This is a genomic window from Mesorhizobium sp. 1B3 (assembly GCF_050958605.1).
In the GTDB taxonomy this organism is placed as follows: Bacteria; Pseudomonadota; Alphaproteobacteria; order Rhizobiales; family Rhizobiaceae.
In genome coordinates this window covers 341,591-396,313 of the sequence record NZ_JBJHDO010000003.1, presented here as the reverse complement: position 1 = coordinate 396,313, position 54,723 = coordinate 341,591, and the positions used below count along the sequence as shown (strand labels likewise).

Below are 54,723 nucleotides of genomic sequence, written 5' to 3'. Positions count from 1 at the left end.
GTAGTTCTTTTTTCCGGAATGACGGTCGCGCTGGGCTTGATCACGCTCGGCGGCTCGGGGATGCTGCTCAATCCTGCCGCGGCGGCGCAGATGACCGGCTTCAGCGCTGAATCGATCCGCGCATTGGGGCTCGCATGCCTGGCCATCATGTGTGCGTATGTCGTTCTTTCGGCTTTTCTGCGCTCCTCGCTGCATTTGGGGAAATGGTCGTTCGAAATGCCGTCGCCGCGACTGGCCTCGGCCCAGGTGCTGATCGGCTCCGTCAATTTCGCCTTCGTGGCGGCGTGCCTGCACCAGACGCTTGCTGCGTTTACGGATGCCGGCTATCTGGCGGTTTCCTCCGTCTATGTCATCGCCAACACCACCGCGCTCGTCAGCCACGTGCCGGGTGGCCTGGGCGTCCTGGAAACCGCGATCCTCTACTTGATGCCAGGAGGGACGTTGATCGGCGCGCTCCTCGCGTTCCGCTTCGTGTATTTCTTCGTGCCGCTTGGCTTTGGTCTCACCTTGCAGTTCCTTTCGGAGCGGCGATCCTTCAAGGAAGCGAGAAAGCGGAAGATGGATGAAGCGCCGCCGGCTCAAACAATGCCAGCCGACACGCGCTCCGCCCAATTTTTGAGCCGTCGTAAAAGCCACTGCAGCGGCCAATAAGGGCGTTTCGGGTCGAGCAGGCCCGTTCCGAGCAGCAGACGGGTTCGGCCGGGTCCGATCCTGAATTCCCGCAGCCCCCGGGAATTGATGTTGAGGCGGTCGATTCCCCGCACGAGGGAGGCCTCTTCCTTCACGGCCGCGCGCACCGCCTGTGGCGTCGAGCCGAGATGTTCGGCGAGAAGCGCCTCGCGCAGGCCAGCAATTGCTTCGCATTGATGCTCGTTCCCAGCTTCGACTGCCAGGTCGCATTCGGTATCCAGGCCCTCGGACCGGTTGTTCAGGTTAGAGGACCCAACGCGCAGGAACCGGTCGTCCACGATCACCACCTTCGAATGGATCAGAACCTCGCATTCCTTATGCTCATCCGCCACGACCGCATACATCACTCTCAGCCTGTTGAAGCGGTCGGCCCTTTTCAGCCGCCGTATCAGCCGGTCGCGATTGCCACCCATCACGAACTGCTCCAGCAGGCCACGGGAACTTTCGGTCACCAGGATAACGATTTCAGGCCCGTCCTTTTCCCTTAGCCGGTTGGCGAGGGTCCGTCCGATTCCGGAAGAAGCGAAATACTGCGTCTCGATGTAGATAAAGTGGCGGGCGCTCTTAAGGGCATCCTGGTTCAGCAGGGCGACTTCGCGTTTGGCGGCACGATCATGGTGTCGCGGCCAGGTGCGGGCGATCGCCACATCCGTGTCGAGCAGGTCGGGTACAAGTCCGGCGGGCCAGCATTGGGTCTGCCGCCAAATGGGGCTGTGCTCTTCTCCAGTCGCCGCGCGCCATCGTTCTCGCGCGAGGTCCCCAAGGGCCCGCGCCGCATTGCCTTCGACAGCCATCTGAACGTCGTGCACGGGTGGGTAGGGAGTTCCGTCGGGCTCGCTCCTTGCAGGCTGGGCGGCGAGATGCTCGCTCGTATCCCATCGCTTGACCGTCAGATCGATACCTCCTGCAAACGCAACCGAATCGTCTATGCAGACCAGTTTCTGATGATGGCTGGCCCGGAGCGGATGCTCGCTGTCGAGCCGAAGCTGGATACGCGGATGATCCGCCCAATCTTCGTCAAGGGAAAGGTTCAGTTTTTTCTGCGAATAGACGGATCCCAGGTTCCAGATCAGCAGGCGTAACTCCAAATCCTCGCGCTGTTCGACGATGCTTCGCAACAGGCTGCCGAGCGTTCGAGGGGCGGGACCGCAGTCCGGGCGCAGGCTGATCCGGCCGTTGAAGTCCCACCCGAGTATCCATATCGATCGGCGGGCCAGGAGAAGCGCTTGTTCCAGATGGCGATAATAGCAGTCTGCATCGACGAGAACCGCCGCTCGCGTCGCCTGCTCGACGCGCCACGCGTTGCGGCCAGGGACAACTATTCGTGGAGCGTGTGGACGCGGTTCCGCGCCAGCGGAAATATCGGCTGGCCACCGACGCTGACCAGCCCGAGCACGGTAAAAGCGAGCAAGTTTAAAGGCTGACACTTGCCAGCGGCTTTCTCGCGGGGCCGTGGATCACCGAACCATCGGCGGCGAAGATCGAACCATGGCACGGGCAGTCCCATGTTCGGTCCGCGTTGTTCCAAGTGACGGTACAGCCCTTGTGGGTGCAAGTGGCGGAAACGGCATGCAGCCTTCCGGCATCGTCGCGCCAGACGGCCACCTTCTCGTCGCCTTGCACCAGAACGCCTCCTTGACCGGGCGCGATGTCCTCCACGTCGTCGAGAATTGACTGGCTGTCCGCGTTCTTGTGAAAATCCTTCGGATAGGGTCGCGCGGGATCGTAGAGCGTCACCCAAGGATTGGATTTGGCCGATACAAGATCGGCGATCATCATCCCGGCCGCCGTTCCGTTGCTGATACCCCAAGCATTGAAACCGGTGGCGATGTGAAAACCAGCCGCCTTCTCCGGATCCGGCGTTCCGGCAAAGGCCACTCGGTCGGCCGTGTCGTAATCCTCGTTGCACCAGCGCCATACGACATCTCGGACCGGAAAGCGTTGCCGCACCCATTGCTCCAGTTCCTGGAAACGCGCCGCAACGTTTCCATCCTGTCCGGTGTTGAATTTCGGTCCGAGCGCGACGAGCAGCGGACCCTTCGCGTCGCGGCCCATTCTCAGCGAGCGGGTGGGATCATCGATACCGATGAACATGCCGTCGACCATGTCAGGGCCGTCGGTGCGAAACGCCATCGCCACATGACTGCGCGGCTGCGTGCGGTTCGCCATGCCGACAGGACTTTTCACGGTCATGTTCGTGGCGATGACGACGTGCTCGGCATGAAGGGTATGGCCGCCGTCGGTGACCACGCGCCAGCGGCTAGCCTCGTCGATGAGTACCGCCCGGCTGTTTTCGAAGACCTGCCCGCCGCGTTCGACGACCGCTCGGGCGAGGCCGGCCAGATAGCTCGCCGGGTTGAACTGCGCCTGATCAGGAAAGAGAAGTGCGCCCGCGGTCTCGAAAGGCAAGGGCGCCTTGTCGATCGCCTCAGCCTCCAGGCCCAGCTCCCGCGCTGCCTCTGCCTCCGCCGCGATATCCGCGCGTCGGGCGGGAGAGCTCGTATAGGCGTAGGCGGGCCTCGATTCGAGATCGCAGCCGATATCGTACTGGCGAATCCACTCCTTGATGCGGGCCGCTCCGGAGCGGTTGGCATCGGCATAGCTTTGTGCCAGTTCCCGGCCGCGCGTTTCTATCAGGTGGCGGTAAATCAGGGCGTGCTGCGTCGTGATCTTTGCCGTCGAGCGGCCGGTCACCTGGCCACCGATCCGCAGAGCCTCGACGACGATCACCGAAGCTCCTGCTTCGCACAGGCGCAGCGCGGTTGTGAGGCCGACGATACCCCCGCCGACGATGATCGTTTCGGCGTGCAGGGATCCTTCGACTGGCGGATACGTGGTTCGTGGTGCGGTCGAGAGCCAGCAGCTCCCAGGATGACCAGGCAATAAGTTCATAAGCTCTTCTCTCGATCCAACAGGGCGTCTTTATCGTGAACGCCGACTGGAGGGCTTTGGTTTCCGAGCCGAACTCGCTGGGAATATCGCTGCTCGAGCGAGCGGGGCCGCGGGTCACATCGTGTCGAGGAAAGGAATCTCGGGTCGTGCGATCATGAGCCAGAAGATACCGGCGACCGCAGCAAATGCCGGAAAGCCGAAGGCGAACCACAGCCTGAACAGGAGATGGTATTGCGAGGGTAGGGGCTTGCCGTCCAAAGCCGCCGCGCCGGCGAGATCGCGCATGCGCATCTGCATCCATACGACAGGCAGCCAGAATGCGCCGGTAACGATGTAGAGCAGCATGGAGAGCAGGATCCATCCGTCCCATAACGAATAACCTACGGTCCAGGCGAGCGCCACGCCCGTCACAGGCTGCGCGACGACCGCGGTAGCGGTGAACAGGAAATCGGCGATCACCACGATGCGGGCCACACCCGCTACGACGACAGGATTTCCGGTTCGATGAGCGAGCAGCATGAAAAATGCGATGCCCGCTCCTGTGCCCAGCAGAACCGAGGCGCCAATGACGTGCAGATACTTCAACAGGAAATAAAGCATCAGCGCTCCTCCAATATGGCGAGCGCTACCAGATTGAGCGCCATGATCGGCCATATCTTCATCATGGGACCGAGCGGCTCCTTCCAGAGTTCCGGGACGAGGATCGATCCCGCTACCAGGTAGAACAACGAGATTGCCAGCGCGGCGTGAAGGCCGGCCCTGGCCGTGGGTCGATAGAGGATCGCAAGGCCGATCGCGATGTCCGCCAAGGCGCCCGCGATGACGCCGGGCGCTGCCAGACTGCCCGTTCCTGCCCGTTGCATGAGCCCGACGCCGATGTCGAAGCCGGGCCCTAACGAGATCAGCCCTGTGGCGATCCAGAACAGGGCAAACACGATAAAGATCACAGGCTTCAGAAAATAGAGCTTGGAAAACCATCGCTCCTGTACGGACGAAGGTTCTCGTTCAAGAGTTGCGCTGAGATCGCGGGGATGAAGGCCCGTCGAAGCTTGCCAAGGGTTGGGATCTCCCACAGCTCCGCGAGCCATCTCCCGTTTCGCGGTCGAGCGCACCGGCGGGCGCCATCCGAGCCAACCGGCAACGTCGCCTGACCAATAAGCGAGATCCGCAACCCACCGGGGCAAGAGGGCGCGTCGGGCGGGTGCCCAGCCCAGCCAATGCCGATATGTCGCCACGACGTCTTCGAAAGTGATTTTTCTAGGGCCCGCAAGCTCGAGGATCGTGCGGCTCGGCGCTTCGGGGTTCAGGTAAAAGACGACGGTCTCCACGACGTCATCCATCATCACGACCTGCAGGGGGCCGGTAGCCGGCATGACGGGCAGGAAAGGCAGAGACGCGAGACCGCGTATCAACGCGCTGGCGCCGAATGCGGAGCGGCCGAGAACGACCGACGGGCGAAGAATGACCCAGTCCAGGCCTGAAGCCGTCAAGACCTCGTCGCCGGCGAGCTTTGTTCTGGAAAATTCGGACACGGCGCCCCGATCCACGCCTATCGCAGAAAAATGGATGACGCGACGGATACCGCGGTTTTCGCATGCGCGGAAAAGGGCAGCTATTCCCGCCACGTGAACCCCTTTCGGGGACTCGACTAGCCCCTGCTGGAAGACTCCGGCGCAGTTGACGACAGCGTTGACGCCGTCCAGATGCCCCTCCCATTCCTCTGGCGAAGTCGCCTTGGCGATGTCGAGGGTGATGGCTCGGTCGACTGATTGCATTGCTGAGCGCGAACGCGCGACCCCCACGACCTCGTGACCGTCGGCTCTGAGTCTTGCGCAGACGGCAGAACCGATGAGGCCTGTCGCGCCGACGACGAGCACTCTCATTGTGGGTCTTCCAAGATCCGACGACGGTCGAGCCGTAGCCTTATCTCATTGAGGAGCTTCACGCCGATCGCCGCCTCAGGGCGTTACCAAGGCTTGACCCAGTCGGCAAACACGACCTGATTGTCCCTGTGGTTACCGCCCAAAACAGCGCCGTAATATGCTGCCACAGCGCTGACGAGCAAGGTGGCTGCCGTCATGAACGCCGCGATCATACCGACGCGCCGCGCCTTGTCGGCGATTTCTCGAGCCTTGGCTTCCGCCTGCTGCACTTGCGTCCACAATGCGTCTACGCGCTGCTGCGCCTGCGCCTGATCGAGCCCCGTGCGAGCCGAAATCACGCTGGCGAGATACTGCCTGTCCTCGTCGGATAGAGCTCCGTCGGTGAGGGAGGAAACGAGCACGCGGGTGATCTCGTCGCGGGCGGCTGTGGATGGCGGTTCGGCGCCAGGCGTGCCCGGTCTAAGGAAACGGTCAATCAGCACGCCGCTTTGGTCGATCACCTCGGTGGCTGTTGTTGCGGCCCCTGCCGCCGCTCCACCTGCAACAGTTCCGGCTGCGCCTGTCGCTGCAGAAACGGCGGCGGTTATTCCCGAAAACGCAAGCAGGCCGCTGAGAAGGACACCCAGGCCCCATACGATCAAGCCGTGAGAACCATCTCGGATGTCGGACTCGTGCTCCGTTGCATCAAGCTTCCGCCGACGCAGGCGTCCGGTTAGGTAACCTCCCGCCAGATAGGCGGAAATCTGAACCCATAGCAGCCACAGGGCAGCGACGATGGCGAGCCAGAAAAGCGACATTCCGGCTTCTTCACGCGCGGATGTGAGGGAAAGTCCGATAGCGGATCCAAACGTCAGAAGGACAAAAGCGATCGCGCTTGCCAGAACCGTCCCAGCAAGAATGGCTGGCCAGTCCACATAAGAGCTTTCATCCGCCGAAACAGTAGTGGCGACGGGGACATCTTCTTCAATGAACGACATCGGCAATCCTCCTTCCGCAAGACTGGATCGGCCGCCACTTCATCGCAGGCCGAGGAAAGAAAGTATTGCCATGATCACGACGACCAGACCGATGAGATAGATAAGTCCATGCATGGCTCTGCTCCCATTTTGGTAGCGATTAAAAACAACCATGAACATGCAGGAATGTTCCCTGGTCTGCCTTCGGAGCCAGACGGCCTAGCTTTCCGCGTCGTGGTCCCTGTCGCGGAGTTTGCGCCTCAATACGTCATCGGTGCCCACGAGCTTCTTGGTGGAGCCGGGAATGGCCGTCGAAACGACGGAAACAGGATCGCTCGCCGGGAAAGTGTCTTCGAGACCTTCCTGTAGTTGCTCCTCCAGAGTGCCTTTGTCTTCTGCACGTCCCGCCGTGCGTCGTTTCCGTTGTTCAACCATCGCCATTGATACCCTCCGGAGTTGATGACTTGCAGCCTCGGTATCTCTGAACACCTCAGCTTCAGAACGGTTCCGACAGGGTGCGCCGCACGCTGGCAAGCTCGGAACAAAGCCCAGCAGCGAAGGTTTGGCGGCAGACCTGCAGGTCTGCCGATTTTTCCAAGGAGCCACGATCATGAATCGCTCTCTAAAAGCCATGGCCGCAGCGGCAGCTTTCGTCTTGGCTGTTCCTGCCTTTGCCGACGAAACAGCCCAAACTTTTGTCGACAAGGCAGCCACTGGAGGCCTGTTCGAAGTTCAATCGAGTGGGCTTGCGGCCAAAATGTCCAAAGCCGCTGAGGTCCAGTCATTCGCCCAGATGATGATAGAAGATCACGGCAAGGCCAACGCGACTCTTGATGCCTTGGCCAAGAAAGAGGGCTTGAAAGTTCCTGCAGCGCTGGACAAGGAGCACGCGGCAAAGATCCAGACGTTGCAAGGCGCGGGCAGCCAGTTTGATCCACCCTACGTCAAGGCCCAGCTCGAGGGACATCAAGAGACAGTCAAGCTGTTCGAGGAGTATGCCGCCAACGGCGATAACGCGGCCCTTAAATCGTTCGCCATGGAAACTCTGCCAACCCTGAAGGCGCATCTCGAAAAAATCGAAGACATTAGCGCGCAACTCGGCACCCAATAGGATAGCCGGAACAGAAACCAATATTCAGATTTCGCCCGCTCCGGGTGCCGAATAGTTCCACGCCGTAACTGAAAGGACGGGTTCTGCGGTGAGTGCAATTTCTTGCGGCCGCTTTTCTGGGCATGCTGGCGGGATTCTAAGGAACTTTGGCTTCGGTCGACCATTAACGAGAAATCGGTCATCATCATTCAAAGGCGAGAAATTCGCTGGAATATGCAGGGGAGGCAGGGACGTTGCCACCACAAGAACCGATTCCGTTCCGCGGAAAAGACGAGTCAGCCATAGTGGATCTGATACCGGCTTTGCGTGCGTTCGCGCGCACCTTTTGTCGCGATTCCTCCGATGCCGATGATCTGGTTCAGGAGACACTGACCAAAGGCATAGCCAATATCGACAAGTTCGAACCTGGGACTCGAATGAAGTCCTGGCTTTTTACGATCATGCGCAACACGTTCAACACCCGGATACGGGCTTACATGCGAGAGGCGCCAGGCCTCATGGATTGCGCATCAGGCCGGCCGATAGAGGAAGCCACTCAGGAATGGTCGGTGCGGGGAAAGGAAGTGGATGCCGCGATCAACCGCCTTCCTCAGCATCATCGGGAAGTCCTGATGCTGATCGGGGTGCTCGGCGTCAGCTATGAAGAGGCGGCGGAAATCTGCGGCTGTGCTGTCGGCACCGTAAAAAGCAGGCTCAATCGGGCGCGAACGAGCTTGCTCGTGGATTTGGGCGAGACTTCTCCGCGGACACTTATGGAGCCCGCCATGAAATTGGCCGGAGATCAGGTGCTATCCGAAAGTCCGAGGCGCCGATAACTTAACTCGGATTCTGGCGTTGCTTTCGCTGCGTCAGCGCTTGTTGCAGGTCGATGGCGAGATTGGTGAGACGCTCGGGGACCGTCTCCTCTTCGATTGCCGTCAAGATCATAGCGATTTCCTCGTCGAGGGTAGTTACCTCGACGGCCTTTTCGTCCCTTTCAGGAACCATCGCCGCGCTGCGGCCCATGAACTCTCCATAACATTTGTTAGTCGTTCCATGCAGTTTGTACTCATCGCGGGAAAATGCAAGAGGTTGCCGGAACAAATACTGCTTACTTCGATTGGGAGGGGACCCGCCTTTCGGCGGGCCAGAGAAGGAGTATCAGCATGGCAAATCAGCAAGATCAGAAGAAAGGCATGGGTTCCAAACGCGACGACGATCAACGCGGAAAAGGTCAGCAGCAGCAAGGCGGTGGCCAAGGCGGCCGGCAGCAGCAAGGCGGGCAAAGCGATCGGGACCAGGGCCGGGGTGGCCAAGGGGGCGGAAACCAACGCTAGAGCAGTTGCGCCCAATTGGCGTCGTATAGCGTCATTCGTTGGGCGCTCTGCCACTATCTCCAAGATGTAAAGCGCCGCAGCCGATCGCGGCGCTTTGCATTCATGCGCTCTATGTGAACAGACCGGCCTGCATGGCGCCGGCCGGTCTGCTGATGAGATGACCCCCTAGACTGTCGCTGTCGGAGGGAAGGGGCATCCTGCGGCCTAACTGCGAAGGGCGCGGATTGTTCCTGCTGCGATGCGGGAAGGTGATTATCGGTCCGAGTTCATCGGTACGCCTTCGATGACCGCAGGACCGCCTGTGGCAGTGCGCGCAGGCCGATCAGCTGTCTGCTGCCTGAAATAGCGAATGGTGGTGTTGAGGCCTTCCTCCAGTGGAACCGAGGGTTCCCAACCAAGCAGGCGCCGAGCCAACGAGATGTCGGGCTTACGACGCTGCGGATCATCTTCGGGTAGGGGCAGGAATGACATGCCCGATCGGGACCCCGTCGCCTCGAGGACGAGGCTCGCCAGCTCACTGATCGTGAATTCCCGCGGATTGCCGAGATTGATCGGGATCGCCGGATTGCGTTCGACCTCCATCAGGGCGACGAGTCCGCGAACGAGATCCGAGACATAGCAGAAGGAGCGTGTCTGGGAGCCATCCCCATAGATCGTCAGGGGACTTCCGGCGAGCGATTGCACGATGAAGTTTGAGACGATTCGACCGTCGTCCCGTTGCATACGCGGACCATAGGTATTGAAAATGCGGGCCACGCGGACATCGGTGCGGCCCTCGCGCAGGAAGTCGAAACAAAGAGTTTCCGCCGCCCGCTTGCCTTCGTCATAGCAGGCACGAGGACCCGTGCAGTTGACATTGCCCCAATAGTCTTCCCGCTGCGGGTGCTGCTCAGGATTCCCGTAGACTTCGCTGGTCGACGCCTGGACGAAGCGCGCATTGCTGCGCTCGGCGAGGTCCAGGAGATTGAGAGTGCCAAGCACGCAGGTTCGCATCGTATGGATAGGATCCGCCTGATAGCGTGGAGGCGAAGCTGCGCAAGCGAGGTTGTAGATCTGGTCGATCCTGCCGCGGAGGTCGAGCGGACGGCAGATGTCTCGCTCCACCAGACTGAAGCGCGCATGATTGCGCAACGCTACGAGGTTGCCTGTGGCACCGGTCAAAAAATTGTCGACGCAGACCACACGATGTCCTTTCTGGAGCAGCCATTCGCAAAGATGCGAGCCCAGAAAGCCGGCCCCGCCCGCCACGATTGCTGTTCCTGCTCCAGTTGACTTGCCAGCTGTCGGCATCGTCAGTCCTTTCCAATGTCCTTGGAACGTCAGAATGCGTGCTCGCCCACATTGGCGCTCACCAAGGCCGAAGCGCATTGCGGCGCCAGGGAGGCTTCCAACTCTCGGGCGCGCACCGCCGCGGTATGTTCGGCTAGAACTTTCGTCAGGGCGCGGGCTGCAAGCTTCGCGCGCGCAGCGCTGCTGGTGGTCTGAAGGATCCGCACGACCGCCGCCGATGATGATGCCGTAAGGATAGCCTCGCCGAGAGGGAAAAAATCTCCAAGACCATTCCAGACGTCGCTGATGACAGGCGTTCCACAGGCCGCCGCCTCGAAGAGGCGGACGCTGGGGGACCACCCGGCCGCGATCATGTCCGCGCGCGTGACGTTGAGGGTGAAGCGCTGGCGGCTATAGAAGGAAGGATGATCCTGCGGCGGTAGATGCTCGATGCGCTCGACGTTGCCGGGCCAGTCGATTTCCGGCGGATAGAGCGGGCCGGCCACGACGAAGCGCCGACCCGGCATTCGGCGGGCCGGCTCGATCAGCAGGCGCTCGAGAATTTCCTGGCGATCAGGGCTGTAGGTGCCGAGATACCCGAGATCCCAGCGATGCGGCTCTCCGGTGTTCCTGTAGCGATCGGAGTCGACGGAGCAGTAAAGCGCCAGGGCTCTGCGCGCGCCGTATTCCCGCTCGAGGCGCCTGAGAGTTGGGCCGCCGGTGAAGGAAAAATAGGTATCGAAGAGCTGCACCTGACGATTGGCGATATAGTCATGCTCGCCGGCGGAGAGTTTGGCGAGCGTAACCGGAGTATCGATGTCGTAGAAGCAGAGCCGGCCGGTGGCCAGGCCGGCCACCTGGTCGATGACCGCAACCCCCTCGGGGACATACGATCCGATGATGACCGCGTCGGCGGATCGGATCGTCGCCCCGTATCGGCCGAGGAGATCGGCAACCGTATCGTAGTACCGGAGCTCGCAGAATTCGGGGTCCGTCAAATCGCGATTGCGCGCATACCAGCTCACGTCTCGCTCGAGAAAGACGAGTTCATGTCCTCGCCGTTGCAGCGCGCGCATAAGCGCACGAAAGGTCGTCGCGTGCCCATTGCCCCAAGACGAAGACAAGGACAGGCCGATGAAGACGATGCGGAGAGGCTTGCCGGTCATTCGGCGGCCTCCAGTTTCGGGCGTTTCGCGAATTCCCGAAAAATCCGATCGGTATCGACCGCCCGGTGCGCATAGGTGTGTTCGCGCAGCACTCGTTGCAATGCGGCGCGCCCGATCTGCGCGGCGCGGTTGGCGGTAAGGCCATCGAGGATTTCCGCCACGTCCCCGCCGTCGCGGGCGACAAGGACCTCCTCTCCAGGCTTGAGGAACAATTCGAGGCCGAGCCAGGCATCCGTGATCAGGCAGGCGCCTGCCCCTGCCGCTTCGAAGACTCGGGTCGCCGGGGAAAACCCGTTCTCGGCCATGCTGTCGCGGCTGATATTGAGGACCGCGAGCGGCGTGGCATTGAAGGCATTGTGGTCATTCGTTCCGACATGACCCAACGAAACGACGTTGGGCGGCATTGGTTTGTCGTGCCAGCCCGACCCGCCGATCACGAAGCGCCGCCCCGGCAGGCTCACTGCGGGTTCGAGGAAGAACGCCTCCACCCTCCGTTCACGATCCGGGAGCCTGTTGCCGAGAAAAGCTAGATCGCAAGAGAAGCGCTCGTCGGAAGATACCGGATGGTGCGTCCCCGGATCGAGCGCGTTGTAGATCGGCACGCATTCGCGCGCTCCGGCGGAGCGATACTGATAGACGACGGGCTCACCACCGCCATAGGTGAGAACAAGATCAAGCCGACCCAGCATCGCGTGCAAAGGGTGATCCGGCTCCGCCCGCAACTGGGCCAGCGTCGCAGGCGCATCCACATCCCAGAACACCTTGAGCGCCTCTGGCCGGGCGTGCGACAGGATGGCTTCCAACAACGCTTCGTCCTCGAAGCCGACTCCGCTTGCCTTGACGACGATATCTGCCTGAGCAGCTCGCTGGGCAACCCGTCTCAAGGCTTCTGGCGTGGCCTCGTAGACGACGACCGAGCACCAGTCCGGCGGCTCGATGTCCCGGTTCTTCTGCCGGTCGTATGCATCCGGCTCGTAGAAGGTGATCTCGTATCCGTGAGCCGCGAGCGCGCGCAGGAGACCCCGGTAGTAAGTTGCGGCGCCATTCCAATATGAAGAAAGGATACTGGATCCATAAAAAGCAATATTCATTGAGCGGCCTCCTTGGCAGCGAGTTGGCTGACGACTCGTGCTGTCCCGCAGTCGGCGAGAATGGAAAGGAGTTGGTCTACCCGGTGCTGGCATGTGTGGCGGGAAGCAATCGTTTCCAGGCCTGCCGCCACAAGGGCATCCGACAGGGACGCGTCGTGCAGGATGTCCCTCAAATGTGCCGACATTTCCCGGCTGTCGCGGGCCGTGAGGAAATCGCGCCCGGGGTGGAAAAGTTGCTCCACATCGTCCCAGGGCGCCGATATGAGAGGGATACCGCAGGCCAGCGCCTCGAAGACCCTGATCGTCGGGATTCCTGGCAGCGCCTCCCTATAGGGCCTCCGTGGTATGTGCATCGTGACGCGATGCCGGGCGAAGGCAGCCGGTACGTCCGCGTTTGCGATCCACCCGTCATGCCGGATGCCGGCTTGAGCAAGCGCGCGGAGAGCTTTGTCGGGATAACGGACGCCCCGCACCGTCGTCGCCAAACCGAGGCTGCGGGCCGGCTCGATCAGGAAGGATGCAATCTCCGAGGTGCGTTCATCATCGCCCCAATTCCCGATCCATATCAGGTCGCCGGTCTTGGCTTCGGCGGGGCAAGGCCTGAACAGCCGCTGGTCGGCCGCCTCGTGGAAGGTAAAGACGTTTCTTCCCCAGCCGGCATCGACATAGCGGGCGCGCAACGTTTCTCCAAAGGCGAGCACTGCGTCATAGTCTTCCAAGACGAGACTGAAGATCTCATGGCCCGCCGAGACTGCGCGGTGGTGGGTGTCGTGGAAAAGCAGGGTGAAGCGGCCACCGAGGCGACGGGCGCGCCCGATCCGTTCCACCAGGGAGGGATCGGTCCATTCGTGGACGACCACCACGTCGGCGTCGGCAAGCCAAGCCTCGTGATCGAAACTGTCGCCATAGAGGTGAGCGATCAGTTCGGGAAAATCCCGCCGAAAGCGCTCGACCGCCATCGGCCCGTGCTCGGCCACCAGATTCGATCGACTCCAGCCTGACTCCGGCTCGAGCGCCAAGGCCTCGTGACCCCGGGAAATCAACTCGCGCATCAAGCCGCGCAAGAAGTGAGCGTTACCATGGTTCCAATCGGAGACGAGCGAGTGGGTGTAGAAGAGGAAACGCATGTCGCTATCCCCTCGCTAGGGAACGTTGAGTGGCGCTCTCATAAGCCACCAGTGTCCTTCGGACCTGTTGGTCGAAGGAGTAGCTCCTTGCCCGGCGCTCCGCCGCCGATCCCAGCCTTCGCCGCAGAGGACCGTCTGCCGCGAGCAGGTTCATCGCTCCGGCGAGCGCCGTGGGGTCGTCGGCAGCAAAGAACAAGGCGGCGCCATCCCAAAGCTCGCGGTAGGTAGGGATGTCGGCAAGGATCATCGGCGTGCCGGATCGCGCCGCCTCCAACGCTGCCAGCCCAAACGGCTCGTACCGTGAAGGCGAAACGAAGATCCCGGCCCGTGCCATGAGGGCTCTGATCTCGCGATTGTCCAATTCGCCTAATAGACAGGCTCGGCGGAATTCGAACCGCTGCCTGTTTGGGCCTTCCACCGGTCCGGCACAGTAAATGGGCCACGCGGCATCGCCGGAAGCGTCGTCAAGCACGGCTCCATTCTTCCCGGCATCCCACCAGCGTGCCGCCGCGAAGGCGAAATTCTCTCGCGACGAAGCGGCAGGAGCCCTGGCGGTAGCGTTATGGACGACCTGCATCCTGTCGATCGGGCCGTAACATGTCTGCATCAGTGCTGCATGGGCGGCGCTCGGTGAAATCACCACGTCCGCCCGGTCTAGGCCCGAGCGGTTCCGGCTGTAGTGCCAGCGCCAGTCCTGCGGTACTTCCGTGCCCCGCACGGCCTGAAACCAGGTGACGACGCAGGAGTGCGATGTGATTGCCACGGGGCAACGAAACCCGATGCCGCAAGCCTGAGACGGGCAGTTGAGATGAACGAGATCCACGTCATATTCGTCGACAAGCGCTTCGAGTTCCTCGGGAAAACCGTCCAATTCTTTCTCTGAATGCGTCATCCAGTCCGGAGGGGTCCTGCACCACACGACCTTGCCGATTGCTTCGCATTCCTGGCGTTGTGAGGGGGAGGGGGCAGGACCCAGCCCTGCCAGAACGACCGCACAGCCTTCAGCCTTGAGGCCGCGAGCAAGGTCGAGCGCATAACGCCAGACGCCCCCGACCGCGTCGAGGGTCATCAGGATCCGGCCTGGCGGGCGGTTCATGCGCCGCAGCATGACGCCTCCAGTTCAGCCAGAGGCCGGGGCCGCTTTTCCTGGATGTCGCTGAAGGTGTGGAACGAAGCCAGATAGTGTTCGTGGGCTCGCTCCCAGGCATGATCGTCCGGCTCGCCCCACAGCTCTCGATAGCGCGGGGAGCTGGGATACGGATAGAGCGGCACAGGCTCGTTGGCCCACACGCCGTTCGCGATCAGGTGGCCTCGCCAATAATCGACGAGCTCTTGTTCGTCTTCGATCACACCGATCAGATTGGCTTGCACGAACGGAATATGGCGCCGGGCGCGGATTAGAAGTTCCACCAGTTCCTCGGTGCCGAGCCGGCAGCGCTTGGCCAGCATCTCTCTGCCCTCGACGGTGAGGCTTTCCAGGCCTGCTTCGACCGAAACGCAACCAGCAGCCCCCAGGAGTTCCAGGAGATCTGGTTTCCAAAGATCGATGCGCGTCTGCACGCCGAAGCGGATATCCCGCTCGACGAGTGCTTCGAGAAGGGCCTTCTGCGGCAGGAATATCTCATCGATGAAATAGACGTAGCCTACGCCTTGCTCGATGAGATGATCGATCTCGTCGACGACAGCCTGATGGTTGCGGCGGCGATATGCGTCGCGATAGTCGATCTTGGCGCAGAAGCTGCAGTTATAGGGGCAACCGCGGGACGCTTCGACTTCCGCGCCGAGGCCAACCTGGTCGTCATCGAAACGGTGGTGGTGATGCTCATGCCGCGACAGCCAGTCCCGGGGCCAGCGCAGCGCCGGATGGTCGACGAAGCTGCTGGCGTGGACCGGGCCATTCACCACGAGTTGTTCGCCGCTGAAATATGCCGTCGATTTGATGCGGTCCCACTTTTCGTTCCGAGCGAGCGATGCGACGACTTCCTCGCATTCGCCTCGGACCACGATATCCGCCCCGAGCTTGCGCAAGGTCGGTCCGGGCGTTACGGAGCCGTGAGGACCGACGGCGACGGTGCGGCCTCGCTTCGCCCCGACCAGATCGAGGAATTCCGCGGGCACGCGCAGTTCAGGCGGGGCGCAGCGCCAGAAAAGATAGGTCGGAGCCGTGGTGACGACCGTCATGTCGGGCGCGAATTCCCGGACGCGTCCGGCAAGGGCGTGATTGTCGAGGCCTTGAAGCTGGCCGTCGAGCATCAGGACCTCATGGCCGTCGGTCTCGAGCAGCGCTCGGGAATAGCCGAGTTCTAGTGGCAGATGCGGATGACGGCAGCCGAAATAGATGCTGCCTTCATAGGTCCAACATGGATTCACCAGGGCGACTTTCATGCGGTGATCCTCCTGTCCTGGGATGCCGGGTCCTGGAGGCGGTGCTCGGCCAGCCAACGGGCGAGTTGGCGCACCCCATCGCGCCAGGAGACACGCGACCGCCAGCCGAGCGCGGTCTGCAGCTTGCGCGTGTCGGCCACGAAATATGGCTGATCACCCGTGCGCCAATCGGCATAAGTGACGGAAACTTCATGTCCGACAAAACGGCAGATCTCGGAGAGGAGCAGCTTCAAACTGACGGCATTGTTCACGCCACCGCCCAGGTTGAACGCCTGACCGCTAATCTCGTGGATGGCGCCGAGCGCGTGTCGGTAGGCGCCGATCGCGTCCGACACGTGAAGGATGTCGCGAACCTGCTTGCCATTGCCGTAAATGGTGATGGGATCGCCGACCAGGGCGCGCAGCAGGAAATGCGCGACCCAGCCTTGATCCTCCGTGCCGAACTGGTGGGGACCGTAGATGCAGCTCATCCTGAGGACCGCTGCCGGCACGCCGAATGAACGGGCGTAGTCAAGGACATATTGGTCGGCGACGCCCTTCGAGCATCCATAGGGCGTGCAGAAGTCGAGTCCGCGGCTTTCATCGATTCCATGAGTCCGCAAGTCGGATCGTTCGGGTATGAAACGGTCGTCGCATTCGATCATGGCGACATCGTCCAGAGCGCCATAAACCTTGTTCGTGCTGGCGAAGATCACCGGCACCTGCCTGCCCGTAGCGCGCGCCGCTTCGAGAACATTGAGCGTGCCCCTGGCATTGATCTCGAAATCCTCGACAGGTCGAACAAGGCTGGTCGTGACGGCAGTCTGGGCAGCGAGGTGGAATACCGCATCGACATCAGCAAGGATTGCGCCGATCGCTTCCGTATTTCGGACATCTGTCCGACGAAATTCGACCAATTGGCCATGCCGCGCTGTCAGCCAATCGCGATTCTGCTCGACACCTGGCCGGCTGAGATTGTCCGCGACGAGAACGGCGATACCGTCCGACAGCAAGCTATCGGCGAGGTTGCAGCCGATGAAGCCGCAGCCGCCGATCACGGCGACGGGCCGTTTCCACATTTGGTCCGAGCCGAGCGCTTTCTGGCTCCGCACCGTCATGATACCAGCCCCAAGGCTTCCAGTTCCCGCTTCATTGCATCGCCACGATCGACCGCAGTCGTGCCACGGATCCAAAGCACAAGCTCTTCGAGTGAATTCTCCAGCGTATGCCGTGGAGCGAACCCAAGCATTTCGCGCGCCTTCGAAATGTCTGCGAAGCAATTGCGAATGTCGCCGGTGCGGGCCTTCTGCATGATCTCGGGACGAATCTCCGGCACGCCCATAGCTTCCGCGAGTGCGGTGGCGACTTCCTTGATCTGATAGGAACGGCCGCTGCCGAGGTTGAATACCTGGCCTTGGGCGCGGGGCTGCTCCAAAGCCTGTCGAAAGCCCTTGGCGACGTCTTGAACGTGGACGAAATCGCGCCGTTGTTCGCCGTCCTCAAAGATCAGGGGTGGTTGCCCGTTGGCCAGGCGGGCAGCAAAATTTGCAAGGACGCCGGTGTAAGGATTTGACAGCGCCTGGCCCGGACCGAAGACGTTGAAGAGGCGCAGGGCAACAGCGTCGACGCCATACGCTTCGCCAAAAATAAGGACCAGGCGTTCCTGCGCATACTTGGTCAGAGCGTAAACGGAGGCTAGATCGACGGGCTTGTCCTCCGGCGTAGCGACGGGGGAAAGGGCGGAGCCATCCTCGGCGATCGGGTCCCACAAGCCCTTTTTGATGCGCTCGGGCTCGCGTCGTACGCTCTGAAGGCGCTCGCCGTTAGAGGTCTGGTACAGGCCTTCGCCATAGACGCTCATGGAGGAGGCCACCACGATACGCCTGACCGGGCGCTTGATCATGGCTTCCAGAAGCACCGCCGTGCCGAGTTCGTTCGCGCCGACATAGCGCGCGATTTCGTACATAGATTGACCGACGCCGACTTCGGCGGCGAGATGGATCACGGCGTCGATGTCGCTCAACGCGCGCGCTACGGCGATCGGATCCCGAATGTCGGCCTTGATCAGGCTGGCACCACTTTCGATCGCAAGGGCGTCGTCGCCGTGGACCTGTTCGACCAGGCTGTCGAGGATCCGCACCTCGTACCCGTTCGCCAGTAATTCCCTTGCGACATGGCGGCCGATGAAACCGGCGCCTCCGGTAATGAGAATTCGTTCCACGACCTCTCCCTCGGGCAGGTTTGTTCCTGCGCCGAACCCTGAGGTGAAAGGTTTGTTCCCTACAGCCCGGAATTGGCATGTGGCCGTGTTCTTCGGCCGTTCAACGGCCTCTGAAGCGCCCAACCATCAGATCGGGCGGGCGAAATGCTGTCGGTTCTCCGAAGGAACTTACCTCAAGGTACATTGTTAGGACGCGCTTCTGCCATCAGTTAGGGAAGGCGCCACATGCAAGTCGCTGTCATCGGAGCAGGCTATGTCGGGCTGACGACCGCAGCCTGCGTCGCGGAACTGGGCCATACGGTCACCTGCGTGGACGTGGACATTTCGAAGATCGCCATGTTGGACGAAGGAAACGTCCCCATCCGCGAAACGGGATTGGATGCGCTCATCGACCGAAACCGTGCTTCGGGACGACTGCAATTCACCACCGACGTGGCGAAGGCAGCCGCTCGGGCGGAGGCGGTGTTGATCGCCGTAGGGACCCCGAGAGGGGCAGGCGGCGATGCCGACCTTACCCATGTGAAGGCGGTCGCCCGAGAAATCGCCCGCGCCATCAGGCCCAAGACCGTTGTCACGATAAAGTCAACGGTGGCGGTTGGGACCGCCCGCCTCATTCGCGAAGTCATCGCGGAGAGGCGCCGCGGGCTCGATTTCTGGATCACGTCCAACCCTGAATTCCTGCGGGAAGGTTCTGCCGTTCGGGATTTTTTTGAGCCGGACCGCATCGTGATCGGCGCCGATGATCCGGAGCCGGCTGCGCGCCTCACGGAGCTGTATCGCCCCTTGATCGATCAAGGCGTGCCGCTGGTTGTGACCAGCACTGTGAATGCCGAGCTGATCAAATATACCGCCAATGCCTTCCTGGCTTTGAAGGTGGGCTTTATCAACGATGTCGCCGATCTCTGCGAAGAGGCCGAAGCCGATATCAACGCCGTGGTCAAGGGCGTCGGCCTCGATCGCCGCATCGGGCCGCAATTCCTCTCTCCCGGGCCCGGTTTCGGAGGTTCCTGCTTTCCGAAGGACACGGAAGCCTTTGCCGCCGCGGGTCGGAAATTTTCGTGTCCGCAGCCTCTTATCGAAACGCTGGTGACACGCAATCAAACCCGCAAGCATCAGATGGCGAAGAGGATACTCGCAGAGTTGCATGGATTGTCTCATGCGCGGGTGGCGGTGCTCGGGGTCGCTTTCAAAGCCGATACGGACGACGTACGGGACTCGGCCGCCCTGACGATCATCCCGATCCTGAAGGCCGCAGGCGTTTCGGTGCGCGCGTTCGATCCATGGGCCCGGGCCAACGCCTCCCGGATCGTCAAAGACGTTGCCTGGCATGACGATCCCTACGCGGCTTGCAGCGGCGTCGATCTTGTCGCCATCTTGACCGAGTGGGAGATGTTCCGGACGCTGGATCTCTCGCTACTGGCTCGGCACATGCGCGGTTCGACGATCTTCGACTGTCGGAACTTGATGGACCCTCACCACGTTGCCAGCCAAGGCTTTCGTTATGTCAGCCTCGGCAGACCTGCCGTGCCGCGGGTCGCGCCTGCAACCGCAGCAAAGCCGGCCGGAGAGCGTGTTCATCTCCCCACCCTTCGAGGCGCAGCTGTTGCTCGACGGCCGGTAAGATGAAGGAACAAGAGCATGAGCCAAGCAACCACCACGACGGACCACGACGAAATACGTAAATGGACCGAAGCGCGGCAAGGACGTCCGGCAAAGGTGCGCACGTCCGGCAGCGGCGGTATTTTACGGATCGACTTTGGTGAACCAGAAGAAGAGCTCGATGCCATCGAATGGGAGGAGTTCTTCGATATCTTCGAGAAGAATAATCTCGCCTTCCTGCGACAGGACAAAACGGACGACGGGAAGACGAGCCGCTTCAACAAATTCGTAGAGCGGAACGGGTAGGCCGTCGAGCCGGCGGCTCGCCCCTTCGGCTGCGATTGCTTCCTTCCGGGGTTGGAAGGCCGGCAAACGTTTGAGTTGGATTGCTTTGCGAGGCACCCCGCACCCGTTCTTTCGTTCCGCAGACAACAAGCCTACGGCGTCCGGCGACGCGGACGGAACAATCGGGACGAGAGCGGGTTCGACCCTTCGACAATGATAGCGGCGGAGGCTCCACGATGCGCGCATTGTGCTGGCACGGCAAGGGCGACATAAGATGCGATACCGTGGAAGATCCGCGTATCGAAGCAGACGATGACATTATCATCAAGGTTACGGCTTGTGCCATCTGCGGGTCCGACCTCCATCTCATGAACGGCTACATGCCGACGATGCAAAGCGGTGACGTGCTGGGTCATGAGACGATGGGCGAAGTGGTCGAAGCCGGCAAGTCGCACACGAAGTTCAAGGTGGGCGATCGTGTCGTGGTGCCGTTCAACATCTCCTGCGGGGAATGCTATTTCTGCCAGAAGGGGCTTTATTCCCTTTGCGATCGATCCAATCGCAATGCCGAGCAGGCGATCAAAGTGATGGGGCACTCTCCCGCTGGCCTGTTCGGATATTCTCATATGACGGGCGGCTACTGGGGCGGACAGGCAGAATATCTGCGCGTTCCCTATGCGAGTGTCGGTCCGATCAAGATACCCGACGGTCTCTCAGATGACGAGGTTCTTTTCCTCTCGGATATCTTCCCAACGGGCTATATGGCCGCTGAAAATGCTGGAATCGAGGAGGGCGATACCGTTGCGATCTGGGGATGCGGTCCCGTTGGCCAGTTCGCTATCAAGAGCGCATGGATGCTGGGTGCCGGCCGAGTGATCGCAATCGACCAGGTGCCGGAACGGCTCGATCTTGCTCGTACGGAAGGGAAGGCGGAAACGATCGATTTCAGCCAGGTGAAAGTCTATGACGCCTTGATGGAGATGACGGGCGGGCGCGGCCCCGACCGGTGCGTCGATTGCGTGGGCACGGAATCGGACGCGACCGCCAGTTGGGACGCGATGCTCGACAAGGTCAAAGCTTCTGTGCTTCTCGGAACCGACCGGCCGCATGTCCTGCGCGAAGCGATCTTCTCTTGCCGCAAGGGTGGGACAATCTCGATCCCGGGCGTCTATGTCGGCTTTCTCGACCACGTCCCGTTCGGAGCGGCGATGAACAAAGGGCTGACTTTCAGGATGGGCCAGACCCATACCCAGCGCTACATGGAGCCGCTTCTTGCCAGGATCGAACGGAATGAGATCCGTCCTTCCTTTGTGATCACGCATGATGCCACGCTGGAAGACGGACCTGAGCTCTACCGAAAATTCCGCGACAAGGAAGATGGGTGCATCAAGGTGGTGATGCGGCCGCATGGAGCATGACGTGTCGGCAGTTCGCCAAATCGCGTCACGGGGCATCGGCATTTCCGGGTACCGCCGAGCGGCTGTCCTTCGGGTAAAGCCAGGACGCGTCGGAGGGCGCATCATAATCGGGCACCGAAGATGAGGCCGCGGCGCCGGGAAGCTGTGATTGCGACAGCCGATCTACATGGATCGTCTTGATAAGGGAGGACGCGATGTCGACCTCATCCAAACCGGCTCACTTGGACACCAAGGGCTTTCCGGCCCCAAGCGAAGGTTTCGTAGTGACGCATTTGCTGATAGTCGCCGACCAGGACCGTTCGCGCGAATTCTATCGCACTGTGCTGGGCGCCGAGGTCGTCCGGGAGCGCGACCCTGTGGCGCTGCGCCTGAGCAACACATGGCTCATCCTTAATTCCGGCGGTGGCCCGACCGACGACAAGCCGCATGTCATTGCCTCACCGCCCCAGAGCGCGCACGTGCTCACAAGCGCGCTGAACATTCGCGTCGCGGACATTCAGGCCGTCTATCGCGAATGGAAGGCGCGTGGCGCCGACTTTCTTACCCCGCCCAAAGACCGCGGCGCCGAGATCCGCTGCTACATGCGCGATCCTGACGGGCATCTCATCGAGCTCGGGCAAGCCACCGGTATTCTCGATCAGCTTTAAAATTAGCTCAGCATGAGCATGACGGCGAAGTCGCGCGCCAAGGATCGGTACCGAGCTAGTCGTCGGATCTTTCCTTGTAATGCCTGCTCTCCTGCTGCTCGCCGCGCACCATATTCCGATCGTCCGGATCGGAAAGGTCGACGACGTCGGTGCGCAAATCCTGCCCCTTGCGGCGCGCTTCACGCTGCTGCTTCGACATCTTGAGCTCCGCTTCCGCGTCGAAGCTTTCATCGGCGTTCCGCGTATTTTCGCGTCCTTGGATGATGCGCAGTTGCTGCTCGTGCGTTTTCTTGCCGGCCATGGGTCGTGTGCCTCTATTTATTGGTGCGTCCGGTCTGCGTCGGATCCACGCCGCCGCTTGCGGTCGTATCGTTCTCGACATCGCCTTCGAACGTATTGTCGCCGTCGAGCCCGGCTTCATCGCCCTGCTTGATCGTTCCTTTGGAAGTGCCGATGCCCGGGTTCTCACGAAGGTCCTTGTCGCTCGGCTTCCTGGTCTTGGGATGATTACTCGCCATTGCAGTCCACTCCGTGATTTGGAAGGCCAACAACGCCGGCAGGGGAAAGGTTCCGGCGTTTTCGCGGTTCACTCCTTGGGAAGCCGGCTTCCCACATGGTCCTGGAATTGGTCAGTCTGTATCTGGCGACCGTCCTGGCCCCGCTCCTTGGTGTGCTGCGCCTTGTCGCGATTGCTGAGAACCATGTTCTCTTCGACCTTGTCCTTCGCGATGTCGGTCATGGCGCCGCTGCCGCTGCCCTTCCCCTTTGTGCCTCGGCCCATATGCTTTTTCCCTGCATTGGTCATGATTTTCTCCTTGCCGTTTCTGGCCAAACGGGGGAGCGGACCCGATGTTCCGCGCGACACTGCCGAGCACCGGAACCATTCCCATTGGCGGGAGTTCGGTCGCCAGGATGGAGGCCTCAATGGCAGATCGGCAGAACAAAATTTCCGGCAAGCGCGCGAGCGGCAGCGATAAGAGCGTTCCTCCCGCCCATCGCGGAGGCGATCAGGCTCGTGAAGCACAACAATGGAGCGGTGGTTCCAACGCTCCCAAGGGGCCGATTACAACGGCTGACAAGCGCAACGAGAATTCGAGCGCCAAGCGCTGAGCGGTAGCGGATTCAGTTTTTCCTGAGATGAAAGACGGCGCCGTCCCAGCGGCGAAAAGGTTGCGAGCCCTCCGCGACGATCTCCAGGCGGTAGGTTTCAGCGTGCCGGCGAACGTCGCTTCGATCGGCTTCTGGATTGCCGCGATAAGAATAGTTGAAGACGAGAAGATTCCCGGCCGGACGTAGGATTCTCGCCGCATCAGCGAAATGACGCCCCGCAAGCTTGGCGCCTGCCGAAACGATATAGGGCATCGTATCGACCGCCATCACCAGGTCGAAGGAAGCGTCTTCGAATTCTTGCAGGCCAAGTCCGGTGACGAGCCGGATGTCGACGCCCGCAAGACCTGAGCACCGCCGGCGCGCGATGTCGACCATGCTTCTGGAAATGTCGATGCCGACGATCTCCCGGCATTTGCCGCTGAGCGCGCATTCCAGCCTGCCGATGCCGCAACCGATATCCAGGATCCGGTATTCTGCGTGCAGGAGACCAGCGTCGCGCATCCATCCAACGAGTTCCGCGGTCGCTGCGTTCAGGCGGTTGGCGTCGCCGAATGAATAAAGTGCGACGCTGGCTTCGGGTGACAGCCCGGCAGCCTTGTCGAAATCGGCTGCCAGTTTCCCGAGAATCTCATTCGTCTCGGCGCAGGTGGAAGCGCGATGCTGCACCGCGGACGCGGCGGCTCTGACCATCGGCCAAGCGTGCGCATATTGCCGGGCCAAGACGCCGATTGTCCGGATGCGCTCTTCCATCGATGGCTCGCGGAGGGCTGCATCTTCGATGTGGCGGTCCAGTTCGGCGTCGGATTCCGTAGCCAGAACCAACCGCATCAGCGCAATTTCCTGGGGAAGTTCGCCATCGCAAAGGGCACGCAGTGCCTCGGAAATGGCCTTTTCCGATGGTTGCTCGTCGTTCATGGGGCAAGTCGAATGAACGTGCGACGGCGGTTCCAGCGGTCGACCGCACCCCAGCTGTACTTGTAGGCTTCCCCACCTCGCAAGAAATGAAATTCGGTCGCGCCTTCCCTCACGGCTTCCGCCAAGGCATGTCCGATCAAGATCGATCCGGGGCTCTCTTCGGCGAAGTCTGGATCGAAGCCGCCGATATAGGCATACGCCTTCGATCCGCTTAGGAACCCATAGTAGGCCCCGACGACGGCATCGTCGATCCGTACGAGATAGCAGCGCGCCAGCCCGGCCTTTGCCAATCCCGGCAGCGCCTTTCGATGGAAAGCCTGCACGGCAGGATCCCACAATACGCCACCTTCGCCACGCCGTTCCCAGCACGCGCGATGCAGGCGAAAGAGATGATCGAGAAAATCGCGCGGCGAACACTCTGCCCGTTGGATTGCGGTTTCGCCACGGCGCTTGGCCGCGCGAAGGGCGCGGCGCAATTGTCTGCGCCTTCGGCTTGGAACCGCCCCTTCGAGGTCTTCGGCGCAGTCGAGATATAGCACAGGACAGCGGCCTTGCCGGCCTGTCTCGGAAGATGCCGCCGAAGGGCAGGGCAGGTTCCACGCCGTCGCTTCCTCCAAGAGCTCCTCGAGTTCGAACCTGTCCCAGCGGAGCGCAAGAATACTATCCATGAGCAAGGCGGCGCTCTCGCCTTGGCAAGACGGATCCACGAGGACGTCGAGATAGTCGCTGACCGGAATTCCGAGCGGCATGAGCCGCGCGCGCACTCCGTCTTGCTCCAGATAAAGCGGCGCAAGTCCGACAAGGTGCGATCCTCGCAACACAGCCACGGTCCGCAGGTGGCCGGGCGCGAATTGCTGCCACCAGGGGAGCATCCATGCCGGCGTCAGGAAAGGCGTTGCGGCAGGCGAGCGGCCCCAGAGATCCCACCATTGCCGTGCGAGAGCTTGAAGCGCCTTGCCGTTGTCGATGAACTCTACCTGTAGCCGCGCGTCCCTCATGACGCTGCCTTCGTTGCCGGATTGCGTCGACCAAGCAGGGCAAGCTGCCTGTAAAGATCGAAATAGGCCGCTGTCATGCTGTCGAGAGAGAAGCGTCGGCGTGCCTCCGCCCGACAGAGCTCACGGTCGATGGCGCCTGCGGCAACCATGGCATCGGCCATCTCCGCGACGTCGTTGACGAGGAAACCGGTTCGACCGTGTTCCACGACGTCCGGGAGAGCTCCGTTCGGGAAGGCAACGACAGGCGTTCCGCAGGCAAGGGCTTCCATCGCGACCAACGAGCTTGTCTCTGCTGCGAGGCTCGGTATGACGAGGCATCGGGCCGCATTCAGGAAGCGGCGTTTGCGGATGAAGCCGAGGGGCCCCAGAAATCGGCGCTTGTTGTCCAGGCGTGGCAAAACCTCGTCGACGAAATATCGCTCGTGCCATTCGTAACGGTACACCTGGCCGCCGACGATCAACGGCATTCGGGCTGCATGGGCTGCATCGAGCGCAAGATGCACGCCTTTTTCCGGGCAAATGCGGCTGAGCAGAAGCGCAAACCCACGATTGGCGTGCGGCCGATCGAGAGTGTCTATATCCACGCCGTTGGGTATGGGCGGGCAAAGCCGCGCTCCTTCCGGCGCGGTTTCGTGCTGAGACGTGGAGACGGCGTGCATCCACAGATCGCCACGCCCGGTCGCGAACACCTCAGGCGAGTACCACCGGAGTGGCAGATGCAGCGTGACCAAAGTAGGGCCATCCTCCGGCAGGTAGGCGTGGAAATCGATGCCGTGGAAGTGCATCACGTCGATCAGGAAGCGCCGGCGCACGGCCGTGATCGCGCGGCGATGACGCGACTGGGCTCGCGCCTTGGAGGCTTCGTCGAGGACACCGGTTTCGGCTTTGACCGGGACCAGCGTGCCAGCGACTTGAGAGCCTTCGGCGGCGATAACGATGGATCGGTGCCCCGCTGCCACCAAAGCCTCGTCCAAAGCGGTCAGCACCTGCTCAGCACCGCCGACCGCGTCGCGGCCGACAGGCGCGAGCGGGTAGGCCACGTTGAGTATGGTCAACTTCATTCGTTCCAGCCCAGCTCTCTCTCGGCCGCCCCAACCAACCGAAGCCACTCAGTCCAGGTGACGCCAAGCCGCCATTGCTCGTAGAGCAGCAGTCCGTGGTTCGGGGCTTGTGAGAAATCGTAGGCCGGGGCCGCGCGGAAGCGTTCGGTCTGCAGGGGAAAAGCCGCCAACGTCCTTTTCTGCGTAACGAAATGCTTCAGCATCCGCTGCTTGAGCGCGATTGCAGTGTCGTTCAGCCGGATCTCCAAAATGGCCGTGGCATGATCGGGAGAAAAATTCTGAAAGACAGTTCCGTTCGCGCCGGCGTGGTAGGACGCCATCTCTATGATTTCAGGCGATTGCCTCCCTGACCCATCGAGCATATGGCAGGCGGCACTGACTGCGAAGGCAGTGGCGTCGTGGTCGGGGTGCCCGCCTTCATAGGGATGGGTGCAGATGAAGCGAGGCCGCACTTCGGCAATCAACATCGCCAGCTGCGAAGCGATCCAAGCCATGTTCCGCGCGGCGTCCTGATCAGGGATTCCGAATGTGGTCAGGGCAGCCGCTTCGATGCCGGCCTCGGCCAAAGCGGCCGTAACCTCGGCTTTGCGAGCGGCTGCGTACGCGCTTCGAGTAGGAAATCCCAGTCTGGCCGCGTCTTCGCCGTTGTGCGGAGCGCCGTCGGTCACATGAACGATGCGCACGGGACGCAGTCGGCCCAAATGGCCCCCGAGCCCTATCGTCTCATCGTCGGGATGAGCAACGACGATCATGATTGGGCTGTCGCGGAGATGACCGCGGCCGGCAGCGGCAAGCATCCCGGCAAAGGCGGTGACACTGGCCGGCCCTGAGCCTGCTGTCCCCGCGTGGGTGGGGCGCTCGATCCGCATGGGTCATCATGCAGCAGTCAATGGCACGGCCTCTGCAGCCTGAGGCCGAGCGTTGCCTGCATAGCGCCGGATCATCGCCGAGCAAAATTCCGCGAACTCCTCGGGAACCTGCGGTGGGCTGGTGTGATGAGGCATCAATCCGCGGTGCTCCGGCGTGAAACAAAAAGTCACCGTGAGGTCGAAGTCGGCGAGCGCATCCATCTGGCGGTCGAACCAGGCGAGGGCGTTCGGACGGAAGCTGTCTGCCCATGACAGTCCCGTTCGCAGATTGGTGATCCCGAGACGCTTCATCCAGGCGACGGCGTCATCGAGGCGAGGGTCTTCGAAGTGGAACCATTGCGCGATACCCATTCCAGGCGTCAGCTTTGCGAACTGCTCCAGTGAGGGTTTTGGCGTGCCGTCCTCCCTCAAAAGCCCCATGTAAAAATGCCGATAATATGAAGAACCCTCTGCTTCGCGATGCCGCGTGGTTGCTCCCCATGCCTGCGGTAAGTCATAGAGGCTGTACCATTGGATTCGGGGCACCTTGCCGAGCAGCAACTCGGCCGTTCGCTTGAGCCCCCAGACCTGTACCTCCTCGGCGCCGAAGGTCGAGACCCCGACTTCGCTGACCCAGATCGGCATCTCGGTGACGGCGCGGATCTCGGCGATTTTTTGTGGCCACTCGTCGATCTGCCAAAGGTTCCAATCCAGCGGGAATCCATGGACTGCCACGGCATCGACACGGCTCAGAACGCCGTGCTCGCCCATTCGACGCATAAAGCCGGGGTCGATCGGCGAAATTCCGCCGAGCAATTTCGTCACATGCGCATTTTCCGCGGCGATCGCATCCGCAGCCATGATTGCCATTTCGGAAAAGCGAGACCATTCCGGATCCAACTCCGGATCCCAATGCGATTTGTTGTTTGGCTCGTTCCAGATCATGGCCGCTTCAATCATGCTGGCGTCCTTTCGCGGGATAGACTGCTGCCTCGCCCTGTGGGGCCGAGGCAGGGTGGCAAAGGTAGACCTCGTCCTCGGGATGCGCGGTAATCTCGAACCCTGCACTGCGCAGCATGCCCTCAATGCAGGCGCGATTGGGTATCCACCAGTTTGTGGGATCGTTCGCGTAGCGGCGCTCGATGAAATGCAGCTTCGGGAAGTCGGGGCTGTCGAAGAGATCGTAATTCCAGAAGGGGTAGTTCTCCTCCAGCGATGGGGCGCGACTGCTGCCGCGCTGCATCGACTGAAACACCATCAGATCGCCCACGACATGCTCGCGAACGAGATCGAGCGCCAGCAACGGGTGGCGAAGATGGTAGAGAACGCCCATGAAGAGCACGATGTCGAACTTTTCACCGAGAGCCGCGACGTCATAGACAGACAGAAGGCGAAGCTCGATGTCCGTCCCTGCAACGTCGGCCGCGAATTTCGCCTGGGCGAGATAGCTTTCATCGAAGTCGACGCCGAGCACCCGATCGGCACCACGCCGCTTCATCTCGATGGAATAGAAACCGGCGTTGCAGCCGATGTCGAGGACGGTCCGGCCGCGAAGATCGGTTGGGATGGTATCCGCGAATTTACGCCATTTCTCGTAGGGATAGTTGCCGAGATAATGATCCGGCGCCGTGGCAATGCCCCCGAGATCGATGTTCTGGAACCATGGCCCGAGCGCCTCGACCTGGCGACGGATTTCCTCGCTGGAGAACGGCATCATACCCTCCTTTCCCTGAACGCGCCGTCGGTATGAGCGTCCGCGTGATCCCGAACGGCTTGGGTTTCCCCTTCCGCCATTCGGGTCAGCAGGTTGATCGCGGCGCGATAGCCGTCGAACGTGCCCACGTCCACGTAGGCCGTGCCTGCCTTGACTCCGACCGCCTTGCCCCCCGCGGTAAGGAAAGCGTTGACCAGCGTGCCGAAATATTCGTCCTGTCGTGCACGGGCGCACCAGAGGGCATGGAGATCCTTGAGCACGTGACCAGGCATCTTGAACGCGCCCCAGATCCAGTTCGATTGCGCGCCTAGCTGCTTCACTTGGATTTCGCGGACGATGCCACCCTCGTCGAGAACGACGGCATCGAAGAATTCGGGTCGATCGACCGGGAAGAGCAGGAACGCCAGCAAATCGTCAGGGAGTTCGCTAAAGCCGTCGGACGGATACCACACCGTGTCGGGGAGCCCGATCAGGACGGGCTCTTCCGGCCGGACCAGCGATACGGCCTGAAAGATCGCATCGCACAGGCCGGCTGGCTCGGGCTGGACGACAAAGACAGCGGGAATGTCGCCATAGCCGCTGGCATAATATTCCAGAATGTCCGACTTGCCCGGGCCGATGACGAAGCAAAGCTTGTCTGCTCCGCCTTCTATCATGCGCTGAACAAGGTACTCGCTCACGGCGCGTGGCCGCTCCCCCAGCCCGTCCCAGCGGCTTCCGACGGGAAGCAACTCCTTGGAGAAGCCGAGTGGCTGGATTCGGCTGCCACGTCCCGCGGCGGGTATGATGCCGAGCATTCAGGCGACCTCCGAAAGCGAGGCGGGGCACCTCTTCGCATCCGCAATTATCGTTTCGAGTTCCGCGGCACGCTTGTCCGAGGTATGCTCCGCAAGCACCCGGTCCCGTGCGTTTGCCCCAAGCCGTTTCAACTCTTGGTCCGTCATGTCCAGCGCGGCAATCACGTCCTCGGTTGTTTCGACCGGCAGGATTTCTCGGCCCGGCGCGAAGAAGCTGTCGAGGCCGGGCCAGACATCCGTGACAATGGCGGCTCCGCAAGCCGCAGCCTCGAAGAGCCGGCCGGACGGGCACCAGCCCATCTCTGCCATAGCCCGCCGAGTTACGTTCAGGGTGAGCCTTGACGACGTGAAGAAGCGGGGATGGTCGGGCGGCGGCAGATGCCGCACGAAGTAAATGTTCGGCGCCCAAGGAAAGTCTTGCGGGTATTGAGCTCCCGCTATGACAAAGCGGCAGTCGGGGCGGCGCCAGGCCGGCTCGACAAGGAAACGTTCAATGGCCTCCTGTCGGTCCTGGGCATAGGTGCCGAGATACGAAAGATCGCCGGCGAAGCAGGGATCGCGCATTTCGGGATGGTGTTTATCGGGGTCGACATGCCCATAGAATGGCCGAGCCTCGGACGCTCCCAACAATGAGCGCAACTCGTCGAGGGCCGATCCTCCGGTATAGCTGAGTGCCAGATCGAACCCCTTCAGGCCGTTGGGGCCGATATATTCGGGGCGCCGTCCGTTCTTCACGTTCGACAGAGTGACGGGCGTGTCGAGGTCGTAGAAAATCCGAAGGGCCGAAGGCGCCTCCAACACCAGTTGCGTCGCCTGATGTGCATCCGGACAATAAGAGGTGACGATCGCGACGTCGGCGTCGGCGATCTCCCGTGCCGCACGCTGGTGGATTGTGGCCCAGTCGGAATAGAGAACGAGATCGGCATCCTCCATGTGGCCAAGATCACGCGTGCGGGCATAGTAGGGCACGTCGCGCTCGAAGAAGACGACCCGCCATCCTCGGCGCGCGAAGGCGTGGATCAAACCCCGCCAGAGCGTTGCGTGGCCGTTCCCCCAGGACGAGCTCACGGTAAGCCCGAAGATCGTTATCTTCACGATTCCGCCCCTTCCATTCACCACACCGTTTCGTTGAGACAGAGAAGTTTGGCTCCCCAGCCACCCATGACCAGGGTGGTGATCGAGGCAGGGTCGACATCGAAGCGAAAGGCGTGTTCGGGTGGGAGATCCAGCACGTGGCACACGGCGGCCTTGATGACATCGGCGTGACTGACGAGCACCGCTCCTTCGTTCGGATGGGCGGCTGCAATGTCGCGCATGCACGTCAAGATCCTGCGCTCGACATCCAACATCGTCTCGCCACCTGGTGTTTTTGCCTCGTTGCGCTCAGCATTCCAGCGGCGCCATTCGGCGTCTTCGTCGAGTTCCTGGAACGTCTTGCCCGACCAACACCCGAAATCGATCTCGTCGAGTTCGTTGCTGATAGAAAGCGGTATTTGTTGCGAAGCGGCGACGATCGCGGCCGCGGTTTCCCGGGCGCGTTCACGAGGGCTCGAGGTGACGGACGTGAAGCGTTCGCGTTGCATGCGCTCCGCCAGCCGCTCGGCTTGGGCGCGTCCGTTCGTGCCCAGGCAAACATTGTTGCAGCGACCAGCAAGGAATAGGCCGACATTATCGTGCGCAGCATGCCTGACCAGGAAGAAGGTCGTAGTCATTCCGCAGCACCGAGAAGAAATTCATCTTGCCCGGCGATGAAACGCAGCGTGCGCTCGCGAGCTTCGGCATCGGTGAACTGCTGGGGCGGAGACTTCATGAAGTAACTTGAAGGACCGACCAACGCACCGGAGAGGCCGCGATCGAGCGCGAGCTTGGCGCAACGAACCGCATCGATCACCACTCCGGCGGAGTTGGGCGAATCCCAGACTTCCAATTTCAGTTCGGCATTGAGGGGAACGCCGCCAAAGGTCGTGCCCTCCAGGCGGATATAAGCCCATTTGCGGTCGGTGAGCCATGGCACGTGGTCGCTCGGCCCGACATGTACGTCTTCCGCGCCGAGGGGAACATCCAACTGACTCATCACCGACTGCGTCTTGGAAATCTTCTTCGATTCCAGGCGTTCGCGTTCAAGCATGTTGAGGAAGTCGGTATTGCCGCCGAAATTCAGCTGATATGTCCGGTCAAGCCTGACGCCGCGCTCGCGGAAGAGATTGGCGAGCAGCCGGTGCACGATGGTGGCGCCGACCTGGCTTTTTATGTCGTCACCTATGACCGGCAGGCCATGGCTTTCGAAACGCTGGCGCCATTCGGGCCGCGATGCGATGAATACCGGGATGCAATTCACGAATGCGCACCGCGCCTCCAGTGCTCTTTCGGCATACCACTCGGCCGCGCGTTCCGACCCGACCGGCAGATAACAGACGACGACATCGGTGCGGCTGTTGCGGAGAATCGCGGTGACATCCGCCACCGGCCTCTCGGATTCCTCGATCTGGTTCTGGAGATATTTGCCGATGCCATCCAGTGTCATGCCTCTCTCGACGCGAGCACCCGTGGCTGGCACGTCGGCGAAGCGGAACGTATTGTTTGGCGCCGCGAAGATCGCTTCCGAAACATCGAGGCCGACCTTTCCCTCGGCGATATCGAAAGCGCAGGAAATCTCGATGTCCCTTATGCGGTAGCCGCCCAAATCCGCGTTCATCAAGCCGGGAATCGGCTCATTGCCTTGCGCCTCCCGGTAATAGGTAAGCCCTTGGACCAGAGACGAGGCACAATTCCCGACACCTACAAGGCCGACTCGAACTTTTGTGGATCGCATTGATTACCGCCATCGGCTGGTTCGTTCCCGCGCCGAACAGATGAGCGAATTGTTTGTTCCACCTCCTGCCTGGGTTGCCGAACCAGGAGGGCCAAAATGCGGATATGCGGGATCAAAGTCTCGGCTTCGCCGTTGGGACGGTCGGGCATGAAGGAGGCATGGAATGCTGATCTATGGCGACTTGGAGCGCCGGGAGTGCCCGAGGGCCATACGACGATCGATTATCGAACTTGTCGAAGCGGTAGGGGAAGAGCCAACCGGCATCGAGCGGCATGCTGTTCTGGTCGATGCGTTCCTGCGGGCGAGTGAATTTGTTCAGGGCATTGCCGACGCCGAAGCCGACCAGCGCGGCTATGACGGCCGTTCCCGCCGCCAAGATGCAGGGAGCCGACTCCTCGTCCTCCTTGCCAAGGCGGTAGATCGGTCCCAACATGCAGGATTTCGACGGTTTTCGCCTCTGCTGCCGGCGATCGGGAATTTGCTCGGCGAGATGGACTGGCCGGATCCGATCCGCCTTCGGCGGGCGGAGGGCTACGCCTTCTATGCTTTGTATCCGGAAAGCTATCTGGCTGCGGCACGCCTTTCAGGATTGGGACCCGAGACACGCGTCGTCGGCATCCGCAGTATCGGGGCTGGTCTGGCCGGGTTGGTGGCTGCGGCGCTTGGAGCAGAGCCGCCGATCACCGTGCGTCCAAGAGGACACCCCTTTCAGCGTCAGCTCGAGACTGCCTCGGAATTGACGGCCGAATTGGCTGCCCAGCCCGATATCCCATGCGCAGTCGTGGATGAGGGCCCAGGCCTGTCGGGCAGTTCGTTCGCAGCGGCGTCGGATTGGTTGGAAAGCTGCGGAATCGTGAAACGGAATGTCCATTTCTTTCCCAGCCATGATGGCGAACCCGGAGCGCAGGCAACAGCCGCAATCCGTAGGCGGTGGCGCAAAGCGCCTCGCCACGTCGTTGGTTTCGACACCTTGTTCCTGACGCCTCGAAGCGGGGAGAATTCGTTGCAGGGATGGGTCGAGGATCTTATCGGGCCTCTGGATTGTCCGCTGCAGGATATTTCGGCGGGCGCCTGGCGTCGCATTGCTTGTGTCGACGGGAGGGCGTGGCCCCCGGTGGATGCACGCTTCGAACGGCGCAAATTCCTGGCCCGCGCGGGCGGATCCAAGTGGTTGGTCAAGTTCGCGGGGCTTGGACAGGAGGGCGAGCGCAAGCTGCGCGTTGCGCGAGCTTTGGCCGAGGCGGGGCTGGGCCCGGAGGTCGCGGGGCTCTGTTATGGCTTTATCGTCCAACGGTGGATTGAAGGTCGGGCGATACACCGGGGCGACGATCGCTTCTGCCTCATAGAAACTATCGCGAGATATCTGGGGTTCAGAGCGACCCGTCTTCAGACTTCTTTGCCAGGTGCACCCTTGGAGCGACTGGTGCAAATGGCCTTGCACAATATCGGATGTGCAATCGGTACGCGGGCTGCAGACCGATATGCGCCCTTGTTGCGAAACGGGCTGCGCCTTGAAAGCAAAGTCCGCAGGATCGACAGCGACAATCGGCTCCACACATGGGAATGGATTCGGAGCGACGAAGGACAGCTGATAAAAGCCGATGCGCTCGACCACAGTGCGGGACATGACCTTGTCGGCGCTCAGGACGTCACCTGGGATATCGCCGGGGCTGTCGTCGAACACGAACTTTCGGAAAGCGAAACGGACGAGCTATGCCGGCTGGTGGGGGAACGTCGCGGTCAGCCGATCGACCCTGGTCTTCTTGCGGTCCTGAAGATCTCCTATCTCGCTTTTCAACTGGGACTGTGGACGACTGCTGCTGAAGCGGCTGTAGGCGCCGAGCAGGCCAGGTTGGCCGATTTTTCGCTGCGTTACAGACGAGCGCTGGAGATCATGGCTTGAACCTGCCTTCCGGGCGCCGCCAGCTTGCATAGAGAAATGGGGCGGTGTTCGACTTGTCCGTCATGCTCGTTGCTCTGCCGCTTGCCGTTGGGCGCAATGCACAGTATTGACGCCTTCAGGTCGAGGCGCCTCGCGCCGAAGCAAGGAATGAGAGACATGTCCGCACGCATTTTCAGCCCCGCCAAGACGGCGATGCAGTCCGGAAAGGGAAAGACCGGCTACTGGGTACTGGAATTCGATCCCGAGACGCCGCGCAAGATCGATCCGCTGATGGGTTACACCAGCTCGTCCGATATGAAGAGCCAAATTCGGCTGACGTTCAACTCGCGCGAAGAGGCCGTGGCCTATGCCGAGAAGCACGGCATCTCCTATCGTGTCGAAATGCCGAAGGAAGCCAAGCGGCGGCAGATTTCCTACGCGGAGAATTTCCGCTATGACCGCAGGACACCCTGGACCCATTAAGCGTTTTCGGCCGGCCGCGGCCGCCCTTCAACCCCCAGCACCGGCCCCTGCCGGTGCCGACGGTCCCGTAGCTCAGCTGGATAGAGCACCGGCCTTCTAAGCCGATGGTCGCAGGTTCGAATCCTGCCGGGATCGCCACATTCCGCCGATCGCCCCCATAGTGCGATACTCCGCCGGCTACCGCCGATTGCCGCAGCTTCCACCGTGCAGAATATGCACCACCGATCACCGCCGATTGTACGTTACAGCCCAATCGTTTTGTCTGAGTTCCGCTATCCGTTCTCAAGGCGGACTTGAGGCGCATGCGGCGCAACAGAACTGGACTACGGGTAAAAGCTTATGGGCTACGGGGCTGCAAGAGCAGCGTGCCGTGCGGGGGGCATCCACTAGTTAAGGTTGCGTCGGTCAAGGCAAACTAGAATGATGTCAACCTGTCATTTAGGCGTCATGAATGATCGCAACAAGGGAGGGGCAGCGCGGGTGAAGTCGGGCCGGGTAGCGCGACACCCACCGAAACTGACAAGGATCGCTACATAGAGATTTGGAAAAAGGCGGTCGAGACCCAGATGCATTTCAACGAAATGTCTGGAAAATCACGGCAGCTTGGCCTCACATTCGTGGCGGCATCGCTCGGCGTGGCAGTGGTGATGATCGCACGCGGCGATGACTTCGCACTGACCGTTTGGACGTGGAAGGTCCATGTAGGTGTTTTGTTGATGCTGGCCGGACTACTTGCTCTATGGGGCGTGCGAGGGCTGGATCTCAACGTATACCATCGGATGTTGCGAGGCGCGGTCACCTTCGGAGAGGACTTCGAAAAGAATTATATGAGTTCGATCTTCCAGCTTGAGAAGGGCATGACCCAAGCGATCTCTCACTATAGTCGACACAATGATGCTGCGGTCGACAAATCTGGACAGAGATACCAATACACCGGCAAAAGCCAAGTGACCGCCGAAAGTAAGATACGTCGGTTTTACAACGTAACGGGCGCATTTCTTTTTGCTTCGGCGATTGCCCTTCTGCTGATCGATAACCTTGCACAACCTCCTGTTCACGAGGCGAAGCAGTCAGAACCAGCGGTGGTCGAGGGTGTCGGTGACATCTCCGTTCAAGGGGACCCAGCTGCTTCGGCAACACGAGAAGAGGTGAACACCGTGCCCGCGAATGACCTCCAATCGGAAACTGAGTGAGCCGATGAAGCGGCTGTTGATATGCGATCTAGACAACACCCTTTACGATTGGGTGGGTTACTTCGTTGAAGCCTTCTATGCGATGGCTGATGAGGTGGTGCGCATCACTGGCTGCGACCGTGAGGAACTTCTAGACGACTTTCGAGATGTGCACCGTCAGCACCATGACGCCGAGCATCCCTTTGCTGTGCTGGAAACGAAGACCATAAAACGTCTTTTTCCGGGAAAAAACTCTGGCGAGATCGCAAAGATCATTGATCCGGCAATGCACGCATTCAACTCCACGAGAAAACGTCGGCTCGCACTCTATCCCACTGTGCGCAGCACGCTGGATCAGTTGCGCGAACACAACATACGCCTTGTCGCGCATACTGAAAGCAAGCTCTACGCGGTCGTGGATCGACTTACCCGACTCGATCTCACACCCTATTTTTCTCACATCTATTGTCGTGAACGATCCGCCTCTATCCATCCTGACGGCACCTCGTCTTCCGAGTATCTTTCTCAGTTCCCCATGAGGAAGGTTTTTGAGTTGTCGCATCATCAACGTAAGCCAAATCAGGACGTTCTGCTCGAAATATGCGAACGCGAAGGCGCTCATCCGCACGACGCTGCCTATGTCGGCGACAGCATTGTTCGGGACATGATGATGGCGAAGCGTGCTGAGGTAACAGCTATCTGGGCAAAGTATGGCACCCGACATGATCGCGATGCCTATGATCGCCTAGTACGCGTCTCGCATTGGACACCCGACGACGTCGCACGGGAGCGGCTGCTGTCACGCGAAGCTGCCGACGTAAAGCCCGACTTCACCCTTGAGCATACATTCGGTGAGGTTTTATCGGTGATTGCGGTGAAACAAGTTAACTAAGCGCCACGGCTTGGGTAGGAATCGAGGGACAAAAATCTCTGCGTCTGCTCGTCATCGCTTTGACGATGGCGTTCGCTTCAGTTTTCAAAATCTGCCTGCTACAGCGCCCTTACCCTCCGGTTGGAAGCCCCCCTTACTTGGGGAAACCGCCTTGTAGCCGTTGCGAACAAAACGGGAATAGCTTAGCTATCCGGTATGGCCTACGACGTGAGGGCGATTGCCAACTACGTGCTCGATTTCGCAGATGGCGAAGGGCGGGGTATCTCCAACCTTCACATCAACAAGATCGTCTACTTTCTGCACGCAGATTTTCTAGCTACATTTGAACGCCCGCTTGTAACCGCGAAGATCGAGGCTTGGACCCACGGACCTGTTTTTCGCGAGCTGTATCATCAGTTCAAGACCTTCGGAGACAACTACATCGCCTCGCGCGCGACATGCATTGATCCCCGGACAGGCCACCGTTTAACTGCTTCATGTAAGCTGCATGCCGAGGAAGAGACTTTTCTCCGCGCCGTCATCCCTAAGTATATTGCGATGTCTCCCGGCGCACTAGTGGCGCAATCGCACGTGGAAGGCGGGCCGTGGGACACGACATGGAACCACGACAATCGAGCCAACCCTACCATGAAAATCTCGGATGATCTCATTCGGGAGTGGTATCAGAAGACGGCGAAACACTGATGGCAAAGGACTACGCAAAGATCATCGCCAAGCTTGACCGTCCGCCTTCGGGACCCAATTGGGTTCGCTTCATAGGCGCGGACGTTCCTTCAACAACTAAATCTATTTTGTCATTCGCAAAGGGCATTCCCTCATTCACTTACCAGACTGGCTACGCGGCGATCAAAGATCGCATCCAGCTGGGCATCGATCTGGCCACTGCAATCGAGATAGTTAAACGCGGCGGTGCTCCAGCGGGGAAGGGCCAGAATGAAGAACTCGTCAGGGCATTCTTCGCGCACGATGGTGAACGTGGATACGCTGCCAGGAATCCAATCGAGTTCGAGCGTGGACATTTTTTGGTGTCACGGGAAGTTCAGGTTCCCGTTGCCCCGCTCTCCGTGATCCGCGAAGGTGGGAAGTTCCTGCCGATCTTCGTGTGTGGCTGGAGCACGCTGGCCTTAACCCTCATGCAGCGCCGCCTCTTGGTTACGATATGCGAGGACGCCTTCCTCTCTCTTACCGACTATCAAGATGGTCCCGCCGAGTTCTTGTTCTTTCCGAGGGGTGGTGAGGAGAAACAGCGTTCGCCCGAGATTTGGCAACGGGGCGACTATGAGCAACTCTCTGGCGGACAGCTTGCCGATTGCATTCACATGTTTCTAGAGGCGCGGGACGAAGCACGACGGGTCTTGATAGAGGAGTGGCATCGCGAACGCGAACCGGGCGAGACCGCATCGCCAACCGTCGTTGCGGATATGGGCGATCTGTTCACTCCGAAGAAATAAGGAGTATCGGTAGCTGGACGGCGGCCGCACTCATCGCTCGGATACACACCACCGGCACCGTAGGCCATCATCTAGCCTGCTCCAACACGCGGATCAGCGCCATCATCTGTCCAAGCGATAGCCCAAATGCCGTTCATTTAAAGGGCTATAGCGTAGATGTAGTTATCATCATCGCCTGTGGCGGTTCGCCATCTCAACCCATTGATTTCAAAAGTTTTCTTTTCTGCGTCTCAGGGCGGCGCACATGGGCGACTCGGCCATAAGCTCGCAGATCGTGAAAGGGCTTCGACCATCTGTTGCCGATTGCGCAACTGCGAGTCGCCACGCGGGCGCCCCATTTCGGACATATTAACGAAAAATTAATAGGGTGCTCGGCTGGATCGCGAGGAGTGCAGCGATCCGGTGCCGATCCAATGCAGGCGGGGATGGCTGCATGGAGGACGTACGGGGATGAACGTCGACAATGCTATAGCCCCATTGGTGCTGGTCTGCGTGTCGCTTGTATTGGCGACAGCGTTCTCGGCCATGTTCTGACGGCCTATCGGCCGCGAGGGTGGAATTGTCCCGGCGGTTTTCGCCGGGAGGCGATGCTTTGCGCATTGCAGAGCGGGCGGTGATGCAGTGGCTCGAAATTCAAGCACCGGCTGCCGCGGCAAGGCCGCGCGCAATGTCAGCTTTCAGGTCCTCGACATCCTCCAGCCCGATCTGCAGCCGAATGACGGGTCCCTCGGCAGGTGCCTTTGCAATCGTTCTGTCGCCGAGGAAAACGGGAACCGCGAGGCTTTCGAACCCGCCCCACGAATAACCAAGCCCGAAGATCTCCAGCGCGTCGAGGAAAGCGTGAGCTTGCTTGGCGCCGCCGCCGCTGAGGACAACCGAAAAGATACCGCTCGAGCCAGCGAAATCGCGGCTCCAAAGCTTATGCCCAGGATGGCTTTCCAGGGCAGGGTGGAGGACGTGGGCCACGCCGGGCTGCCGCTCCAGCCAGCGGGCGATATCGAGGGCGCTTTCCTGGTGACGTTCCAGGCGCACCCCCATCGTCCGCAGACCGCGCAGAACCTGATAGACGTCGTCCGGCGCCGCGCAGCAACCCATGGCGCGGAAGGTATCGTGCAGCCTCGGCCAGCAGGCGGCATTGGCCGAAACCGTCCCCAGCAGCACGTCGGAGTGGCCGGCCGGATACTTGGTGGCGGCGTGGATGGATACGTCGACCCCGAAATCCAGCGCCTTGAAATAGAGCGGAGTCGCCCAGGTATTGTCCATCAGAACGACCGCGCCGCCGGCGTGGGCGGCGTCGGCTATGGCGGGAATGTCCTGGATCTCGAAAGTGTTCGAGCCGGGCGATTCGGTGAAGACCACCTTCGTGTTCGGCTTCATGAGCGCCGATATGCCGGCACCGATCAACGGATCGTAATATTCGATCTCGAGCCCGAAGCGTTTCAGCATAGTGTCGGCGAAGTTGCGGGTGGGGGCGTAAACGGAGTCCGTTATCAATGCATGGTCGCCCGCCGACAGGAAAGCAAGCATTGGAAGCACCACGGCCGCGAGACCCGAGGGAACGATCACTGTGCCGGCCGACCCTTCCAGTTCGTCCATCGCCGCAGCCAACGCGTCGGTTGTCGGCGTGCCGTGCGTCCCGTATGTGTAACGCTGGTTCCGGTTCGCCATGGTTTCGGCGCTTCGGAACAGCACGGTCGATGCATGCACCACCGGCGGATTGACAAATCCGAAATAGGCGTGTGGATCGTTGCCCATATGGGCAAGACGCGTGTTGATGCCCTTGCTCACGTTTTCGCTCTTAGCCATGAAGCCCAACCTGTCTCCAAAAAAAGCTACGCATAAGGGGGAGCCCTCGACAGCGCAACCGGGACGGAAACCCGGCAAGGGCCGAGGGAGCCGCGCAGCGCATGTCAAAGGCGAAACGGCGTCGGGCCCGCATCGCCGTTTCGCTGCTGCAATTGGCGGTGCTCACTATCGTCTCTGGAACAGGCCGAACGTTCCCGGCGGCAAGGTCTGGACGCCTCAGATGACGTTTATTGCGCTCGTCGGCCTGATCCTCGCCGCGGCAGCGGCGTTGACCGATGCCGGTGTCACGGCCTTCGTGCGCGCAAGCGACGCGGCCTGGATCGGCTGGATGGCCCACGCTACCGATGTGGGAAGCTCGCAATGGTATCTGGTGCCGGCGGCCGCGATCTTCCTTCTGGCCGGCTTCGCGGACTGGACACGAGCGGGCATGCGTGGGCGTTCGCGCCTGGCTATGCTCTTCGGACAGGCTGGTTTCAGCTTCGCGGCAGTCGCGTTGTCGGGGATCCTCGTCAACATATTGAAGATCTTTTTCGGGCGGGCACGGCCGATCCTTTTCGAGCAGCACGGCGCCTTTCATTTCGAGCCTTTTTCGGTGGGCTACGCCTTCGCGAGCTTTCCCTCCGGCCATTCCACGACCGTCGGGGCCGTGACCGGCATATTGATACTCTGGTATCCCCGCTTCACTGTTCTGCTGATTTTGGCCGGGCTGTTCTTTTCCGCAACGCGCATCGCCGCACGCGCGCACTATCCCTCGGATGTCATGACGGGCTTCCTGCTTGGCGTGCTGTTCACCCTCGCGCTCGCGCGATTCCTCGCGACGCGCGGCGTGGTGTTCCGCCTGCAGGAGGGAAAGCTGCTCCCCTCCGTGATCGGGCTGTTGAAAAAATAGCCCGCTGGCTCATTGATTAAGCGCCCGCTGCACGGATTTCGCCCGGCTGTTGGCCTTTGACGAGGCTGCTTGGCGCCTGTTGGGCCAGCTCGGGCTTTCGTACTTGACCAGAGCCGAATAATCGCTTTCGATGCAATTTGTTGAGTGGGAGGGGAGCACAGGCACCGTTTTTGCAAGTATAAATAAAGGCTCCGAATAACCGGAGCAGGATGCTGCTTCCGCACCGATAACTGGGCTTGGTTCCGGAAAAAGAGAAAGAAAAGGGTCGTGGGTATGAAAAACGTTCTGACAGGAATGCTGGGCGTCGCTGCGCTGGCACTTAGCGCTTCGGTCGCTTCCGGCGCGACACTTGACGACGTCAAGGCCAAAGGGTTCGTGCAGTGCGGCGTCAATACCGGTTTGGCTGGCTTCGCGGCACCGAATGACAAGGGCGAATGGTCCGGTTTCGATGTCGACTATTGCAAGGCGATCGCCGCGGCCATTTTCGGCGATCCGAACAAGGTGAAATACACCCCGACGACCGCGAAGGAGCGTTTCACCGCGCTGCAATCGGGCGAGATCGATGTGCTCGTGCGCAATACGACCTGGACGATCAGCCGCGATACCGCGCTCGGCTTCAATTTCACGGGCATCAACTACTATGACGGCCAGGGCTTCATGATCAACGCCAAGAAGCTGCCGGGCGTCAACTCGGCTCTGCAGCTTTCCGGCGCCTCCGTCTGCGTACAAGCGGGCACGACGACCGAACTCAATCTCGCCGACTACTTCAAGGCGAACAAGATGGAGTACAATCCGGTCGTGTTCGAGAAGCTCGAAGAGGTCAATGCGGCTTATGATTCCGGGCGCTGCGATGTCTACACCACCGATCAGTCCGGCCTTTACGCGATCCGCCTGACGCTTGCCGCGCCGGACGATCACGTCGTTCTTCCCGAGATCATCTCGAAAGAGCCGCTCGGGCCGGCTGTCCGGCAGGGTGACGACCAATGGTTCGACATCGTCAAATGGGTGCATTTCGCCCTTCTGACCGCCGAGGAACTCGGCATCACTCAAGCAAATGTCGAGGAAATGAAGGCCAATGGCAGCCCCGAGGTAAAACGCGTGCTCGGCGAGGAGGCCGACACCAAGATCGGAACCGACCTGGGCCTGGGGAACGAATGGGTCGTGAACATCGTCAAGGGCGTAGGCAACTACGGCGAGATTTTCGAGCGCAACATCGGCTCGGCCAGCCCGCTGAAAATTGCCCGCGGCATCAACGCCCAATGGTCCAAGGGCGGCCTGCAGTACGCGCCCCCGATCCGCTGATCGCAAGATCGACACCGGAAGGCGCGGTATGCGCCTTCCGGTTCCCGCATAGAAGGGGGGAGGACCGATGGCGACACACGAAACCATCCGGCATGACGAACCCGCGCGGGTTCCATTGCTCAACGATCCGAGGATCCGCGGCCTCATATATCAGATCCTCGTTTTCACCGCGCTGGTCATCTTCATCTACTGGATCGTCGGCAACACACTCGAGAATCTGAGGCGCGCCAACATCGCTTCCGGCTTCGGCTTCCTGCGCGGGCGGGCCGGCTTCGACATCAGCCAGACGCTGATCCAGTATTCTTCCGATTCCACCTTTGCCCGGGCGCTGGTGGTCGGCCTGCTGAACACGCTCCTGATCGCCGTCACCGGCATCGTCACCGCATCGATCGTCGGTTTCCTCGTCGGCATCGGCCGCCTGTCGAAGAATTGGCTCATTCGCAAGATCTGCACCGTCTATGTGGAGGTCTTCCGCAACATTCCGCCACTGCTCGTCATCTTCTTTTGGTATCTGGGGGTCCTGTCGGTCCTGCCGCTGCCGCGTGACAGCATAGCGCTGCCCTTCGACTCCTATTTGAACAGCCGCGGCTTCTTTCTGCCGAGGACGGTTTGGGAACCTGGATCATGGCTGCTCCTGGTCGGGCTGGCTCTCGGCGTCGCCATGGCCTGGTTCGTGGCGCGGCGGGCTCGCATCCGCCAAATGGCAACAGGCCAACAATTCCCGGTCTTATGGACCTCCATCGGCCTGATCGTCGGGCTGCCGTTGCTTGCCTTCGTTGCCGCCGGTTTTCCACTCTCCATCGAATATCCGCAGAAGGGCACGTTCAATCTGACGGGCGGCTTCCAGATCAAGCCGGAATTCATCGCGCTCTATCTGGCCCTGTCCTTCTACACGGCATCGTTCATCGCCGAGATCGTCAGGGCCGGAATCCTCGGCGTCAGCAAGGGGCAGACCGAGGCTTCCCTGGCGCTCGGCCTGCGGCCGAGGCAAGCCTTGCGGCTGGTGATCGTGCCACAGGCGTTGCGCATCATCATTCCGCCCCTTACCAGCCAATATCTTAACCTGACGAAGAATTCATCGCTCGCGATCGCCGTCGGCTATGCCGACTTGGTTGCCGTCGGCGGCACGATCCTCAATCAGACGGGGCAATCCATCGAGGTCGTCGCGATCTGGATGGTGGTCTATCTGGGGCTGAGCCTGTTGACCTCGGCCTTCATGAACTGGTTCAACGCCAGGATGGCGCTGGTGGAGAGGTAGGCAGCGATGCGTGATCTCTCATACGTGCGCACCGAAATGGCCGCGATCGAGAAGCCGCCGCGCGGCGAGCGTGGGCTGCCGGCCTGGCTTCGCAAAAATCTTTTCGCCTCGCCGTGGGACGCCGCACTCACCGTGTTGGGACTTCTGCTGGTCGCCTTCATCCTGCCACCATTCCTCGACTGGGCGTTCTTCAATGCTGCATGGATCGGCACGGACCGCACCTTCTGCGCCACCGTCGCGCAAGGGGGGATCCAGCCGGACGGCTGGTCGGGCGCGTGCTGGCCCTTTGTGATGGCGAAGTTCGAGCAGTTCATGTTCGGCCGTTATCCGGTCGACGAACGCTGGCGCGTCATCCTCGTCGGCATTCTCTTCGTTGCCCTGCTGGTGCCGCTGCTCATCCCGCGTATTCCGTACAAGGGCTTGAACGCTATCCTATTCTTCGGCGTGTTTCCGGTCGTAGCCTTCATTCTGCTGGTGGGCGGCTGGTTCGGCCTGGCGCATGTCGAGACCGCGCTGTGGGGCGGACTGCTCGTCACGCTGGTCCTCTCCTATGTCGGCATATCGGTCTCGCTGCCGCTCGGCATAATCCTGGCGCTCGGCCGGCGATCCAAGTTGCCTGTGGTGAAGATGTTTTCGGTCGTCTTCATCGAGACGGTTCGCGGGGTGCCGCTGGTGACCGTCTTGTTCATGGCGAGCGTCATGCTGCCGCTTTTTCTGCCGCCGGGCACGACCTTCGACAAATTGATGCGGGCGCTGATCGGCGTGGCGCTGTTCGCTTCAGCCTATATGGCGGAAGTAATCCGCGGCGGGCTGCAGGCGATCCCCAAGGGCCAGTATGAGGGGGCGGACTCGCTCGGCCTGGGCTATTGGCAGAAGATGGGGCTGATCGTCCTGCCGCAGGCGCTGAAGCTGGTCATACCCGGCATCGTCAATACCTTCATCGGCCTGTTCAAGGATACCAGCCTGGTTTCGATCATCGGCATGTTCGATCTGCTCGGTATCGTTCGCCAGAGCTTCTCGGATACGGCGTGGGCTACGGCTCAGACACCGATGACAGGACTGGTCTTTGCCGGATTCGTGTTCTGGATCTTTTGCTTCGGCATGTCGCGTTACTCCATTTTCATGGAGCGCCGGCTCGATACGAGCTATCGTAGATGACGTAAAACAACAAAAAACATCCAAAGGGAACCAACGATGGCAACCGAGAACGCCGTAAGCGCGGACGAGATCAAGGTCGACCGATCGAAGATGCAGATCTCCGACACCGAGGTGGCGGTGGAGATCGCCGGCATGCACAAATGGTACGGGGAATTCCATGTTCTGAAGGACATCAACCTGACGGTGATGCGAGGCGAGCGCATCGTCATCTGCGGCCCATCGGGCTCGGGCAAGTCGACACTGATCCGCTGCATAAACCGGCTGGAGGAGCATCAGAAAGGCAAGATCGTCGTCGACGGAAAGGAACTGACCAACGACCTCAAGAAGATCGACGAGGTCCGTCGCGAGGTCGGCATGGTGTTCCAGCACTTCAACCTGTTCCCGCATCTGACGATCCTGGAGAACTGCACCCTGGCGCCGATTTGGGTCCGCAAGATACCGAAGAAGCAGGCGGAGGAGATCGCCATGCATTTCCTCACGCGGGTCAAGATACCCGAGCAGGCCAACAAATATCCCGGGCAATTGTCGGGCGGCCAGCAGCAGCGCGTTGCGATCGCCCGCTCCTTGTGCATGAACCCGCGCATCATGCTGTTCGACGAGCCGACATCGGCGCTCGATCCTGAGATGATCAAGGAGGTTCTGGAGACGATGGTGGGCTTGGCCGAGGAGGGCATGACCATGCTGTGCGTGACGCACGAGATGGGTTTCGCCCGCAAGGTCGCCAATCGGGTGATCTTCATGGATGCCGGCCAGATCGTCGAGCAGAACACGCCGGCCGAGTTCTTCGACCATCCCCGCCACGAGCGGACCAAGCTCTTCCTCAGCCAGATCCTGCACTGAGCCATTGCGCGGTTCCCTGGGATCAGCTAGCGCCGCACAAATGCAGCTGAACCCGAGGGATTGAACGGTGTGAGCTCCGAATGGACGTGCCACGTTCCGGGGTGCTCCAACGGTTCATTTGGCAAGCGAGCGTTCAGTAGAACCATCCAAGTCTGTCGACCTGCAACAAACGCCCAATTGGGAACGAGATGCGGGAGGTGTGTTTTCCGAGCCGTGACGAAGATGGAAAGGTTTGTCTCCCTTTTCGACGCAGGCTGAACTAGGAATGCTTTCGGGAACGGCTAGGCCCGAACGCGCATTCGAGATCTTGGCTTCGGTCGAAGCGATTTGCGGAGACGCCGGCAAGGCAAATAGCCGCGTTAATCCATGCATGAAAGGCATTCTCATGACGACTCTCTTTGATCCGCTGAAGGCCGGGGATCTCACGCTTGCGAATCGGATCGTCATGGCTCCATTGACACGCAATCGGTCGCCGAATGCAGTGCCGGGGGACATTTCCGTCACCTATTACCGGCAGCGCGCCACGGCCGGTCTCATCGTGACCGAAGCCACGGCTATCAGCCAGCAGGGACAAGGCTACGCCGATGTGCCTGGACTTTATACACCGGAGCAGCTTGCAGGCTGGAAACGCGTGACCGACGCGGTCCACCAAGCGGGCGGCAAGATCGTGGTGCAGCTCTGGCACGTCGGCCGCATCTCGCATACTTCGCTGCAACCCGGCGGTGGCAAACCTGTAGCCCCGTCGGCCATTCGCGCGAAATCCAAGACCTTTCTGATCAAGCCGGACGGCAGCGGCGAGTTCGCTGAGACATCCGAGCCACGAGCGCTCGATGCGGGCGAGATCCCGGGAATAGTCGATGACTACCGGCGGGCCGCCAAGGCAGCAGTCGAGGAGGCGGGATTCGACGGGGTCGAAATCCACGCTGCCAACGGCTATCTGATCGACCAGTTCCTGCGGTCGGGCAGCAACCACCGCACGGATAATTATGGCGGCTCGATCGAGAACCGGGCCCGCTTTCTCTTCGAGGTGGTGGACGCGGTCGCGGCCGCAGTCGGCGCTGGCCGCACCGGCATCAGGCTTTCACCGGTGACACCCGCCAACGATGCTTCAGATCCGCAACCGCAGCCTCTTTTCGATCACGTGGCCTCCGGCTTGGGCCGCCGTGGGTTGGCTTATTTCCATGTCGTCGAAGGGGCGACGGGCGGCGCAAGGGATTTCCAGCAAGGCGACAAGCCTTTTGATTACGCCGCGTTCAAGGCCGCCTATCGCAAGTCGGGGGGACACGGAGCTTGGCTGGTGAACAACGGTTACGACAAGGAACTGGCGGAAAAAGCCGTCGGGGAAGGCTACGCCGATCTGGTCGCGTTCGGAAAACTTTTTATTGCCAATCCCGATCTTGTCGGCCGGTTCAGGCACAATGTCGGGTTGAACGTACCTGACAAGGCTACGTTCTATGGCGGCGGCGCGAAAGGCTATATCGACTATCCGACCGCAGCTTGACGAGGCAGCGTCCGGGGAAACACCTCATGAAATGTGATGGGGCTGCGGGTCCCACGGTTCCTGCGCTGCATCGGCTACGCTCCAGCCATAGAGCCAGTCGAGGTCTGATGCGAGCCTTTCGGACGGGAGCACCTTGAGGACGAAATTCCGCGCCAGCGCGATCGGCCCCGATGCATGCCAGGTGAAGCGGTTGAACGCGCCGCGCCGGGCCACTTTCGCGACGCGCGGGCGGCGCAACGCCTCGTAGCGTTCCAGAGCCTTCGGCAGATCGTCGGGCATGGACGCCACGAGCTTGGCGAGCACTGCGGCATCCTCGATCGCCATCGCGGCGCCTTGCGCCGCGAAGGGTGTCATTGCATGAGCGGCGTCGCCGATCAGCGCGAGCCTGCCGCCGGATGTCCACGAGGCAGCGTCCGCAGTATGGAGGGGCCAAAGCGTCCATGGCCCGGCCTCATGCGGAAGGCGCGCGATCGCCGAAGCGGTTCCGCGCAGGTCGTCCGCCAATAGGCGAGGATCAGCCTTGGCCGGCGCGATGCCCTTCAAGGCGACGTTTCTCGTCAAGGCGACAAGATTGATCGATCGGCCACCCCGCATGGGATAGGCGATCAGATGCGCCGAAGAATGCATGAAGGCGGTAACGAGATTGGCGGCTGCAATTCGTGCGAAGGCTTCTCCCGCCGGGCTGCCCACCTGCAGCGTGGTGCGCCACGCAAGGTCGCCCGCAAAAGTGCTTGTGCCTCCGGTGAGCGCCCGGATCGACGACCACACGCCATCGGCGGCGACGAGAAGGTCGCCTCTCGCTCTCTCGCTCAGGCCGTTTCGCCGGATCGATACGGCCACCTCGCCGAGCTCGACCGCAATATGGTTCACCTCGGCATCGGTGACGAGGCGGATACGACCATGGCCAAGGACGTGGGAGAGCAGGGCGCTCTGCAGGTCGGCGCGGTGTGCGACGAGATAGGGCGCGCCCCAGCGTTCTCTGGCCTTGTCGAGCGGAACGCGAGCCGCCTCGGACAGGGTCCGCGCATCCCGCAGCACGACCGCCGCGGGCTCGACGGCGTCCGGCAAAAGCGTGTCGAGAACGCCGAGCGTGGCAAGGATGCGCGTGGCATTTGGCGACAGTTGAAGACCGGCGCCGGTTTCCTCAAGCCTCGGCGCGCGTTCATAAACTTCGACGTCGAAACCCTCGGCTGCGAAGGCGAGTGCCGCGGTGAGGCCGGCAATACCCGCTCCGGCAACGATGATGCGCCGGGAGCGTGTCATCGCGACGAAGACCGGATCAGGCGGCCCGGTCGAGATACAGGCAGCCGTCCGGACGCGTCTCGCTGGCTTTCAGGGCAGGGTTGTAGCGAAACAGGGTCGAGCAGTAGGGGCAGACCTTCTCCGCGTCGGCGCCCATGTCGAGAAAGACATGCGGGTGGTCGAATGGCGGATTGGCGCCCACGCACATGAATTCCTTGACGCCGATCTCGATGACGGCGTGCCCGGCATCGTTCTGGAAATGCGGTATGGAGCCACCGGCCATGTCAACCTCCGGGAATGATCGCGGAGCGCGATCGGAACTTTGCCGCCGGTTTGTATCATCTGAGCATTCAATGCAAGCCGTGTGAAATCAAACTGTCGCAAAAGGCTGCCAGGAGATAGATTGCGCGTAAATGCCGGCCGGATCGCGAAGTGCCGGCGAGGGGATCTGTAAGAGATGACCGAACTGAAGCCTGTCCAGACCGAATTCGTGACCGTCGCAGCCGCGCCGGGCGATCCGGAGGGCAATCCGGACCGTTTCGTCAATCGCGAATTCTCCTGGCTCCAGTTCAATCGTCGGGTGCTCGAACAGGCGCAGAACGCGAGCCATCCGCTCCTCGAGCGGGTGCGCTTCTTGTCGATCTCGGCCACCAATCTGGACGAATTCTTCATGGTGCGCGTAGCCGGCCTCGCCGGCCAGGTTCGCGAAGGCATCGCCATGAAAAGCCCGGATGGGCGCACACCCGAACAGCAGCTCGACAAGGTGCTGGAGGAAGTGGAGCGGCTGCAGGAGGACCAGCAGAAGATCCTCTCGAATCTGATGGAGTTGCTGAAGGCCGAAGGCATCGAGAGCGTTGCTGCGGACGCTCTGTCGCGCGACGACAGGGCCTGGCTGGAAGGTCACTTCCTTGAAGCCGTCTTTCCCGTGCTCACGCCCCTGTCCATCGATCCGGCGCATCCGTTCCCCTTCATCCCCAATCTCGGCTTCTCGATCGCGCTGCAATTGCGTCATCTCAAGAACGGAGAGGAGATGACGGCCCTGCTGCGCCTGCCGGTCGCGCTGAAACGCTTCATCCGCTTGCCCGATCGCAAGGACAGCGTGCGCTTCATCACCCTGGAAGAGACGGTCAATCTGTTCATCGGCAAGCTCTTCCCCGGTTACGAGGTCAAGGGATCCGGCACCTTCCGCATCATCCGCGATAGCGACATCGAGGTGGAGGAAGAAGCGGAAGATCTCGTGCGCCTTTTCGAGACGGCGCTGAAGCGGCGGCGCCGTGGTTCGGTGATCCGCATCGAGTTCGACAACGTCATGCCGGAGGTGCTGCGCGGTTTCGTGGCCGGCGAACTCGGCGTTTCGGCAGGACGCATCAGCGTGCTGACGGGACCCTTGGCGGTGAACCAGATTTCCGAGATCGTAGCGGTGGCTCGCGACGATCTGAAGTTCACCCCTTACAATCCCCGCTTTCCAGAGCGCATCCGCGAGCATGGCGGCGATTGCTTCGCCGCGATCCGGGAGAAGGACATAATCGTCCATCATCCCTACGAATCCTTCGATGTGGTCGTGCAGTTCCTGCGTCAGGCCGCCGCGGACCCGGATGTGGTGGCGATCAAGCAGACGCTTTATCGCACGTCGAACGACAGCCCGATCGTGCGTGCCCTCATCGACGCGGCCGAGGCGGGAAAGTCGGTAACCGCGCTGGTCGAACTCAAGGCGCGCTTCGACGAGGAAGCGAACATACGCTGGGCCCGCGATCTCGAACGCGCCGGCGTGCAGGTCGTGTTCGGCTTCATAGAACTGAAGACCCATGCGAAGATGTCGCTGGTGGTCCGGCGCGAGGACCAGCGCCTGCGCAACTACGTGCATCTGGGGACCGGCAACTACCACCCGATCACCGCCCGTATCTATACCGACCTTTCCTATTTCACCTCCGATCCCGCGATCGCCCGGGATGTCGCGCAGATCTTCAACTTCATCACCGGTTATGCCGAGCCGGCACAGGAAATGCGGCTTGCGATCTCTCCCTTCACGCTGAGAAGCCGTATCCTGGGGCATATCGCAGACGAGGCGAGACACGCGCGCGAAGGCCGTCCGGCCCGTATCTGGATGAAGATGAATGCGCTCGTCGATCCGATCGTCATCGACGCGCTCTACGAGGCCAGCAGTGCCGGCGTCGAAATCGACCTGGTGGTGCGGGGTATCTGTTGCCTCAGGCCCCAAGTGCCCGGCCTGTCGGAGAACATCCGCGTCAAATCCATCGTTGGCCGCTTTCTCGAGCACAGCCGTATCTACTGCTTCGGGAACGGCCATGGCCTGCCATCCGACGAGGCGATCGTCTACATCAGTTCGGCCGATATCATGCCGCGCAATCTCGACCGCCGGGTCGAGACGCTGGTGCCGATCACCAATCCGACCGTGCATGAGCAGGTGCTCGGGCAGATCATGCTCGGAAACGTGATGGACAATCAGCAAAGTTTCGAAGTATTGCCAGATGGAACCTCGCGCCGGGTCGTGCCGGACGAGGGCGAAGAACCGTTCAACGCGCAGGAATATTTCATGACGAATCCGAGCCTCTCCGGGCGAGGCGGCGCCCTGAAATCCCATGCCCCCAAGCGCATAGCGCAATTCAAGCGGCAGAAAAAAGCGCAAACAGCCGGTAAAGTATGATCGCAAATTCTCAGGGCCGACTTCAGGATCGTCGGCCGCTGTCCGTCATAGACATCGGGTCGAACTCGATTCGCCTGGTTATCTATGAAGGCATAGCCCGTTCGCCCACCATCCTGTTCAACGAGAAAATGTTGGCTGGCCTCGGTCGCGGCATCGTGACGACCGGCAAACTCGATCCCGAGGCCGTCAAGCGGGCCGTCGAGGAGTTCCGCCGCTTCCGCGCCCTGTCCGAACAGGCGGGCGCCGAACAGCTTTATGTCATCGCCACCGCCGCGGCGCGCGAAGCGCAGAACGGCATGGACTTCATCCATCGCGCCGAGGAGATCCTCGGCACCGAGATCCGGGTGCTCAGCGGTCGCGAGGAGGCATTCTATTCTGCGCTCGGCGTAATCTCCGGTTTTCACCCGGCCAGCGGCATCGCCGGGGACCTCGGCGGTGGCAGCCTCGAGCTGGTGGACATCGATGGAGAAGTCATAGGCGACGGCATCACCTTGCCTCTGGGCGGGCTGCGGCTCCAGGACATGTCGAAGAACTCGCCGGCAATGGCGAGCCGTATCGCCCGCAAGGAACTCACGAGAGCGAAGCTCCTGAAAGGGGGAGAGGGACGGCCATTCTATGCGGTCGGTGGAACGTGGCGAAACCTTGCACGCCTCCATATGAGCGCGATCGACTATCCGCTCGCCGTCATGCACCACTACGAGATGGACGTCGAGAAATCGGCGGACTTTCTGAAGCAGGTCGCACGCGGTGAAATCGAGAAGATGACGGGCATCGAACGTGTCTCGAAGAGCCGCCGCGCGCTGCTGCCCTATGGGGCGGCCGTGCTGCAGGAAATCATCGCCGCGCAGAAGCCCTCCAAGATCATCATATCGGCGCTCGGTGTGCGCGAAGGCTTCCTGTTCTCACTCCTGCCGCGCCAGGAGCAGTTGAAGGATCCGCTCATTTCCGCGTCCGAGGAACTGGCGGTGCTAAGAGCGAGGTCGGCGACCCATGCCCATGAATTGGCCGAGTGGACCGGCACGACATTCCAGGCTTTCGGCATCAGCGAAACCGAGGACGAGGCGCGCTACCGGCGCGCCGCATGCCTGCTTGCCGACATAGGCTGGCGTGCACATCCCGAATATCGTGGCACCCAGTCGCTCAACATCATCGCCCACGCCTCCTTCATCGGCGTCGATCATCCGGGCCGCGCCTTCATTGCGCTCGCCAATCTCTTCCGGCACGAAGGCGTGTTCGATGACGCCATTTCTCCGCAAATGCGGATGCTGGCCACGCCGCGTTACGTGGAGCGGGCGAGGCTGCTCGGTGCCGTGCTGCGCGTCGCCTATCTATTTTCGGCATCGATGCCTGGAGTCATCCCGACGCTGAAATGGCAAGAGCGTCCCGGAGGCGGACTGGCACTGGTGATTCCGAAGGCGCATGCCGGCCTGAACGGGGAGCGGCCCGCCGGACGGCTGGCGCAGCTCGCCAAGCTCACCGGGCGCAGCCTGGAACTGGTCGTCGGGGACTGAGCGACCCGTCAGGTGCTGGGTTCGAAGACTACGATCTTGCGCCGCTCGAAACGCAGCGCAAGCTCTCCGCGCACGAGCCTCAGCGCCTGCTCGCCGAACACCTCGCGCCGCCAGCCATGCAGGGCCCCCACGTCGGCCGCTTCGCCTTCGGCGGCGATCCGATCGATGTCGTCGCCGGATGCCAGCACCTTCGCCGCAACGCCCTCTTTCTCGGCGATCAGGCGCAGCAGCACCTTGAGCAGCTCGGCTGCCGCGCTCGACCCTTCGGGGACCTGCTGCGGCCTTGGCAGCTTGGGCATCTGCTCTTTCGGGATTTCCAGCGCCGCGTTGACGATCGCGAGCAGCGATGCCGCGGTCGACGAGCGTTCCCAGCCTTTCGGCGTGGTGCGCAGCCGGGCAAGCGCGGCCGCGTCGCGGGGCTGCTGCTGAGCGATCTCGTAGATCGCATCGTCCTTCAACACCCGGCCGCGCGGCACGTTGCGCTCCCGCGCCTCGCGTTCACGCCAGGCTGCCACGGCCTGTACGATGGCGAGCTCCTGGGGCTTTCGCAGCCGCATCTTGAGACGTTTCCAGGCGTCCTCGGGATGCGGATCGTAAGTCTCGCGGGCGGTGAGGATCTCCATCTCCTCGTTGAGCCAATGGGCACGGCCTTCGCGCTCCAGCTCTGCCTTGAGATACGCGTAGACGTCGATCAGATGCGTCACGTCGGCGAGCGCATAGGAGAGCTGCTTCTCGGACAGCGGCCGGTGGCGCCAATCGGTGAAGCGTGAGGATTTGTCGATATGGGCACCGGTGATCTTCTGGACGAGCTGGTCGTAGGAGACACTGTCGCCGAAGCCGCAGACCATTGCGGCGACCTGCGTGTCGAAGACTGGATGCGGGATCAGCCCGCCAAGATGGAAGATGATCTCGATATCCTGGCGCGCCGCGTGGAACACCTTGGTGACGGCTTCGTTGGCCATCAGTTGGAAGAATGGCTTCAGGTCGAGCGCCGGTGATAGGGGGTCGACGAGGGCGGTCACGCCGGGGGCGGCCATCTGGATCAGGCACAGCTCCGGCCAGAACGTCGTTTCGCGGATGAATTCGGTATCGACGGTGACGAAGTCCGCGTTTGCGAGTTCGGCAACGACGCTTTCGAGTTCTTTCTGTGTTGTTATCAATTCCATGAAAATCTTTGGCGAAATGGTATCCTGTCTCCATTTCAGCACAGATCGCCGTCGTCAAGCCAGCCAGGACCAAGAAATAGCCGAAGCCTGTGGAATCCGCCTGACGGCGGCTCGGGCGTTCGCCCCCTCAGCCCTTCTTGTCGCCGTCACCGTTGCGTCGGGCCAGGCGAGCGAAAACGGTCGAGGTGCGCAGCAGCGCAATGAAACGCCCGCGCCGGCTCGCCGGCGGGCGTGCACCCATCCTGTAGAAGATGATGACGATGAAGACGGCGTAGACGAAAGCGCTGAAGATGAAGAGCCAGGAGGGGCCGAACTGCTCCATGATTTCGGCTGCGACGAACGGGCCGCCGATCGCACCGACGGAATAAAAGAGCATCAGTGCTGCATTGACCAGCACGAACTCTCCTTTGTCCGCGCGGTCGTTCGCATGCGCCGCTGATAGTGAATAGAGCGGCATGGCGAACGAACCGAATATGAAGACCAAGGCGAAATTGGTGACGACGTTGCTCCCTGCCAGGAACGCCAGGGCGAGCGCCGCCATCATTGCGCAGGCCGTCGTCACGAGCAGCACCTTGCGCCGGTCCCACCGGTCGGACAGATAACCCAGCGGATACTGGATGATGGCGCCGCCGATGATTCCGACGCTCACAAAGGTGACAACGTCGGCTACCGACATGCCGATCTGTTCGGCATAGACCGGGCTCAATGTGCGGAAGGCGCTGTTGGTGACACCAACTGCGATGCATCCGATCGCGGCTAGGGGAGAAATGCGCCAGGCCCTTGCGAGATCGAGCTTCACATCGTCTGGCGGTTTCGGATTGGTGCGGTCTCCGAGTGAAACCGGCACGAGCGACAGCGTGATCATGATCGACATGATCGCGAAAATGGTGAAGCCGCCAGCGCCGAAGACGGGAATCAGGAATTGGCAGCCCGTCACCGAGCCGATGTCGATGATGCGGTAGACGGCGAGCAACCGGGCGCGACCGTCATTGGATGCGCCCGAGTTCAGCCAGCTCTCCATGATCGTGAACAGCCCGGCGAAGCAGAAGCCGGTGGCGAAACGGATCGCCGACCACATCATCGGATCGATGACGAGCACGAGCATCAGGGTTCCCGCCGAGGCGATCGCCGCCAGGGCGGAAAAGGAGCGGACATGGCCGACGGCCTTCATGATACGCGTGATCGCCAGGCAACCGAGCAGGAAACCGGCGAAAT

General features: G+C 61.1%; 57 protein-coding genes, 1 tRNA gene and 1 pseudogene (2 of these 59 only partly in view). 25 read left to right on the top strand and 34 right to left on the bottom strand.

From position 1 onward, the window contains the following. Positions 1 to 651 carry the 3' portion of a UPF0104 family protein gene (locus ACCO56_RS10955; RefSeq protein WP_433640476.1) on the top strand. It extends 366 nt beyond the left edge of the window, so the window shows 651 of its 1,017 coding nt (coding positions 367–1,017); its start codon lies beyond the left edge, outside the window; it ends in the stop codon at positions 649 to 651. On the opposite strand, the gene ACCO56_RS10950 is transcribed toward ACCO56_RS10955, so the two are convergent. After that, positions 579 to 1,808: a phospholipase D-like domain-containing protein gene (locus tag ACCO56_RS10950; protein ID WP_433640475.1), complete on the bottom strand. Its 1,230-nt coding sequence runs from the start codon at positions 1,806 to 1,808 to the stop codon at positions 579 to 581. The genes ACCO56_RS10955 and ACCO56_RS10950 overlap by 73 nt on opposite strands. Before the next feature lie 108 nt (positions 1,809 to 1,916). Between ACCO56_RS10950 and ACCO56_RS10945 the strand changes: the two genes are divergently transcribed. Continuing rightward, the gene (locus tag ACCO56_RS10945) at positions 1,917 to 2,114 is read left to right on the top strand and encodes a hypothetical protein (protein WP_433640474.1); all 198 of its coding nucleotides are present in this window, start codon (positions 1,917 to 1,919) and stop codon (positions 2,112 to 2,114) included. Here ACCO56_RS10945 and ACCO56_RS10940 read toward each other — a convergent pair. The 5 genes and pseudogenes from ACCO56_RS10940 to ACCO56_RS10920 all read right to left on the bottom strand — a co-directional run. Continuing rightward, a complete protein-coding gene (locus tag ACCO56_RS10940) occupies positions 2,104 to 3,582 on the bottom strand; it encodes an FAD-dependent oxidoreductase (RefSeq protein WP_433640473.1) in 1,479 nt (492 codons plus the stop codon). The genes ACCO56_RS10945 and ACCO56_RS10940 overlap by 11 nt on opposite strands. Before the next feature lie 114 nt (positions 3,583 to 3,696). Next, positions 3,697 to 4,182 carry a DUF2269 family protein gene (locus tag ACCO56_RS10935; RefSeq protein ID WP_433640471.1) on the bottom strand — a complete coding sequence of 162 codons (486 nt, stop codon included), beginning with the start codon at positions 4,180 to 4,182 and terminating at the stop codon, positions 3,697 to 3,699. Then, complete coding sequence (locus ACCO56_RS10930) at positions 4,182 to 5,465, bottom strand: SDR family oxidoreductase (RefSeq protein ID WP_433640470.1); 1,284 nt, start codon at positions 5,463 to 5,465, stop codon at positions 4,182 to 4,184. The genes ACCO56_RS10935 and ACCO56_RS10930 overlap by 1 nt, the downstream gene beginning before the upstream one ends. An 83-nt stretch (positions 5,466 to 5,548) precedes the next feature. Next, entirely contained in the window at positions 5,549 to 6,442 is an 894-nt protein-coding gene (locus ACCO56_RS10925; protein ID WP_433640467.1) for a hypothetical protein, read from the bottom strand. Positions 6,443 to 6,640: 198 nt separating this feature from the next. Next, positions 6,641 to 6,838 (bottom strand): annotated as a pseudogene (locus tag ACCO56_RS10920) (hypothetical protein); the annotation flags it as partial. Positions 6,839 to 7,031: 193 nt separating this feature from the next. On the opposite strand from ACCO56_RS10920, the gene ACCO56_RS10915 reads away from it, so the two are divergent. Beyond that, entirely contained in the window at positions 7,032 to 7,532 is a 501-nt protein-coding gene (locus ACCO56_RS10915; RefSeq protein WP_433640464.1) for a DUF4142 domain-containing protein, read from the top strand. 233 nt (positions 7,533 to 7,765) lie between these two features. Further along, positions 7,766 to 8,347, top strand: coding sequence for a sigma-70 family RNA polymerase sigma factor (locus ACCO56_RS10910; protein WP_433640463.1), 582 nt, complete (start codon positions 7,766 to 7,768; stop codon positions 8,345 to 8,347). Between the two features lies 1 nt (position 8,348). Here the strand turns inward: ACCO56_RS10910 and ACCO56_RS10905 are convergent, their stop codons facing one another. The 9 genes from ACCO56_RS10905 to ACCO56_RS10865 all read right to left on the bottom strand — a co-directional run bounded on the left by ACCO56_RS10905 (position 8,349) and on the right by ACCO56_RS10865 (position 18,086). Beyond that, positions 8,349 to 8,537: a hypothetical protein gene (locus ACCO56_RS10905; RefSeq protein WP_433640461.1), complete on the bottom strand. Its 189-nt coding sequence runs from the start codon at positions 8,535 to 8,537 to the stop codon at positions 8,349 to 8,351. A 563-nt stretch (positions 8,538 to 9,100) separates the two neighbouring features. Beyond that, complete coding sequence (locus ACCO56_RS10900; protein WP_433640458.1) at positions 9,101 to 10,138, bottom strand: UDP-glucuronic acid decarboxylase family protein; 1,038 nt, start codon at positions 10,136 to 10,138, stop codon at positions 9,101 to 9,103. A 29-nt stretch (positions 10,139 to 10,167) separates the two neighbouring features. Beyond that, positions 10,168 to 11,283, bottom strand: coding sequence for a CgeB family protein (locus tag ACCO56_RS10895; protein ID WP_433640455.1), 1,116 nt, complete (start codon positions 11,281 to 11,283; stop codon positions 10,168 to 10,170). Continuing rightward, positions 11,280 to 12,374 carry a CgeB family protein gene (locus ACCO56_RS10890; RefSeq protein WP_433640453.1) on the bottom strand — a complete coding sequence of 365 codons (1,095 nt, stop codon included), beginning with the start codon at positions 12,372 to 12,374 and terminating at the stop codon, positions 11,280 to 11,282. Before ACCO56_RS10890 ends, ACCO56_RS10895 begins: the two co-directional genes overlap by 4 nt. Then, positions 12,371 to 13,501 carry a CgeB family protein gene (locus tag ACCO56_RS10885; protein ID WP_433640450.1) on the bottom strand — a complete coding sequence of 377 codons (1,131 nt, stop codon included), beginning with the start codon at positions 13,499 to 13,501 and terminating at the stop codon, positions 12,371 to 12,373. Before ACCO56_RS10885 ends, ACCO56_RS10890 begins: the two co-directional genes overlap by 4 nt. Positions 13,502 to 13,505: 4 nt before the next feature. After that, entirely contained in the window at positions 13,506 to 14,609 is a 1,104-nt protein-coding gene (locus tag ACCO56_RS10880; RefSeq protein WP_433640448.1) for a glycosyltransferase family 4 protein, read from the bottom strand. After that, the gene (locus ACCO56_RS10875; RefSeq protein WP_433640447.1) at positions 14,594 to 15,886 is read right to left on the bottom strand and encodes a TIGR04295 family B12-binding domain-containing radical SAM protein; all 1,293 of its coding nucleotides are present in this window, start codon (positions 15,884 to 15,886) and stop codon (positions 14,594 to 14,596) included. Before ACCO56_RS10875 ends, ACCO56_RS10880 begins: the two co-directional genes overlap by 16 nt. Beyond that, positions 15,883 to 16,983 carry an NAD-dependent epimerase/dehydratase family protein gene (locus ACCO56_RS10870; protein WP_433640445.1) on the bottom strand — a complete coding sequence of 367 codons (1,101 nt, stop codon included), beginning with the start codon at positions 16,981 to 16,983 and terminating at the stop codon, positions 15,883 to 15,885. Before ACCO56_RS10870 ends, ACCO56_RS10875 begins: the two co-directional genes overlap by 4 nt. Further along, positions 16,980 to 18,086, bottom strand: coding sequence for an NAD-dependent epimerase/dehydratase family protein (locus ACCO56_RS10865; protein WP_433640443.1), 1,107 nt, complete (start codon positions 18,084 to 18,086; stop codon positions 16,980 to 16,982). Before ACCO56_RS10865 ends, ACCO56_RS10870 begins: the two co-directional genes overlap by 4 nt. 225 nt (positions 18,087 to 18,311) lie before the next feature. Between ACCO56_RS10865 and ACCO56_RS10860 the strand changes: the two genes are divergently transcribed. The 4 genes from ACCO56_RS10860 to ACCO56_RS10845 all read left to right on the top strand — a co-directional run bounded on the left by ACCO56_RS10860 (position 18,312) and on the right by ACCO56_RS10845 (position 22,035). After that, the gene (locus ACCO56_RS10860; RefSeq protein WP_433640442.1) at positions 18,312 to 19,712 is read left to right on the top strand and encodes a UDP-glucose dehydrogenase family protein; all 1,401 of its coding nucleotides are present in this window, start codon (positions 18,312 to 18,314) and stop codon (positions 19,710 to 19,712) included. Positions 19,713 to 19,724: 12 nt separating this feature from the next. After that, positions 19,725 to 19,991 carry a hypothetical protein gene (locus tag ACCO56_RS10855; protein WP_433640440.1) on the top strand — a complete coding sequence of 89 codons (267 nt, stop codon included), beginning with the start codon at positions 19,725 to 19,727 and terminating at the stop codon, positions 19,989 to 19,991. Between the two features lie 215 nt (positions 19,992 to 20,206). Next, on the top strand, positions 20,207 to 21,388 hold the full coding sequence (locus tag ACCO56_RS10850; protein WP_433640438.1) for a zinc-dependent alcohol dehydrogenase: 1,182 nt from the start codon (positions 20,207 to 20,209) through the stop codon (positions 21,386 to 21,388). Positions 21,389 to 21,582: 194 nt separating this feature from the next. Then, positions 21,583 to 22,035, top strand: a complete 453-nt coding sequence (locus ACCO56_RS10845; RefSeq protein WP_433640437.1) for a VOC family protein — start codon at positions 21,583 to 21,585, stop codon at positions 22,033 to 22,035. Positions 22,036 to 22,090: 55 nt separating this feature from the next. Here the strand turns inward: ACCO56_RS10845 and ACCO56_RS10840 are convergent, their stop codons facing one another. The 3 genes from ACCO56_RS10840 to ACCO56_RS10830 form a co-directional block, all read right to left on the bottom strand. Next, positions 22,091 to 22,336: a hypothetical protein gene (locus ACCO56_RS10840; RefSeq protein WP_433640435.1), complete on the bottom strand. Its 246-nt coding sequence runs from the start codon at positions 22,334 to 22,336 to the stop codon at positions 22,091 to 22,093. 13 nt (positions 22,337 to 22,349) lie between these two features. Continuing rightward, positions 22,350 to 22,553 carry a hypothetical protein gene (locus ACCO56_RS10835; protein ID WP_433640433.1) on the bottom strand — a complete coding sequence of 68 codons (204 nt, stop codon included), beginning with the start codon at positions 22,551 to 22,553 and terminating at the stop codon, positions 22,350 to 22,352. 68 nt (positions 22,554 to 22,621) lie between these two features. Next, complete coding sequence (locus ACCO56_RS10830; RefSeq protein ID WP_433640431.1) at positions 22,622 to 22,840, bottom strand: hypothetical protein; 219 nt, start codon at positions 22,838 to 22,840, stop codon at positions 22,622 to 22,624. Positions 22,841 to 22,884: 44 nt separating this feature from the next. Here ACCO56_RS10830 and ACCO56_RS10825 point away from each other — a divergent pair, with 44 nt between their 5' ends. Beyond that, positions 22,885 to 23,145 (top strand): hypothetical protein, encoded by a 261-nt coding sequence (locus ACCO56_RS10825; protein ID WP_433640430.1) that lies wholly within the window; start codon positions 22,885 to 22,887, stop codon positions 23,143 to 23,145. 12 nt (positions 23,146 to 23,157) lie between these two features. Here the strand turns inward: ACCO56_RS10825 and ACCO56_RS10820 are convergent, their stop codons facing one another. From ACCO56_RS10820 to ACCO56_RS10805, 4 genes are read right to left on the bottom strand one after another with little or no spacing between them, the layout of a single operon-like run. Then, positions 23,158 to 24,060, bottom strand: coding sequence for a class I SAM-dependent DNA methyltransferase (locus ACCO56_RS10820; RefSeq protein ID WP_433640429.1), 903 nt, complete (start codon positions 24,058 to 24,060; stop codon positions 23,158 to 23,160). Continuing rightward, a complete protein-coding gene (locus ACCO56_RS10815) occupies positions 24,057 to 25,058 on the bottom strand; it encodes a GNAT family N-acetyltransferase (RefSeq protein ID WP_433640428.1) in 1,002 nt (333 codons plus the stop codon). Before ACCO56_RS10815 ends, ACCO56_RS10820 begins: the two co-directional genes overlap by 4 nt. Next, complete coding sequence (locus tag ACCO56_RS10810; protein WP_433640427.1) at positions 25,055 to 26,119, bottom strand: glycosyltransferase; 1,065 nt, start codon at positions 26,117 to 26,119, stop codon at positions 25,055 to 25,057. Before ACCO56_RS10810 ends, ACCO56_RS10815 begins: the two co-directional genes overlap by 4 nt. Then, positions 26,116 to 26,820, bottom strand: a complete 705-nt coding sequence (locus ACCO56_RS10805) for a PIG-L deacetylase family protein (protein WP_433640891.1) — start codon at positions 26,818 to 26,820, stop codon at positions 26,116 to 26,118. Before ACCO56_RS10805 ends, ACCO56_RS10810 begins: the two co-directional genes overlap by 4 nt. Between ACCO56_RS10805 and ACCO56_RS10800 the strand changes: the two genes are divergently transcribed. Continuing rightward, a complete protein-coding gene (locus ACCO56_RS10800) occupies positions 26,788 to 26,949 on the top strand; it encodes a hypothetical protein (RefSeq protein WP_433640911.1) in 162 nt (53 codons plus the stop codon). The two genes, ACCO56_RS10805 and ACCO56_RS10800, sit on opposite strands and share 33 nt — an antisense overlap. A gap of 45 nt (positions 26,950 to 26,994) precedes the next feature. Here the strand turns inward: ACCO56_RS10800 and ACCO56_RS10795 are convergent, their stop codons facing one another. The 7 genes from ACCO56_RS10795 to ACCO56_RS10765 form a co-directional block, all read right to left on the bottom strand. Continuing rightward, the gene (locus ACCO56_RS10795) at positions 26,995 to 27,927 is read right to left on the bottom strand and encodes a beta-xylosidase (protein ID WP_433640425.1); all 933 of its coding nucleotides are present in this window, start codon (positions 27,925 to 27,927) and stop codon (positions 26,995 to 26,997) included. Then, a complete protein-coding gene (locus ACCO56_RS10790) occupies positions 27,920 to 28,681 on the bottom strand; it encodes a TIGR04290 family methyltransferase (RefSeq protein WP_433640890.1) in 762 nt (253 codons plus the stop codon). Before ACCO56_RS10790 ends, ACCO56_RS10795 begins: the two co-directional genes overlap by 8 nt. Beyond that, positions 28,681 to 29,478: a sugar phosphate nucleotidyltransferase gene (locus ACCO56_RS10785; RefSeq protein WP_433640424.1), complete on the bottom strand. Its 798-nt coding sequence runs from the start codon at positions 29,476 to 29,478 to the stop codon at positions 28,681 to 28,683. The genes ACCO56_RS10790 and ACCO56_RS10785 overlap by 1 nt, the downstream gene beginning before the upstream one ends. Then, positions 29,479 to 30,573: a CgeB family protein gene (locus tag ACCO56_RS10780; RefSeq protein WP_433640422.1), complete on the bottom strand. Its 1,095-nt coding sequence runs from the start codon at positions 30,571 to 30,573 to the stop codon at positions 29,479 to 29,481. Positions 30,574 to 30,590: 17 nt separating this feature from the next. Next, positions 30,591 to 31,190: a histidine phosphatase family protein gene (locus ACCO56_RS10775; RefSeq protein ID WP_433640421.1), complete on the bottom strand. Its 600-nt coding sequence runs from the start codon at positions 31,188 to 31,190 to the stop codon at positions 30,591 to 30,593. Next, positions 31,187 to 32,290, bottom strand: a complete 1,104-nt coding sequence (locus ACCO56_RS10770; RefSeq protein WP_433640419.1) for an inositol-3-phosphate synthase — start codon at positions 32,288 to 32,290, stop codon at positions 31,187 to 31,189. Before ACCO56_RS10770 ends, ACCO56_RS10775 begins: the two co-directional genes overlap by 4 nt. Before the next feature lie 112 nt (positions 32,291 to 32,402). Next, positions 32,403 to 32,723 (bottom strand): hypothetical protein, encoded by a 321-nt coding sequence (locus ACCO56_RS10765; RefSeq protein ID WP_433640418.1) that lies wholly within the window; start codon positions 32,721 to 32,723, stop codon positions 32,403 to 32,405. 570 nt (positions 32,724 to 33,293) lie between these two features. Here ACCO56_RS10765 and ACCO56_RS10760 point away from each other — a divergent pair. The 7 genes from ACCO56_RS10760 to ACCO56_RS10730 all read left to right on the top strand — a co-directional run bounded on the left by ACCO56_RS10760 (position 33,294) and on the right by ACCO56_RS10730 (position 38,170). Beyond that, positions 33,294 to 34,193 carry a hypothetical protein gene (locus ACCO56_RS10760; RefSeq protein WP_433640416.1) on the top strand — a complete coding sequence of 300 codons (900 nt, stop codon included), beginning with the start codon at positions 33,294 to 33,296 and terminating at the stop codon, positions 34,191 to 34,193. Positions 34,194 to 34,349: 156 nt separating this feature from the next. Next, positions 34,350 to 34,655, top strand: a complete 306-nt coding sequence (locus tag ACCO56_RS10755; protein ID WP_433640414.1) for an ETC complex I subunit — start codon at positions 34,350 to 34,352, stop codon at positions 34,653 to 34,655. A 61-nt stretch (positions 34,656 to 34,716) separates the two neighbouring features. Further along, positions 34,717 to 34,793 (top strand) — tRNA-Arg (locus tag ACCO56_RS10750). A 428-nt stretch (positions 34,794 to 35,221) separates the two neighbouring features. Beyond that, on the top strand, positions 35,222 to 35,848 hold the full coding sequence (locus tag ACCO56_RS10745; RefSeq protein ID WP_433640412.1) for a hypothetical protein: 627 nt from the start codon (positions 35,222 to 35,224) through the stop codon (positions 35,846 to 35,848). A gap of 4 nt (positions 35,849 to 35,852) precedes the next feature. After that, entirely contained in the window at positions 35,853 to 36,719 is an 867-nt protein-coding gene (locus ACCO56_RS10740) for an HAD family hydrolase (RefSeq protein ID WP_433640410.1), read from the top strand. A gap of 195 nt (positions 36,720 to 36,914) precedes the next feature. After that, a complete protein-coding gene (locus ACCO56_RS10735) occupies positions 36,915 to 37,403 on the top strand; it encodes a Panacea domain-containing protein (RefSeq protein ID WP_433640409.1) in 489 nt (162 codons plus the stop codon). Further along, complete coding sequence (locus ACCO56_RS10730) at positions 37,403 to 38,170, top strand: hypothetical protein (protein WP_433640407.1); 768 nt, start codon at positions 37,403 to 37,405, stop codon at positions 38,168 to 38,170. Before ACCO56_RS10735 ends, ACCO56_RS10730 begins: the two co-directional genes overlap by 1 nt. Before the next feature lie 633 nt (positions 38,171 to 38,803). On the opposite strand, the gene ACCO56_RS10725 is transcribed toward ACCO56_RS10730, so the two are convergent. Further along, positions 38,804 to 39,976, bottom strand: a complete 1,173-nt coding sequence (locus tag ACCO56_RS10725; protein ID WP_433640404.1) for a cystathionine beta-lyase — start codon at positions 39,974 to 39,976, stop codon at positions 38,804 to 38,806. Between the two features lie 220 nt (positions 39,977 to 40,196). Here ACCO56_RS10725 and ACCO56_RS10720 point away from each other — a divergent pair, with 220 nt between their 5' ends. From ACCO56_RS10720 to ACCO56_RS10695, 6 genes are all read left to right on the top strand, one after another. Then, positions 40,197 to 40,865: a phosphatase PAP2 family protein gene (locus ACCO56_RS10720; protein WP_433640403.1), complete on the top strand. Its 669-nt coding sequence runs from the start codon at positions 40,197 to 40,199 to the stop codon at positions 40,863 to 40,865. Between the two features lie 273 nt (positions 40,866 to 41,138). Continuing rightward, positions 41,139 to 42,167, top strand: coding sequence for an amino acid ABC transporter substrate-binding protein (locus ACCO56_RS10715; protein ID WP_433640888.1), 1,029 nt, complete (start codon positions 41,139 to 41,141; stop codon positions 42,165 to 42,167). 67 nt (positions 42,168 to 42,234) lie between these two features. Then, entirely contained in the window at positions 42,235 to 43,425 is a 1,191-nt protein-coding gene (locus ACCO56_RS10710; protein WP_433640402.1) for an amino acid ABC transporter permease, read from the top strand. A 6-nt stretch (positions 43,426 to 43,431) separates the two neighbouring features. After that, positions 43,432 to 44,583 carry an amino acid ABC transporter permease gene (locus tag ACCO56_RS10705; RefSeq protein ID WP_433640400.1) on the top strand — a complete coding sequence of 384 codons (1,152 nt, stop codon included), beginning with the start codon at positions 43,432 to 43,434 and terminating at the stop codon, positions 44,581 to 44,583. A 36-nt stretch (positions 44,584 to 44,619) separates the two neighbouring features. After that, positions 44,620 to 45,423, top strand: coding sequence for an amino acid ABC transporter ATP-binding protein (locus ACCO56_RS10700; RefSeq protein WP_433640399.1), 804 nt, complete (start codon positions 44,620 to 44,622; stop codon positions 45,421 to 45,423). A 385-nt stretch (positions 45,424 to 45,808) separates the two neighbouring features. Further along, positions 45,809 to 46,924 (top strand): alkene reductase, encoded by a 1,116-nt coding sequence (locus ACCO56_RS10695; RefSeq protein ID WP_433640398.1) that lies wholly within the window; start codon positions 45,809 to 45,811, stop codon positions 46,922 to 46,924. 24 nt (positions 46,925 to 46,948) lie between these two features. On the opposite strand, the gene ACCO56_RS10690 is transcribed toward ACCO56_RS10695, so the two are convergent. Both ACCO56_RS10690 and ACCO56_RS10685 read right to left on the bottom strand, forming a co-directional pair. Further along, a complete protein-coding gene (locus ACCO56_RS10690; protein WP_433640396.1) occupies positions 46,949 to 48,187 on the bottom strand; it encodes an FAD-dependent monooxygenase in 1,239 nt (412 codons plus the stop codon). 16 nt (positions 48,188 to 48,203) lie between these two features. Continuing rightward, positions 48,204 to 48,449, bottom strand: coding sequence for a zinc-finger domain-containing protein (locus ACCO56_RS10685; protein ID WP_433640394.1), 246 nt, complete (start codon positions 48,447 to 48,449; stop codon positions 48,204 to 48,206). 174 nt (positions 48,450 to 48,623) lie between these two features. Between ACCO56_RS10685 and ACCO56_RS10680 the strand changes: the two genes are divergently transcribed. Together ACCO56_RS10680 and ppx are read left to right on the top strand one after the other, a co-directional pair. Continuing rightward, the gene (locus ACCO56_RS10680) at positions 48,624 to 50,831 is read left to right on the top strand and encodes an RNA degradosome polyphosphate kinase (RefSeq protein WP_433640392.1); all 2,208 of its coding nucleotides are present in this window, start codon (positions 48,624 to 48,626) and stop codon (positions 50,829 to 50,831) included. After that, entirely contained in the window at positions 50,828 to 52,342 is a 1,515-nt protein-coding gene (ppx, locus tag ACCO56_RS10675) for an exopolyphosphatase (RefSeq protein WP_433640390.1), read from the top strand. The genes ACCO56_RS10680 and ppx overlap by 4 nt, the downstream gene beginning before the upstream one ends. Positions 52,343 to 52,350: 8 nt before the next feature. On the opposite strand, the gene rnd is transcribed toward ppx, so the two are convergent. Together rnd and ACCO56_RS10665 are read right to left on the bottom strand one after the other, a co-directional pair. After that, positions 52,351 to 53,508, bottom strand: a complete 1,158-nt coding sequence (gene rnd / locus ACCO56_RS10670) for a ribonuclease D (RefSeq protein ID WP_433640388.1) — start codon at positions 53,506 to 53,508, stop codon at positions 52,351 to 52,353. Between the two features lie 127 nt (positions 53,509 to 53,635). Beyond that, positions 53,636 to 54,723: the 3' portion of an MFS transporter gene (locus ACCO56_RS10665; protein ID WP_433640387.1), read on the bottom strand. 145 nt of this gene lie beyond the right edge of the window; the window shows 1,088 of its 1,233 coding nt (coding positions 146–1,233); its start codon lies beyond the right edge, outside the window; the stop codon is at positions 53,636 to 53,638.

Excerpts from the sequence above, each read along its gene's own strand:
- ACCO56_RS10940 (WP_433640473.1), bottom strand. The coding sequence starts at position 3,582 with ATGAACTTATTGCCTGGTCATCCTGGGAGCTGCTGGCTCTCGACCGCA.
- ACCO56_RS10935 (WP_433640471.1), bottom strand. The coding sequence starts at position 4,182 with ATGCTTTATTTCCTGTTGAAGTATCTGCACGTCATTGGCGCCTCGGTT.
- ACCO56_RS10930 (WP_433640470.1), bottom strand. The coding sequence starts at position 5,465 with ATGAGAGTGCTCGTCGTCGGCGCGACAGGCCTCATCGGTTCTGCCGTC.
- ACCO56_RS10925 (WP_433640467.1), bottom strand. The coding sequence starts at position 6,442 with ATGTCGTTCATTGAAGAAGATGTCCCCGTCGCCACTACTGTTTCGGCG.
- ACCO56_RS10915 (WP_433640464.1), top strand. The coding sequence starts at position 7,032 with ATGAATCGCTCTCTAAAAGCCATGGCCGCAGCGGCAGCTTTCGTCTTG.
- ACCO56_RS10905 (WP_433640461.1), bottom strand. The coding sequence starts at position 8,537 with ATGGGCCGCAGCGCGGCGATGGTTCCTGAAAGGGACGAAAAGGCCGTC.
- ACCO56_RS10900 (WP_433640458.1), bottom strand. The coding sequence starts at position 10,138 with ATGCCGACAGCTGGCAAGTCAACTGGAGCAGGAACAGCAATCGTGGCG.
- ACCO56_RS10895 (WP_433640455.1), bottom strand. The coding sequence starts at position 11,283 with ATGACCGGCAAGCCTCTCCGCATCGTCTTCATCGGCCTGTCCTTGTCT.
- ACCO56_RS10890 (WP_433640453.1), bottom strand. The coding sequence starts at position 12,374 with ATGAATATTGCTTTTTATGGATCCAGTATCCTTTCTTCATATTGGAAT.
- ACCO56_RS10885 (WP_433640450.1), bottom strand. The coding sequence starts at position 13,501 with ATGCGTTTCCTCTTCTACACCCACTCGCTCGTCTCCGATTGGAACCAT.
- ACCO56_RS10880 (WP_433640448.1), bottom strand. The coding sequence starts at position 14,609 with ATGCTGCGGCGCATGAACCGCCCGCCAGGCCGGATCCTGATGACCCTC.
- ACCO56_RS10875 (WP_433640447.1), bottom strand. The coding sequence starts at position 15,886 with ATGAAAGTCGCCCTGGTGAATCCATGTTGGACCTATGAAGGCAGCATC.
- ACCO56_RS10870 (WP_433640445.1), bottom strand. The coding sequence starts at position 16,983 with ATGACGGTGCGGAGCCAGAAAGCGCTCGGCTCGGACCAAATGTGGAAA.
- ACCO56_RS10860 (WP_433640442.1), top strand. The coding sequence starts at position 18,312 with ATGCAAGTCGCTGTCATCGGAGCAGGCTATGTCGGGCTGACGACCGCA.
- ACCO56_RS10855 (WP_433640440.1), top strand. The coding sequence starts at position 19,725 with ATGAGCCAAGCAACCACCACGACGGACCACGACGAAATACGTAAATGG.
- ACCO56_RS10850 (WP_433640438.1), top strand. The coding sequence starts at position 20,207 with ATGCGCGCATTGTGCTGGCACGGCAAGGGCGACATAAGATGCGATACC.
- ACCO56_RS10845 (WP_433640437.1), top strand. The coding sequence starts at position 21,583 with ATGTCGACCTCATCCAAACCGGCTCACTTGGACACCAAGGGCTTTCCG.
- ACCO56_RS10840 (WP_433640435.1), bottom strand. The coding sequence starts at position 22,336 with ATGGCCGGCAAGAAAACGCACGAGCAGCAACTGCGCATCATCCAAGGA.
- ACCO56_RS10835 (WP_433640433.1), bottom strand. The coding sequence starts at position 22,553 with ATGGCGAGTAATCATCCCAAGACCAGGAAGCCGAGCGACAAGGACCTT.
- ACCO56_RS10830 (WP_433640431.1), bottom strand. The coding sequence starts at position 22,840 with ATGACCAATGCAGGGAAAAAGCATATGGGCCGAGGCACAAAGGGGAAG.
- ACCO56_RS10825 (WP_433640430.1), top strand. The coding sequence starts at position 22,885 with ATGTTCCGCGCGACACTGCCGAGCACCGGAACCATTCCCATTGGCGGG.
- ACCO56_RS10820 (WP_433640429.1), bottom strand. The coding sequence starts at position 24,060 with ATGAACGACGAGCAACCATCGGAAAAGGCCATTTCCGAGGCACTGCGT.
- ACCO56_RS10815 (WP_433640428.1), bottom strand. The coding sequence starts at position 25,058 with ATGAGGGACGCGCGGCTACAGGTAGAGTTCATCGACAACGGCAAGGCG.
- ACCO56_RS10810 (WP_433640427.1), bottom strand. The coding sequence starts at position 26,119 with ATGAAGTTGACCATACTCAACGTGGCCTACCCGCTCGCGCCTGTCGGC.
- ACCO56_RS10800 (WP_433640911.1), top strand. The coding sequence starts at position 26,788 with ATGAACGATGCGCACGGGACGCAGTCGGCCCAAATGGCCCCCGAGCCC.
- ACCO56_RS10795 (WP_433640425.1), bottom strand. The coding sequence starts at position 27,927 with ATGATTGAAGCGGCCATGATCTGGAACGAGCCAAACAACAAATCGCAT.
- ACCO56_RS10790 (WP_433640890.1), bottom strand. The coding sequence starts at position 28,681 with ATGCCGTTCTCCAGCGAGGAAATCCGTCGCCAGGTCGAGGCGCTCGGG.
- ACCO56_RS10785 (WP_433640424.1), bottom strand. The coding sequence starts at position 29,478 with ATGCTCGGCATCATACCCGCCGCGGGACGTGGCAGCCGAATCCAGCCA.
- ACCO56_RS10775 (WP_433640421.1), bottom strand. The coding sequence starts at position 31,190 with ATGACTACGACCTTCTTCCTGGTCAGGCATGCTGCGCACGATAATGTC.
- ACCO56_RS10770 (WP_433640419.1), bottom strand. The coding sequence starts at position 32,290 with ATGCGATCCACAAAAGTTCGAGTCGGCCTTGTAGGTGTCGGGAATTGT.
- ACCO56_RS10765 (WP_433640418.1), bottom strand. The coding sequence starts at position 32,723 with ATGTTGGGACCGATCTACCGCCTTGGCAAGGAGGACGAGGAGTCGGCT.
- ACCO56_RS10755 (WP_433640414.1), top strand. The coding sequence starts at position 34,350 with ATGTCCGCACGCATTTTCAGCCCCGCCAAGACGGCGATGCAGTCCGGA.
- ACCO56_RS10745 (WP_433640412.1), top strand. The coding sequence starts at position 35,222 with ATGCATTTCAACGAAATGTCTGGAAAATCACGGCAGCTTGGCCTCACA.
- ACCO56_RS10740 (WP_433640410.1), top strand. The coding sequence starts at position 35,853 with ATGAAGCGGCTGTTGATATGCGATCTAGACAACACCCTTTACGATTGG.
- ACCO56_RS10735 (WP_433640409.1), top strand. The coding sequence starts at position 36,915 with ATGGCCTACGACGTGAGGGCGATTGCCAACTACGTGCTCGATTTCGCA.
- ACCO56_RS10730 (WP_433640407.1), top strand. The coding sequence starts at position 37,403 with ATGGCAAAGGACTACGCAAAGATCATCGCCAAGCTTGACCGTCCGCCT.
- ACCO56_RS10725 (WP_433640404.1), bottom strand. The coding sequence starts at position 39,976 with ATGGCTAAGAGCGAAAACGTGAGCAAGGGCATCAACACGCGTCTTGCC.
- ACCO56_RS10720 (WP_433640403.1), top strand. The coding sequence starts at position 40,197 with ATGACGTTTATTGCGCTCGTCGGCCTGATCCTCGCCGCGGCAGCGGCG.
- ACCO56_RS10715 (WP_433640888.1), top strand. The coding sequence starts at position 41,139 with ATGAAAAACGTTCTGACAGGAATGCTGGGCGTCGCTGCGCTGGCACTT.
- ACCO56_RS10710 (WP_433640402.1), top strand. The coding sequence starts at position 42,235 with ATGGCGACACACGAAACCATCCGGCATGACGAACCCGCGCGGGTTCCA.
- ACCO56_RS10705 (WP_433640400.1), top strand. The coding sequence starts at position 43,432 with ATGCGTGATCTCTCATACGTGCGCACCGAAATGGCCGCGATCGAGAAG.
- ACCO56_RS10700 (WP_433640399.1), top strand. The coding sequence starts at position 44,620 with ATGGCAACCGAGAACGCCGTAAGCGCGGACGAGATCAAGGTCGACCGA.
- ACCO56_RS10695 (WP_433640398.1), top strand. The coding sequence starts at position 45,809 with ATGACGACTCTCTTTGATCCGCTGAAGGCCGGGGATCTCACGCTTGCG.
- ACCO56_RS10690 (WP_433640396.1), bottom strand. The coding sequence starts at position 48,187 with ATGACACGCTCCCGGCGCATCATCGTTGCCGGAGCGGGTATTGCCGGC.
- ACCO56_RS10685 (WP_433640394.1), bottom strand. The coding sequence starts at position 48,449 with ATGGCCGGTGGCTCCATACCGCATTTCCAGAACGATGCCGGGCACGCC.
- ACCO56_RS10680 (WP_433640392.1), top strand. The coding sequence starts at position 48,624 with ATGACCGAACTGAAGCCTGTCCAGACCGAATTCGTGACCGTCGCAGCC.
- ppx (WP_433640390.1), top strand. The coding sequence starts at position 50,828 with ATGATCGCAAATTCTCAGGGCCGACTTCAGGATCGTCGGCCGCTGTCC.
- rnd (WP_433640388.1), bottom strand. The coding sequence starts at position 53,508 with ATGGAATTGATAACAACACAGAAAGAACTCGAAAGCGTCGTTGCCGAA.